The organism is Lacibacter sp. H407 (genome assembly GCF_037892605.1).
Classification (GTDB): domain Bacteria; phylum Bacteroidota; class Bacteroidia; order Chitinophagales; family Chitinophagaceae; genus Lacibacter.
This window is the reverse complement of sequence record NZ_JBBKTU010000001.1, coordinates 1960834-2018504: the sequence shown is the minus strand read 5'-3', so window position 1 is coordinate 2018504 and position 57671 is coordinate 1960834. Positions and strand designations below refer to the sequence as shown.

General features: G+C 41.0%; 50 protein-coding genes (1 of these 50 running past the window's edge). 22 read left to right on the top strand and 28 right to left on the bottom strand.

What is annotated here, in order from left to right; genetic code table 11:
* Positions 1–1235, bottom strand: partial view of a 6-bladed beta-propeller gene (locus WG989_RS08775; RefSeq protein WP_340428748.1) — the 5' portion only. The gene continues 4 nt to the left of window position 1, outside the view; 1235 of the gene's 1239 nt are visible here — the first part of the coding sequence; it begins with the start codon at positions 1233–1235; the stop codon falls past the left edge of the window.
* A gap of 259 nt (positions 1236–1494) precedes the next feature.
* Between WG989_RS08775 and WG989_RS08770 the strand changes: the two genes are divergently transcribed.
* Both WG989_RS08770 and WG989_RS08765 read left to right on the top strand, forming a co-directional pair.
* Positions 1495–2502, top strand: coding sequence for a pseudouridine synthase (locus tag WG989_RS08770; RefSeq protein ID WP_340428747.1), 1008 nt, complete (start codon positions 1495–1497; stop codon positions 2500–2502).
* Positions 2477–3214 carry an RluA family pseudouridine synthase gene (locus WG989_RS08765; RefSeq protein WP_340428745.1) on the top strand — a complete coding sequence of 246 codons (738 nt, stop codon included), beginning with the start codon at positions 2477–2479 and terminating at the stop codon, positions 3212–3214. The genes WG989_RS08770 and WG989_RS08765 overlap by 26 nt, the downstream gene beginning before the upstream one ends.
* A 118-nt stretch (positions 3215–3332) precedes the next feature.
* On the opposite strand, the gene WG989_RS08760 is transcribed toward WG989_RS08765, so the two are convergent.
* Both WG989_RS08760 and dinB read right to left on the bottom strand, forming a co-directional pair.
* A complete protein-coding gene (locus WG989_RS08760) occupies positions 3333–3968 on the bottom strand; it encodes a peroxiredoxin (protein ID WP_340428743.1) in 636 nt (211 codons plus the stop codon).
* 106 nt (positions 3969–4074) lie between these two features.
* Positions 4075–5283, bottom strand: coding sequence for a DNA polymerase IV (gene dinB / locus WG989_RS08755; protein WP_340428742.1), 1209 nt, complete (start codon positions 5281–5283; stop codon positions 4075–4077).
* A 45-nt stretch (positions 5284–5328) separates the two neighbouring features.
* Between dinB and WG989_RS08750 the strand changes: the two genes are divergently transcribed.
* Both WG989_RS08750 and WG989_RS08745 read left to right on the top strand, forming a co-directional pair.
* Positions 5329–5958, top strand: coding sequence for a hypothetical protein (locus WG989_RS08750; RefSeq protein WP_340428741.1), 630 nt, complete (start codon positions 5329–5331; stop codon positions 5956–5958).
* A gap of 111 nt (positions 5959–6069) precedes the next feature.
* Positions 6070–6546: a hypothetical protein gene (locus WG989_RS08745; protein WP_340428740.1), complete on the top strand. Its 477-nt coding sequence runs from the start codon at positions 6070–6072 to the stop codon at positions 6544–6546.
* A 68-nt stretch (positions 6547–6614) separates the two neighbouring features.
* Here the strand turns inward: WG989_RS08745 and WG989_RS08740 are convergent, their stop codons facing one another.
* The 3 genes from WG989_RS08740 to WG989_RS08730 form a co-directional block, all read right to left on the bottom strand.
* On the bottom strand, positions 6615–7682 hold the full coding sequence (locus tag WG989_RS08740) for a hypothetical protein (RefSeq protein ID WP_340428739.1): 1068 nt from the start codon (positions 7680–7682) through the stop codon (positions 6615–6617).
* Between the two features lie 311 nt (positions 7683–7993).
* Positions 7994–10546: a CHAT domain-containing protein gene (locus WG989_RS08735; protein WP_340428738.1), complete on the bottom strand. Its 2553-nt coding sequence runs from the start codon at positions 10544–10546 to the stop codon at positions 7994–7996.
* A 47-nt stretch (positions 10547–10593) separates the two neighbouring features.
* The gene (locus tag WG989_RS08730) at positions 10594–12528 is read right to left on the bottom strand and encodes a PKD domain-containing protein (protein ID WP_340428737.1); all 1935 of its coding nucleotides are present in this window, start codon (positions 12526–12528) and stop codon (positions 10594–10596) included.
* Between the two features lie 88 nt (positions 12529–12616).
* Between WG989_RS08730 and WG989_RS08725 the strand changes: the two genes are divergently transcribed.
* On the top strand, positions 12617–13186 hold the full coding sequence (locus tag WG989_RS08725; protein WP_340428736.1) for an RNA polymerase sigma factor: 570 nt from the start codon (positions 12617–12619) through the stop codon (positions 13184–13186).
* Positions 13183–13899, top strand: a complete 717-nt coding sequence (locus WG989_RS08720) for a hypothetical protein (RefSeq protein WP_340428734.1) — start codon at positions 13183–13185, stop codon at positions 13897–13899. Before WG989_RS08725 ends, WG989_RS08720 begins: the two co-directional genes overlap by 4 nt.
* 179 nt (positions 13900–14078) lie before the next feature.
* Here the strand turns inward: WG989_RS08720 and WG989_RS08715 are convergent, their stop codons facing one another.
* The 4 genes from WG989_RS08715 to ffh form a co-directional block, all read right to left on the bottom strand.
* A complete protein-coding gene (locus tag WG989_RS08715; RefSeq protein WP_340428733.1) occupies positions 14079–14888 on the bottom strand; it encodes an alpha/beta hydrolase in 810 nt (269 codons plus the stop codon).
* 76 nt (positions 14889–14964) lie between these two features.
* Positions 14965–15483, bottom strand: a complete 519-nt coding sequence (gene rimM / locus WG989_RS08710) for a ribosome maturation factor RimM (RefSeq protein WP_340428731.1) — start codon at positions 15481–15483, stop codon at positions 14965–14967.
* Positions 15484–15794: 311 nt separating this feature from the next.
* A complete protein-coding gene (rpsP, locus tag WG989_RS08705) occupies positions 15795–16271 on the bottom strand; it encodes a 30S ribosomal protein S16 (RefSeq protein ID WP_340428729.1) in 477 nt (158 codons plus the stop codon).
* 102 nt (positions 16272–16373) lie between these two features.
* Positions 16374–17702, bottom strand: coding sequence for a signal recognition particle protein (gene ffh / locus WG989_RS08700; protein ID WP_340428728.1), 1329 nt, complete (start codon positions 17700–17702; stop codon positions 16374–16376).
* 231 nt (positions 17703–17933) lie between these two features.
* On the opposite strand from ffh, the gene WG989_RS08695 reads away from it, so the two are divergent.
* The 3 genes from WG989_RS08695 (at position 17934) to WG989_RS08685 (ending at position 19867) form a co-directional block, all read left to right on the top strand.
* Complete coding sequence (locus WG989_RS08695; protein WP_340428726.1) at positions 17934–18815, top strand: glycosyltransferase family 2 protein; 882 nt, start codon at positions 17934–17936, stop codon at positions 18813–18815.
* A gap of 41 nt (positions 18816–18856) precedes the next feature.
* The gene (locus tag WG989_RS08690; RefSeq protein ID WP_340428724.1) at positions 18857–19192 is read left to right on the top strand and encodes a hypothetical protein; all 336 of its coding nucleotides are present in this window, start codon (positions 18857–18859) and stop codon (positions 19190–19192) included.
* A gap of 120 nt (positions 19193–19312) precedes the next feature.
* On the top strand, positions 19313–19867 hold the full coding sequence (locus WG989_RS08685; protein ID WP_340428723.1) for a thioredoxin domain-containing protein: 555 nt from the start codon (positions 19313–19315) through the stop codon (positions 19865–19867).
* 55 nt (positions 19868–19922) lie between these two features.
* Here WG989_RS08685 and WG989_RS08680 read toward each other — a convergent pair whose 3' ends face one another.
* Both WG989_RS08680 and ade read right to left on the bottom strand, forming a co-directional pair.
* The gene (locus WG989_RS08680; RefSeq protein ID WP_340428722.1) at positions 19923–20294 is read right to left on the bottom strand and encodes a hypothetical protein; all 372 of its coding nucleotides are present in this window, start codon (positions 20292–20294) and stop codon (positions 19923–19925) included.
* Positions 20295–20335: 41 nt separating this feature from the next.
* Entirely contained in the window at positions 20336–21997 is a 1662-nt protein-coding gene (gene ade / locus WG989_RS08675) for an adenine deaminase (protein ID WP_340428720.1), read from the bottom strand.
* A 190-nt stretch (positions 21998–22187) separates the two neighbouring features.
* On the opposite strand from ade, the gene WG989_RS08670 reads away from it, so the two are divergent.
* Together WG989_RS08670 and WG989_RS08665 are read left to right on the top strand one after the other, a co-directional pair.
* Positions 22188–22913 (top strand): LolA-like protein, encoded by a 726-nt coding sequence (locus WG989_RS08670; protein WP_340428718.1) that lies wholly within the window; start codon positions 22188–22190, stop codon positions 22911–22913.
* Between the two features lie 57 nt (positions 22914–22970).
* Positions 22971–26039 carry a VPS10 domain-containing protein gene (locus WG989_RS08665; protein ID WP_340428717.1) on the top strand — a complete coding sequence of 1023 codons (3069 nt, stop codon included), beginning with the start codon at positions 22971–22973 and terminating at the stop codon, positions 26037–26039.
* Positions 26040–26092: 53 nt separating this feature from the next.
* On the opposite strand, the gene WG989_RS08660 is transcribed toward WG989_RS08665, so the two are convergent.
* Positions 26093–28600 (bottom strand): DUF5916 domain-containing protein, encoded by a 2508-nt coding sequence (locus WG989_RS08660; RefSeq protein WP_340428716.1) that lies wholly within the window; start codon positions 28598–28600, stop codon positions 26093–26095.
* A gap of 325 nt (positions 28601–28925) precedes the next feature.
* On the opposite strand from WG989_RS08660, the gene WG989_RS08655 reads away from it, so the two are divergent.
* The 4 genes from WG989_RS08655 (at position 28926) to WG989_RS08640 (ending at position 35653) form a co-directional block, all read left to right on the top strand.
* Positions 28926–32039, top strand: coding sequence for a WD40/YVTN/BNR-like repeat-containing protein (locus tag WG989_RS08655; RefSeq protein WP_340428715.1), 3114 nt, complete (start codon positions 28926–28928; stop codon positions 32037–32039).
* A gap of 109 nt (positions 32040–32148) precedes the next feature.
* On the top strand, positions 32149–32658 hold the full coding sequence (locus WG989_RS08650) for a hypothetical protein (RefSeq protein ID WP_340428714.1): 510 nt from the start codon (positions 32149–32151) through the stop codon (positions 32656–32658).
* Positions 32659–32663: 5 nt separating this feature from the next.
* Positions 32664–33398, top strand: coding sequence for a glycosyltransferase family 2 protein (locus WG989_RS08645; RefSeq protein WP_340428713.1), 735 nt, complete (start codon positions 32664–32666; stop codon positions 33396–33398).
* On the top strand, positions 33398–35653 hold the full coding sequence (locus WG989_RS08640) for a DUF6311 domain-containing protein (RefSeq protein WP_340428712.1): 2256 nt from the start codon (positions 33398–33400) through the stop codon (positions 35651–35653). The genes WG989_RS08645 and WG989_RS08640 overlap by 1 nt, the downstream gene beginning before the upstream one ends.
* Before the next feature lie 11 nt (positions 35654–35664).
* Here the strand turns inward: WG989_RS08640 and trmD are convergent, their stop codons facing one another.
* The 4 genes from trmD to WG989_RS08620 form a co-directional block, all read right to left on the bottom strand.
* Positions 35665–36342 carry a tRNA (guanosine(37)-N1)-methyltransferase TrmD gene (trmD, locus tag WG989_RS08635; RefSeq protein WP_340428711.1) on the bottom strand — a complete coding sequence of 226 codons (678 nt, stop codon included), beginning with the start codon at positions 36340–36342 and terminating at the stop codon, positions 35665–35667.
* Between the two features lie 52 nt (positions 36343–36394).
* Complete coding sequence (locus WG989_RS08630) at positions 36395–36595, bottom strand: helix-turn-helix transcriptional regulator (protein ID WP_340428710.1); 201 nt, start codon at positions 36593–36595, stop codon at positions 36395–36397.
* Positions 36585–37022 carry a hypothetical protein gene (locus tag WG989_RS08625; RefSeq protein ID WP_340428708.1) on the bottom strand — a complete coding sequence of 146 codons (438 nt, stop codon included), beginning with the start codon at positions 37020–37022 and terminating at the stop codon, positions 36585–36587. Before WG989_RS08625 ends, WG989_RS08630 begins: the two co-directional genes overlap by 11 nt.
* Before the next feature lie 75 nt (positions 37023–37097).
* Positions 37098–37484 carry an Hsp15 family ribosome-associated heat shock protein gene (locus tag WG989_RS08620; RefSeq protein WP_340428707.1) on the bottom strand — a complete coding sequence of 129 codons (387 nt, stop codon included), beginning with the start codon at positions 37482–37484 and terminating at the stop codon, positions 37098–37100.
* 144 nt (positions 37485–37628) lie between these two features.
* On the opposite strand from WG989_RS08620, the gene WG989_RS08615 reads away from it, so the two are divergent.
* Complete coding sequence (locus WG989_RS08615) at positions 37629–39800, top strand: S9 family peptidase (RefSeq protein ID WP_340428705.1); 2172 nt, start codon at positions 37629–37631, stop codon at positions 39798–39800.
* 42 nt (positions 39801–39842) lie between these two features.
* Here the strand turns inward: WG989_RS08615 and WG989_RS08610 are convergent, their stop codons facing one another.
* Both WG989_RS08610 and WG989_RS08605 read right to left on the bottom strand, forming a co-directional pair.
* Entirely contained in the window at positions 39843–41384 is a 1542-nt protein-coding gene (locus tag WG989_RS08610; protein ID WP_340428704.1) for a carbon-nitrogen hydrolase family protein, read from the bottom strand.
* Positions 41385–41530: 146 nt separating this feature from the next.
* Positions 41531–41680: a hypothetical protein gene (locus tag WG989_RS08605; protein WP_340428702.1), complete on the bottom strand. Its 150-nt coding sequence runs from the start codon at positions 41678–41680 to the stop codon at positions 41531–41533.
* Here WG989_RS08605 and WG989_RS08600 point away from each other — a divergent pair, their 5' ends adjacent.
* Positions 41681–42979 carry a metal-dependent hydrolase family protein gene (locus tag WG989_RS08600; RefSeq protein WP_340428701.1) on the top strand — a complete coding sequence of 433 codons (1299 nt, stop codon included), beginning with the start codon at positions 41681–41683 and terminating at the stop codon, positions 42977–42979.
* Between the two features lie 94 nt (positions 42980–43073).
* On the opposite strand, the gene WG989_RS08595 is transcribed toward WG989_RS08600, so the two are convergent.
* The 5 genes from WG989_RS08595 to WG989_RS08575 all read right to left on the bottom strand — a co-directional run bounded on the left by WG989_RS08595 (position 43074) and on the right by WG989_RS08575 (position 48801).
* A complete protein-coding gene (locus WG989_RS08595) occupies positions 43074–43583 on the bottom strand; it encodes a hypothetical protein (protein WP_340428699.1) in 510 nt (169 codons plus the stop codon).
* 253 nt (positions 43584–43836) lie between these two features.
* Entirely contained in the window at positions 43837–45201 is a 1365-nt protein-coding gene (locus tag WG989_RS08590) for a dipeptidase (RefSeq protein WP_340428698.1), read from the bottom strand.
* A gap of 338 nt (positions 45202–45539) precedes the next feature.
* Positions 45540–46493, bottom strand: a complete 954-nt coding sequence (locus tag WG989_RS08585; protein ID WP_340428696.1) for an endonuclease/exonuclease/phosphatase family protein — start codon at positions 46491–46493, stop codon at positions 45540–45542.
* Between the two features lie 81 nt (positions 46494–46574).
* Entirely contained in the window at positions 46575–47324 is a 750-nt protein-coding gene (locus WG989_RS08580) for a superoxide dismutase (RefSeq protein WP_340428695.1), read from the bottom strand.
* Positions 47325–47370: 46 nt separating this feature from the next.
* On the bottom strand, positions 47371–48801 hold the full coding sequence (locus WG989_RS08575; protein ID WP_340428694.1) for an LptF/LptG family permease: 1431 nt from the start codon (positions 48799–48801) through the stop codon (positions 47371–47373).
* Positions 48802–48815: 14 nt separating this feature from the next.
* Between WG989_RS08575 and WG989_RS08570 the strand changes: the two genes are divergently transcribed.
* Positions 48816–49412: a hypothetical protein gene (locus WG989_RS08570; RefSeq protein ID WP_340428693.1), complete on the top strand. Its 597-nt coding sequence runs from the start codon at positions 48816–48818 to the stop codon at positions 49410–49412.
* Here the strand turns inward: WG989_RS08570 and WG989_RS08565 are convergent.
* Positions 49409–49792, bottom strand: coding sequence for an START-like domain-containing protein (locus tag WG989_RS08565; protein ID WP_340428692.1), 384 nt, complete (start codon positions 49790–49792; stop codon positions 49409–49411). The genes WG989_RS08570 and WG989_RS08565 overlap by 4 nt on opposite strands.
* Positions 49793–50101: 309 nt before the next feature.
* On the opposite strand from WG989_RS08565, the gene WG989_RS08560 reads away from it, so the two are divergent.
* Both WG989_RS08560 and WG989_RS08555 read left to right on the top strand, forming a co-directional pair.
* On the top strand, positions 50102–50968 hold the full coding sequence (locus tag WG989_RS08560; RefSeq protein ID WP_340428691.1) for a sigma-70 family RNA polymerase sigma factor: 867 nt from the start codon (positions 50102–50104) through the stop codon (positions 50966–50968).
* Positions 50969–51158: 190 nt separating this feature from the next.
* Entirely contained in the window at positions 51159–52793 is a 1635-nt protein-coding gene (locus WG989_RS08555; RefSeq protein WP_340428690.1) for an ArnT family glycosyltransferase, read from the top strand.
* 106 nt (positions 52794–52899) lie between these two features.
* On the opposite strand, the gene WG989_RS08550 is transcribed toward WG989_RS08555, so the two are convergent.
* Together WG989_RS08550 and WG989_RS08545 are read right to left on the bottom strand one after the other, a co-directional pair.
* Complete coding sequence (locus WG989_RS08550) at positions 52900–53595, bottom strand: SAM-dependent methyltransferase (protein WP_340428689.1); 696 nt, start codon at positions 53593–53595, stop codon at positions 52900–52902.
* A gap of 127 nt (positions 53596–53722) precedes the next feature.
* Complete coding sequence (locus tag WG989_RS08545; protein ID WP_340428688.1) at positions 53723–54484, bottom strand: EI24 domain-containing protein; 762 nt, start codon at positions 54482–54484, stop codon at positions 53723–53725.
* Between the two features lie 64 nt (positions 54485–54548).
* Between WG989_RS08545 and WG989_RS08540 the strand changes: the two genes are divergently transcribed.
* Complete coding sequence (locus WG989_RS08540) at positions 54549–55181, top strand: DNA-3-methyladenine glycosylase (protein ID WP_340428687.1); 633 nt, start codon at positions 54549–54551, stop codon at positions 55179–55181.
* A 30-nt stretch (positions 55182–55211) separates the two neighbouring features.
* Positions 55212–56672, top strand: a complete 1461-nt coding sequence (locus tag WG989_RS08535; protein ID WP_340428686.1) for an SLC13 family permease — start codon at positions 55212–55214, stop codon at positions 56670–56672.
* A 434-nt stretch (positions 56673–57106) separates the two neighbouring features.
* On the opposite strand, the gene WG989_RS08530 is transcribed toward WG989_RS08535, so the two are convergent.
* Positions 57107–57562, bottom strand: coding sequence for a nuclear transport factor 2 family protein (locus tag WG989_RS08530; RefSeq protein WP_340428685.1), 456 nt, complete (start codon positions 57560–57562; stop codon positions 57107–57109).
* Between the last annotated feature and the right edge of the window lie 109 nt (positions 57563–57671).

Genomic DNA, 57671 nt, shown 5'->3' with positions numbered 1-57671 from the left:
TTGGTTTTTGCAGATGGTTTCAGGATGATGATAACAGGGTTGGATGATGGTTTACTTTTTTCGAAATAAGTATTCAATACGTCGGTGTACACAGGGTTTCTGTGTTTTTCTGCATCTCTCGAACGGAACATTGCATCAGAAGAAATACTGCTGTACAGAGTTGTATTGTCGTGGTACTGAATACCCCAACCCATTACCGGCAGAAACGCATTGGCACTGTCGGCCGAAATTTTATTGACGTTATAAAAGCGGTTGCTGTTTTTATCAAACAAAAAACGGCGGTCACGTTTTTGATAATCCAGTGAGAAAAATAAATAGTTATGAATTGGTACAATGCCATTGATGCGCCAAACATATGCCGGATTTAATTGCTTGTAACTACGCAATTCGTTTCGACTGAAATCAGTTGTAAAAAAAGTTTTGGGCACTGTATTCTCAAATGGCAATACAAAATTGTAGAGTGGTGTTACGCTGTCAAAAGTTAATTGATAAATAGTATAATAATAAGGCCTTGTAAAGAACAATGTACCCGGTTTGCCGGTAGTATAAAATTCAATATTTCCCGGATCAGCTAAATAAGATGATGTGCGTTTGGCAAATGGAAAATAAGCACCCGTTGTTTTGCTGCCATCAGATAGTTTTAATTCATAGTCAACAGAATCTTTTGCGCTTTTATCGGCCAGTACCATACTGTAAGCCCAATGATTGGGAGCAAAGTAATTGGGGTTGGTCATTGCAATTGTAAAATCAGGAATTACCGTGATCTGCTCTTTCGCAATATCAGCCAGGCTATAAAAAACCGATCGTCCGTATTTCATACTGCTTTTTGAAAACGGATTTCGAACAAGTTCATCACGTTCCTGTTCAGTTGGCCGGTAGTTTCGGTTGATCTGCAACAAATAAAGGGCATTCTCTTTTTCCATCAATTGCATCGATGCAATCGTGTATTTATCATCTTTATACTTTTTAATAAACTTCCCGGTCTTATCGAAAAAATAAAGGCCCTGTGTATCGAAATCAAAAATGATGAAATACTGCTGCGTTACCACCAACCGGCTGATTTGTCCGAAGAGGCTTTGTTTGGTTGTTTCAAGCGGTATATACGTGATGTTTTCAAACAACCTTGATGCCGGGGCACCCACGGTGGAAGCCGGATCGAAATAAAGTGTTTTAGGTGTTTGCCCTGCGAGTAGATCCGTAATCAATAAAAAAAGGGCCACAAGTACATGCTTCATAGATCAATTTGACGAGTTGTTTCAATAATTCCTGCAATATAATTTTTGAAATGTAGGATGTTACTGTTTCAATGGATGAGCGGTAGTGCAACCGTTTGGGCAGCAGGAGATTGCCAACTCAACACCCAGAGGAAAAATCGTATAAAAAACTAATGACTGTTTATCATTCACAGTACAGACTTCATACACATTTCCCGCCCTAACGCATTTCAGTTACCTTTGCGCTTCATCCTGTTGCAAAACAGCAAATTCAACAAACATGGCAAAAAGCAGCTTCGGCAATTTTCAAAGTCAGAAAACCAACGCACAAAAGAAAGAAGAGTTCCGTCAGGAAAAGAAAAAGGCAAGAACCGAAAAGAACGAATATTTTGCCAAAAAGAAAGCAGAAGAAAACAGCTATCGGGCACAGGACACACGCATAAAGAAAAAAGATGCACCTGCTGCTGCCAAAGCACAAACTCCCGCACAACCGGTTACATTCAAACGTGAAAATACAACTGGCGAAATGCCATTGAATAAATACCTCGCACATTGCGATGTATGCAGCCGTAGAGAAGCTGCCGAAGTGATCAAGAAAGGAACGGTTGTAGTAAACGGAACGGTGATCACCGAACCCGGTCATAAAGTAACTGATAAAGATGAGGTGAAAGTAAACGGCAAAAAGATCACTATTCAAAAAGAGCTGATCTATATTCTGCTCAATAAACCGAAAGATTATATTACTACATCAGAAGATCCGCAGGGAAGAAGAACCATTATGGATCTGATGAGAGGAGTGTCTACACAACGCATCTATCCGGTTGGCCGTTTAGACAGAAATACAACTGGTGTAATTTTATTGACCAATGATGGCGAACTCACCCAAAAACTATCGCACCCAAGCTACCAGGTAAAGAAAGTGTACGAGGTAACATTGGACAAAAATCTGGAGAAACGTGATTTTGAAAAATTATTAAGTGGTGTTACACTGGAAGATGGATTTATTGCGCCGGATGCTCTAGGCTATGCTGATCCAAAAAATAAAAAAATAATTGGTATTGAAATTCATAGTGGACGTAACCGCATCGTACGCCGTATGTTTGAATCGCTTGGTTATGATGTGAAGGGACTGGATCGTGTTCTGTTCGGCAATCTTACAAAGAAAAATGTGGACCGTGGCAAATGGCGCTACCTCAACGAAAAAGAAGTGCGTTTGCTGAAGTTCCTCAATAAGTCGTTTGTAAAAAAGAAAGAAGAAAAAAATGGCAAGAACAGAGATGAAGAATAAAGTGGAGATCATTGCCGAAACGGATCATTGGATCGCACTGAACAAACCATCGGGTTTATTGTCGATACCTGATCGTATGCAAAGCGAACCATCGTTGAAAGATTGGTTGAATGAAAAATACGGGAAAGTATGGATCGTTCACCGGTTAGATAAATTCACAAGCGGTTTGATCGTATTTGCAAAAGATGAAGAAACGCATAAACTTCTCTCGAAGCAATTTGAAGACCGTACGGTTGAAAAATTTTATCTGGGATTGGTGAATGGCATTTTAATGAATAAGGAAGGAAGTGTGGATGCGCCTATTATGGAACACTCTGTAAAAAAAGGCACCTACGTTATCAATACAAAAGGCAAAGCTTCGCTTACCGATTACAAAGTATTGGAAGAACATGGACAATACTCCTGGCTGCAGTTTCAAATTCATACCGGGCGTACGCACCAGATACGTGTACACATGAAACATATCGGTCATCCAATTGTGTGCGATGATGTATATGGAAGTATTGCACCCATTTTACTTTCTTCCATCAAACGGAAAAAATTCAAATTAGCAAAAGCAGAAGATGAAGAGCGACCGTTGCTCAACCGCCTTGCTTTACATGCGTGGAAGCTTTCGTTTGGAGATACCAATGGCACAAGGGTTGAATTAGAAGCGCCGGTATCAAAAGATCTGAAAGCCTTGTTGCAACAATTTGAGAAATGGATCAAATAAAGCTGTAAGCTACTCGCTGCAAACAAATACTACGCACGAAGAAATCAATAAGAAAAGCCCCTGATAAATCAGGGGCTTTCTATTGCAAAAATCAGATTCGATTAACCAATTCTTAAACTTACTTATTGGGTTGCGGAGTATAACGTAAATAAGGTTTGATCACTTTTACGCCCTTGGGGAATTTTTCGATCGCTGCTTCTGTGCTTACTGCAGGTACGACAATTACATCTTCTCCTTCTTTCCAATCGGCTGGTGTTGCTACACTGTAATTTGCTGTTAACTGCAATGAATCAATTACACGCAACACTTCATAAAAATTACGGCCTGTTGAAGCAGGGTATGTAATAAACAGTTTTACTTTTTTATCGGGACCAATGATGAACAATGAACGAACGGTAAATGTTTCCGATGCATTGGGATGAATCATATCATACAAATTCGCCACCTTCCTGTCTTCATCAGCAATGATCGGGAATTCAACACTTGTGTTTTGTGTTTCATTGATATCGCTGATCCAGCCTTTGTGACGATCCAGTCCATCTACACTTAACGCCAATACTTTTACATTACGTTTTTCAAACTCACTTTTCAGCAAAGCTGTTTTTCCCAGCTCGGTTGTACATACAGGTGTATAATCTGCAGGATGCGAAAACAAAACACCCCAGCCATCACCTAAGTAGTCATACAGATCTATATCACCAATGCTTGTTTTTGCCTGAAAATTCGGCGCTACATCACCTAAACGTAAACTCATAAAACAGAATTAAAAAAGTGAACAATAAAATTTGAGTGACAAATATAACATTTCCCTACTTATCAGATAGACTTAATAGGCAAAAATTTTACCCCACGAACATCAGTTAGGAAACACCGGGCAATTCATTGTCTTCTGCTTTGCGTTTGGCATTGCGACCTTTTGTTAGTAACGCTTTCCCGAAACGTTCTTTTACCTGATCAATGGCTTTGTATAGTTCATTTTTTTTCTGCACATCCTGGAATAGATTTGTTTGCGAAGCTTCGTCGGTTAACTCACTTAACTTAACCCCTAGCAAACGTACCGGTTGTCCTTTTTTATAGAGTTGATGAAATAACTGCTTTGCATTGTAGATCAGTTCATCATCATAAAACGTATACGGAATAGAGGCCTGGCGTTGTTGTGTTTCAAAATTGGGGTAACGGATCTTTACGGATACACAACCCGCCATTTTATTTTCCTGCCGCAGTTCATGTGCAATTTTTTCTGTTAAGCGAACGATCTCAGCTTCAAGAAACGGCAGATCGTTTCTGTTTTCATGAAACGTATTTTCGCTGGAAATCGATTTTGATTCATGATACGCATTTACTTCACTACTGCTGATGCCCTGCGAACGCAGCCACAGATCCCGCCCATGCTTGCCCAACTGTTGTTCCAGCATCACCGGATTTACATTTTGCAGATCGCCAATTGTTTCAATACCCAGATCCAGTAATGTGTGATAGGCCTTCTCTCCTATTCCCGGAATTTTATTCACACGAAGCGGCGCTAAAAATTCTTTTTCCTTTCCATATTCAACAACAATATAATTGTTGGGCTTTGCCAGATCGGTTCCAATTTTTGCAACGAGTTTATTGGACGCCATCGCAAACGAGATGGGCAATTGTGTGGTATCAATGATTTCCTGTCGAAGATCAACTGTCCATTTCACCGGATCAAAGAACCGATCCATACCTGTAAGATCAATATAAAACTCATCGATCGATGCTTTTTGAAACAGTGGTGCTTTTGCTGCAATAATATCGGTAACCCAACGTGAATAGCGACTGTAATCGCCACGTGTACCCTGCGTAACAATTGCATGCGGACAAAGTTTCATCGCCTGCGCCATCGGCATACCGCTGTGCACACCAAATGCACGTGTTTCATAACTGCAAGTACTCACTACGCCTCTTTCCTTTGTACCGCCAACGATCACAGGTTTGCCGATGAGTGAAGGATCGTTCAATCGCTCAACTGATACAAAGAATGTATCAAGATCGAAATGTGCTATGATACGTTTATGTGCCAATTCTACACGGTTATGAAACAGCAAGATACGACATTGAAAAAAAGGTTATTTTGCAACAAATAGTATCTCATGAAATTGTTGAAAATCACACCCTTATTTCTTTTACTCATCACTCTAATCAGTTCGTGTACAAAAGAAAAATCAATTGATACGAATGGCACTACGCCAACTTCCGGCACCGGCGCTGATATACGTGGAGATTGGCGGCTTATTTCGATTGCCGGCTCTTCGAATGTAAAAGACAGTTTTGATTTAGGAGGAATGAAATATGTTGGCATAAGCCTTTACAGCTATACATCAAAAACTGCATCGGGAACATATACAATTACTGCAACTGAATTTATTGGTAAAAACATAACGTATAGTGTAGATGGCAAACTCGTAATGGATGTTTATCTGGATGGGCAGTTGCTGAATCATATTGATACAATCACTACTGCTGTAGTACCGATTACAAATTCAAGTGCCCCTTATACAAAACAAGGATCCGATTCACTTTATTTTACAAGCGGAGGTGTTATTAGTGTGCAGGGTAGCCCTACTAATGCAGTTGTTCCGGGTGGTCTGAAATACAAACTTGAAGGCAACAAGCTTACGCTGACGATGAAGCAGACACAGAATGAAACGATTGTTGAAAACGGAGTATCCATCATTCGAAAACTAAATGCCAGTGCCACTATTGTACTTCAAAAACAATAAATCATTTTCCTGATTCGATGATCAAAGGCCACTTTAAAGAGTGGTCTTTTCTTTTTTGCCTGTTTTAAACAGAGGGTTTGCAATTCAGAAATGAACCCATAATTTTAGTTCATGAACCTCGATTGGCTGAAAAGCGGCATTGCACCTTTAGATAACCTCATCTCCTTTCTGCACAAGCAATCAAAAACAAATGATGTGCTGAAGAAGCAGGTGTTGATGGAACTGCGCAACAATCTCAACATTTTTAAAAATGCGTTTCTCAATGAAGTATCGCCCGATACCATCATTGATCTGCTGAGCAATGATGCCATTCAGGAAGCAGTAAAAGATAATTTCGCTTTCAAGAAACTGAAGGCAGGTGGTATTGAGCCCTACCATGTTTACGACGACCGAAATAAAAAATATATTGGCTGGACGGCAGAGCGATTGATCGATAAAATTGATGAAAAGATCGTGGAGCTGAAGTTGCTAAAAAAAATGAATAACGGTTCTGTTGCCCAACTGAAAAACAATGTACCGTTGATGATCAGTAATCTCTATTTCAGAATGAAATTGTTGGTTGACTTTATCAGAAGTGATTTTAAATAAAGAAGTCCCCCATTGCTGAGGGACTTTGTTTCATAGTACAGATGTTTTCGACGGATGAACAACGGACCTTACTTAGTATTCAATTGTTGTATCAGAGAAAGCAACTGGGCTTCGGTTACTTCGGTGAGGTTAAATGTTACACCATAATATGTTTTACCACTTGCAGGCGCACCTACTGTTACATCCTGCATCTCAGCATAAATTTTATTGTCTTTAAAAGTGATGGCAAGGAATGTACCTTCAATACCGATCGGGAAACTGTTCTGGTAACTTAACAATCCTTCTTTACCTGCTGGTGCATTCACGATCTTGTTATACAATTTCACCAGTGTGTTTTGTTGTTTCACTTTAAAGAAGAGCATGCTTGGTTCACCACCCATATAGCTTGTACTTGTTGCAGAGTTCCACTGGTTGCTGAAATAACCAAGCACTGTTGTTTTCGGACGTGGGTCACCCATCAACGCATCACAGTTGCGCCATACACCAAGACTATCAAGGTTGAAAGTAGATGTACCATTGTTATTATTCACCGCAAAGCTTCCATTCTGTACCCAGTTGATGCCACGTGGCACATAACCGGTTTGTGAAAGTGTTACGGGAAGATTTTCATGATCGTTACCATTGATCGAATAAGTAACAGCACTATCGCCACTCCACATAGGAACTTCACGTAAGAACTGTCCGTTAGCCCCAGCTTTTGGTGCAGCAGGCACTACTACCTGCGCAGGTGCATTCAATTGTAATTCATCAGCACCTTGATTTGCTTTTACTGTCATCTCACCATAAGAGACCAGCATTTGTCCACCTGCTTCTGTTGGTCTGTTACCTAACAGCATATCGCTTGCCTGGTGAATATCTTTTACCTGTACAGTTACACTTCCGGTCACAATTTGTCCGTTTGATTTTTTAAATGCATTTGCGGGGAAGTTGATCTTTGTGCCTTTGCTGGTTAATAACATGCCACCTGTTGATGCATCGATCGTAAACGCTTCATACTTTGGTGCGTTGGCATCGAAGAAGGTTTTTACTTTTTGTTCGAATACGTGTGGCAGTACCATTGTTTTATTTTCTTTTTTACAAGCAGTAAAACTGATAGCTGCTGCAATGGCGATAGTTGAGAAGATTGACTGTTTCATAATAAGAAGTTTTAATTGTTTTTGTTTGTTGTTTGCAGGTATATCCGCAGCAGTGAAAGATTGTTACCCAGTTTGGGAAATAAATTTTCAATTTTTTTCTAACTCGCTGATTTCAAGAAGATTGGAGGAGGAATATTTTTGGGTAACAGGCTGTCGGATTTCTATGGAGCTGTTGTTGCGTCGCTCACTTGTACACCTGATCTTCCATGTATCATTCAAAAACAGGTATCACTAAGTGCACAAAGGAAGCACGGAGTACACAAAGCTTTGTACTTTTTGTGAAACCCTCTGTGTTCGTTGTGCTACAAAAACTATTGCTTCAACTTTCGGAACAAATGAAAACCAATTGGAAATATTAACAGGAGCACCAACCAATACCAATTGAAAGAAGATGTTTGCAATTCGATCTGCTGGTCAACTCCTATATAACTGAAGCCGGCCCATAGTAAAGGATCTTTCTGCGCAAGATTCGTTGTGTTATGCAGGTATTGTTTTCTTGCTTCATACAAAGCTGTAACAGGTGAATGTTGTTGTTGCAATGAAGAATAAAATGAGTGAATAAATACCGGCGCAACCGCATCATCCACTTTCCATCTGCTTGCAACAACAGCCTTCACTCCTTTGCTGATAAAAGTCCTTCCAATACTTGCAACGCCTTCCCCATCCTGCAATGAACCGGCAGCCGTTTCGCAGGCAGTCAATACTACCAAGGGTGAAGCTGTAACAATATATTGCAACTGTCCCAGGTAAAACTTCTGCTTTAAAACAAGATATGGTTGTTGAGCACTGTCTGCCACCGCATGCGAGGCGATATGCAAAACAGAAGATGATTGAATTGATTGCGTAAATGCAGCTTCAGTTGTTGATGTTGCAGCAGTTACTGTTGCTTTGTATTCTTTTTGCAATTGCTTTGCTTCTAAAACCGAATTAGGCAAAGCTGTAAATCCAGCATGTTGCTGTGAAAAAGTGTAAACTGTAACAGGCGATTTTTGCTTATTGTCTTTAGTTGTTTGTACATACTGCAGAAATGAATATACATAGCTTACTGCATTTGCTTCACCAAGAAATTGTTGTTTTCCATCAACACTTAATGCCTCAAAAGGCAAACGATGTAATATTGCGTCAGCAGAAACGATCAACGGTTGATTACCTGTTTCAAAAGGCAGCAACTGTTTTAGCAGTTGATTTGATGTTGTAAAATAAGCAGCCGGGTTATTGGCAAATGCAGATGAACCGTATGAAAAATAGACCTGCATAAATGAATCCACCTGTTGCACCATTGAAGCTGCAGAAATTGTTGCACTTTGTATTTTTCCATTTGCTGCAAACAGCACATGGAAAAAATCTCCAGATAAACTATAACTCACAAACGAACTGGTGGATGTTACCTCTCTTAGCTTCTTCTGAAAAACTTCAAACGATGGTAGTTCCAGTAATTGTGCAAACCTGTTTTCCTGCAACCCCAATTCAAGCTCCTGCTGACGTATCCGTTCGCTGATCTGCGATTTGATTGTTACATCTTTTGCCTCTGCTAATAATAAGTAATCGTTACGCAACTCAGCAAATAGTTGTTGACGGTTGTTTTGCGTGCTATCCTGTTGCCATTGCCTGCTGCGGTTTTGCTCGTTCAGCAACTTTCTTCCCTTCGATAACTCCATTAACCACAATTGCTGTTCAAGCAGGAGAATGTTTTTTGTTTGCTGATAACGTTCCTGGAAAAATGCAATCGCTTTTTCATGCATTGCATCATTGTTTATACTACTCTGCAAACTGTTTGCTGATGAACTGATCAATTGGTTGCAGTAATAATCATTGGCAATTGCAGCCTGGTAATAATACAAACTACTGTCGGGTTGCAGTTGTTTGAACGAACGGGCAAGTCCCTCATACAAAGCAGTGACCGTATGATCAGGAAAGAAGCCCTTGTTGTCGATGGAGAAAAATTGTAACCCTTCTTTAAAATTGCGTGTACTGCTATCGGTTTGGTTTAACTGCAGGAATAAGTTTCCTTTTTCCGCTTTCAATTTAGCTTTATCCCGTTGCCTGCTGTCGGGATAAGTTTGTTCTAATATTTTTTCTGCATTCTGCAATTTCAATACGGCTGCTTTCCATTGCTTTTGATCGGCCAGAAGCTTTGCAGATAATTGCAATGCACTCACTATCCAGGAAGCATCGGCATCTGCAGCATCAGCTGATTTATAAAAGGAAATTGCTTTTTGATTGTAGTAAGATGAACTGTCTTTATCGCCTGCTGCATAAAATGCATCGGCTTTTACATTGTACAATAAACCGGTGATGGTCTTTTGAAATGAAACATATTGCAATCCGTTGTTGCACTGTTCCTGTGTAGCTGTATAATTTCCTAACCAGAAATAACTGATCGCAAGGTTGCTATATAAAGATGGAAGCAGTTCGTATTTATTTCCTGTAGTTGCCTGTTGTATGGCCGTTTGCTGCAATGCCACTGCTTTATCATAATCACCCAGCCGAACATAATTGTTGCCAAGCGGCTTAACAATGTATTCTTCCTGTTCGTAGGAAATATTTTGTTTTTGTTGATAGTTCAATCCTTTTTCATACCAACGTGTACTTGCTTGTATTTGTCCCTGCTGTAGTAAATGATAAGCGATATTTAAGACAAAATCGAGATAAGCAATTCGCTCTTCTTTCAACTTTGGTTTGCGCCACAAGGTTTGTTCAAGAGAATCTGCTTTGTTGGAAAGATAGAATGGCTGTTCATCTGTAAGATCATACAGCTTTTCAAGATACGCCTGCAACAGATCCTTGGGTTGATATACTTCTACCCATCTTGCTTTTTGAGAAGGCTTTTCATCACCCGAAAAAAATAAGAAAAGAAATACCAAGCTGCACGGAATGAGCAGTTGATTAATGGATCGTCGATATGATTTTCTTACAGTCGCCAGGATGCATAAAAATAGAGATAAGATCGGTTTGTTCCGCCATAATAAAAACGGGTGCCTATCTGCGGACCAAGACGCACTTTGCCAAACTGCACATCAACAAAGGGAAGAAACTGCGCATTGGAGAATGTTTTTATCGAAGCATTTCTTTTCAGATCGTACGGGAAGTTCACCTGTCCATTGAAATTGCTTAACAGATAAGTGCGGCTTGTATCAATTGAACCTGCAAAGTCTGCATCAACACGAACACCTGCACCAGCCGACAACAGATCGTTGAAATTATAACGCAGATGCAGCGGCACTAAACCGATACGAGTGATACGTGATTGCATTTGCTCTCGGTAACCACGGTAATCATAATTCTTTCCATCGATCACAACCACACCTTGTCGTTGAAATGTTTGCTGAGCCGAAGTGGTTTGATAATATTTCCCGAATAACTCAAACTGGAAATAAGGTTTGTAAGGTGCAAGCCTGGCAATACCTACACCAACATTTACACCATCACTCAAACCATTAGCACCGAGGTTCATTTCATAACCCGCCATTATAATTGGTGAAAGTGCAGGTTTGAATTTTCCTGTAGCGAAATTGGTAATTACGGGTTCATTCTTATCAAAATAAATAGCTGTTCTTCCTTTAAACGGAAGGTTATCTAATTTCTTTTTTGTTTTTACATCAAACTCCACAAAACCTTTGGTGCTGTCTTTATCATTCACACCTTTTTGATTGGTGCCCGGTAAATAGATACCGTTGAAGATAAATGCCGCACTGTCTTTATTGGTGACCAACTCCCAACAACCCGTTCTTGTGGGCACACTATCGCAGGGTAAACAATAAGGCGACATGTCTTTGATGCTGATCGTTTGTGGGTCCATTGCAGAAGGAAGTGTGATAGCCAGTTTAATTTTTCGTGCCGGACCTTCACCATCATTCTGGAAACGGATCTTATAACTGAGCGATTTACTTTTCTTGAGCGTGCGGTAATTCAATCGACCATGTTTCAGATTCATCTTGTTGGGATCATGCGACGTAACAATAGGAATGTTTAGCTGGTGCATGTACACGCCACCGGTATCAGGCACAAATAAACCGGTAATGATGATGGTGGCATTTGTATCCTTGATCATACCCGGTGTTACATATAAATTCGTGAACATGAACTGTGCATCCGTAGTTGCCTGTTTTATATCCACTGCAAATACATTGCTGTATCCTTTCAATGTATTCATCAAAAACGTTTTGCTTTCTGCACCGCTGAACTTTTTTTCTTCTTTAAAATTTGATGCAGGACTACCACTACTTGTGAGTAACAGATTGTCAAACGGACGAACAGCAGCAATTGCATTCTTATCGTTGATCAAGGCAGCATCGTTGTACAAACGAAACCCTGCTGTATCAAAACTGTTTTGTCCGAATTGTTTTTCGTTGATGAAGAGATACACTTTGCCATTTACTGCCACATCGTTTTTCCAGCCGGCCATCAAAACCATTGTATCGTCGGGCTTGGCCATGCAGTTATACTTCAGTTCAAAAAAACCGTTTGCCTTAAAGAAATTCTGTTCCGATGGCGATATTGTTGCGAGATAGGATTTGTTCACTTGCTTCACCGCTACCTTTTTTGGTTTACGGCCGGGCTTCTTGCCATCATCATAATTATTCACTGCATATAAAACTGCTTCGTAATCTCCTTCTCTTGCATAAATGTGTTCCGGATTTTCTTCAGTGCTGAAATGCCCATCGCCAAAATCCCATAAATAAGTATAGAAAGGTTTAGGAGCGCCGGGTATTTGCGTTAACGGCGGCAGGCCCGCTTTAAAAGCCACCTTGTTTTCTTTCTGCTGAACCACAACCGAGGTGTCGGTTTGTGCCGAAGCAGTAAAGCATGCAAACAGGAGGACAATATGGACGATTATTTTTTTCATGATGATACAGGTGTATATCAATAAGGCGAGGCATCTGTTACCCTAAATATAAAAATCTTATTTTTAACCAACTACTAAACCATTGCCCTTGCACGCCGACCAGAAATATATAACTGCTTTGCTCCATCACGATCAACGGCTCATCAGTGATATCTATCAACGATTTGCACCCAATATGAAGGCTTACCTGCTTTCCCGTGGCTGCAGTGAAGATGATGCCGGTGATGTGTTTCAGGAAGCATTGATTGACATTTATAAACTGGCGAACGACAAACAGTTTGTGCTTACCTGTCCGTTTGAAGCGTTTCTGTTATTACTCTGCAAACGCAAATTCATCAACAAAACGAAAAAAACTTCGCTCACTGTGGTAACAAACGGCGAGGAAGATGCATATGCTCATATACCGGGTGATGCCAACGCTGGTGCTTCCGAACATGTGGTGCAGGTAGAAAAAGAACAACTCGTTATGTTAGTGCTCGATGAAATGGGCAATTGCAAAGAAGTGATCTTAAAAAGTCTGCTGAAAAAACCGCAGGAAGAAATTGCAGAAGAGCTAGGTATGACGTATGCATACTACCGTAAACGGAAAAGTAATTGCATGGGTGAGTTGGCAGAACTGGTACGTAATCATTCACGGTTTAAAGAAATTGTATCATGACCTACACGTACTCTGATATTGATGCCTACCTCAACGGCGAACTGACTGCTGAAGAACAGCAACGGTTTGAAGAGGAACTCCGCAGCAACAAACAATTGCAGGAGCAGGTAAACGCATATCGTTTACTCAACAGTACGGTAGGCAAACATCAGCAAGCCGAACAAACACTACCGGAGCTGAAGCAAATTCTTGATCCGCTTACACATCAATACTTTAAAAGAGAAAAAGCAAAGGTGTTTACGATGAAGCGGACGATGTATATGCTGGCCGCTGCCGCTTCAGTTGTGTTGATCCTGATGCTTGCATTGCCGGGCACTTCACCGGATGGATACAGCATTGATAATATGCCCGGCGCCATTGTACGTGGTACAGAAGATGAAAAGGCAAAAGCCGCACAACTCTTCAATAATAAACAGTATGCAGAAGCTGCAATGGCTTTTACAAAATTAAAAGTAACTGCTCCCGCCGATGCAACGGTTGATTTTTACCTCGGCATCAGTCTGCTAAAAACAGAACAATATCCTGAGGCATTGCCTTTGTTTGAGACATTGGCAAACGGCACATCGGTTTATGCTGAAGATGCCAACTTCTTTGCTGCGTTGAGTGCGTATCATTTGCAACAGAATGACAAAGCAAAACAATATGCAGAGAAGGTGAAAGAAGGAAGCAGGTATTGGAAGAATGCCAAGGCGATCAAAAAGAAGTTGAAATAGTAAAAGTCACGATACACGGATTACTCAAACTGTCGTTATGCCGACGCAGGAGGCATCTCTCGAAAATCAAGTTGTGGTTATTTGATCGGGTTAACAGAATTTAAATATTTTACTTAAGTAGAGATTTCACCTTCGTCGAAATGACGACTCCCAAAATTGAATCATTTTCACAAGTAAGCTTACTTCACCTCTCCCAAAAACTCAAACGCATTCGCCACCGCCTGATGAAAAATGTTTCCATGCATTTTGTTGCCGATGAAATCAAACTTCAACGAAAGATTACTGCCTTTTACTTTTAATAGTTCATGTAATGCTTTTGCATCATCTTCCATGATCTTACCTTCTTTACCGACGGCGATGTATACTGTTGTTTTCCTTTTAAACGAAGTAAGTTTTGTTTTCAGCAGCGATTCTTTATCCCACCACAAACTAGGACTTACAATTACATATTGTGAAAACAAGTCCGGCTTTTTCAATAATACTTCAGTTGCCAGCAAACCGCCCAGCGATTGACCGATCAGCATATTGTGACCATTTGTTTTGAATGAACTATTGATGTACAGCTGTAATTCTTTTTCAAGAAAGCGGATAAACTTTTCGGAGCCGCCTGTTGTAGGAAAATCCATTTTATCTTTTTCAATAGTTGTAGGAAATGTAAAATCTCTTCGCCGATCAACATTGGCAACACCCACCACAATTGAGTTGGGCAATACATTCACCCATGGAAATGTATAGAATTGTACAAGCCCCGCCACATGAATAAAATCCTCGTCAGCAGAACCATCGAGTAGATAAATAACAGGATAGCTGGAATCGTTATTGTATCCTTCTGGCAAATAAATATTGAGTGTACGGTTTTCATTTAACTCAACTGAATGCAGTTGCCGGATAATGCCCAGTGGAAAAATTTTTTCTTCTGCTTTGATTTGAGCAACGGATGTTGTTGATGAATATAAAAGTGTGATAAAAAAGAAAAAGCGATTTAGCATTTGCTGATTGTGTAATTAATTTATGAGAGAGTTTAAAAATACAAGATGCCCGTACCTCTAACTTCGTATTTCGTACTTATCCTAAATACACTTCCAGCAATCCATCCGGCAATTCCACTACTACCTGTTTCTTTTTATGATTAATGCTGCGGATGGTTTCTTCGTGCAGCGGTATCAATACTTCTTTGCTTTCAATTTCCAATCTGCATAAGATCTGCAGCGGCTGTTCAATTACTTCCAATACATTGCCCAGTTCTTTGGTGCCATCGATCATCATATAACCGATCAATGAAATAGGTGCAGTTTTACCGGCTTGCTTGTGAAAATCTTCTTCCCGCAACCACACTTTTTTCGGCGACAGTTTTTTTGCTGCTTCTTTGGTGCTGATGCCATCAATGGCAATGTATACTTCCTCTTCGTTCTTGATCTTAGTGCCGGTAATGAAGTAAGGAAGAAATTTATCTTTCGCTTCTTCAATAAATAATACTTCCAATCCTTTGAGTGATGTCTTTTTACCCAAATTATGTTTGAGTACCACTTCTCCGTTTAATCCGAATGTGCCGAGTATTTGTCCAATGCTGAAGTATTGTTCCATAAGGCAAAGATATTGTTAAGTACTAAGTTAGAAGTAGGAAGTACGAGGTAAGAAAACCCCGGCAGCGGTCGCAACCCTGTCAGTAGTTAAGAATTGATGATTTGAAAATCAGACGTACAAGAGTGCGACGCAACAATTGCTCAATAGTAGCAATACAGCCCGGAAAATAATTTATTGCCACTAAGTCACAAAGGCGCTAAGTGGAGAAGCCCTTTGTGTTTCTTCCTGTCTTCGAGCCTTTGCGGCAAATCGATTGCATAAAAAAATCCCCCGCAAAAATGCGGGGGACTTTTATGAAGACTAATTTAAAATTATTCTCCTGCAGCCGGTGCTGGTGCTTCTGACTCGCCACCTTCCTGCCTTCTTGGGGCCATCGGACGACGTTGGTAGTTACCACCACTGCGCTGTTTGAAACGGCTACGGCGTGCTTCTTCTCTTTTCTTCGCTTCAGTTGCTTCGTGCTCAGTATGCCATGCCTGGAATTTTTCCATAGCAGTAGCCTGATCGAACAAATTGAGGCTTACACCACGTAACAAATGTTTCAGGTACAATACACCTTTGGTTGAAAGGATCTTGCGAACTGTATCAGTTGGCTGTGCTCCTTTTGTTAACCACTCCAAAGCTTTCTGACGATCGATCTGGATCACAGCAGGCTCTGTAACAGGATTGTAAGTACCAATTTTCTGAATGAATTTTCCATCTCTTGGGGCTCTTGCGTCGGCCACTACGATGAAATAGAAAGGTCTCTTTTTAGACCCGTGTCTTTGCAGTCGGATTTTAACTGGCATCGTAAATTAAAATTTAAATGCGTGAATAAATAAAGGTTAACTAAAATTAGAACAGCAAATGTACAGGCAAAAGTGCAAAATTCCAATCTCTTAACTTAAATTTTACCTTCTGCCCATTCCTGGCATCATGCGGCCACCCATGGGCATTTTGTTCATCATGCTCATCATCTGTTTCATTTGCTCAAACTGCTTCATAAATGCGTTTACTTCGGCAATATCTTTTCCGCTGCCCATTGCAATTCGCTTGCGGCGGCTTTGATCGATCAGGTCTGGGTTGCTGCGTTCCTGTGGTGTCATGGAATTGATGATCGCTTCCACACCTTTGAACGAATCATCACTGATGTCCACATCCTTCATGGCTTTGCCCATACCGGGAATCATGCCCATCAGGTCTTTCAGGTTACCCATTTTCTTGATCTGCTCCAGTTGTTGTTTGAAATCTTCAAAATCGAACTGGTTTTTGCGGATCTTCTTCTCCAGCTTTTTGGCCTGCTCTTCATCAAACTGCGCCTGTGCTTTTTCCACGAGTGAGGTAATATCACCCATGCCCAAAATACGCTGGGCCATACGATCGGGATAAAATACATCGAGCGTGTCCATCTTCTCTCCGCTGCTCACAAACTTAATTGGTTTGTTCACCGTGTATTTAATAGAGAGCGCCGCACCACCTCTGGTATCACCGTCAAGTTTGGTGAGCACAACACCTGTAAAGTTCAGTCGGTCGTTGAAAGCTTTGGCCGTGTTCACCGCATCCTGACCCGTCATACTATCTACGACAAACAGGATCTCGTTGGGATTAACAGCAGCTTTAATATCAGCCACTTCCTTCATCAACACTTCGTCGATCGCCAGGCGACCGGCCGTATCAATAATAACTACATTCTTGTTTTTTGCTTTTGCTTCTTTTAAAGCGTTCTGCACGATGGAAACGGCATCTTTGTTCTCCCGTTCGCTGTACACATCCACACCAATTTGCCCCGCCAACACCGTCAATTGATCAATGGCCGCCGGACGGTAAATATCAGCCGCCACCAGCAAAGGCGATTTTCCTTTCTGTGTTTTGAGGTAATTGGCAAGTTTTCCGCTGAAGGTGGTTTTACCACTACCCTGCAAACCAGCGATGAGAATCACCGCAGGCAAACCTTTCAGATCAAGCTCACTTTCGGTGCCGCCCATTAATTCCGTGAGCTCATCCTGCACAATCTTCACCATTTGCTGACCGGGGTTCACCGCCAGCAATACTTTGGCGCCTTGCGCTTTGTCCTTCACCGTATCGGTAAAGTCCTTGGCAATTTTATAGTTTACGTCGGCATCTACCAATGCACGGCGGATATCTTTTACGGTTGCCGCAATATTGAGATCAGTAATACGGCCTTCGCCTTTAATATTTTTAAACGCACTCTCTAAACGTTCACTTAAATTCTGAAACATAATTCACTTTATTTCGGGCAGCAAATGTACACCCATTCGCCTAAAGGCGGAAATGCGAAGATTTGGGTTCCGGCAGCAGAACTTTGGGCATCGTCTGTTGTGTCACTCACTTGTGCATTCTGTTTTCAAGGCATCAAGACCTCACCTCCCTTCCTCCTCTCCTTTAGAGAGGAGGCGGCACAGCTCATAGCTACCAAACATTCGAACGTCCAATTCAACTTCATAACATTCATGTACACATTTCGATCTTTTCAGGTAGATGCAGCCGCTTTATTAATTGACTTTGAGTCGGGCAAGCTTGGCGGAGTTTTCGTACCTCGTATTTCTTACTTCGTACTTACCATTATCTTTGCCCCCTTTAAATCGCTTTATCGCATGTTCAACAACAAAAAAGTAGTGGTGGTTTTGCCGGCTTACAATGCCGCAAAAACATTGGAGATCACGTACAACGAGATCCCGTTCGATATTGTGGATGAAGTGGTATTGGTAGATGATGCCAGTAAAGATGAGACCGTTGCCAAAGCAAAAGAACTCGGCATCAAACATATTGTGAGCCACGAAAACAACAAAGGCTACGGCGGTAATCAAAAAAGCTGTTACAAAAAAGCATTGGAGCTGGGCGGCGATATTGTGATCATGCTGCACCCCGATTATCAGTACACGCCACAACTCATCCATGCCATGACGAGTATTATTGGCAACGATGTGTATCCTGTGGTATTCGGCAGTCGCATTTTAGGAAACGGTGCATTGAAAGGTGGTATGCCCGTTTACAAATATATCGCCAACCGTTTTTTAACGCTTACTCAAAATATATTACTCGGTCAAAAGTTATCAGAATATCATACAGGCTACCGTGCATTTAGTAAAGAAGTGCTTGAAGCAGTAAAACTGGATGCCTGCGATGATGACTTTATTTTTGACAATGAAATGGTCTCACAGATCTTTTACAAAGGTTACCAGATCGGCGAAGTAACCTGCCCTACTAAATATTTTGAGGAAGCCAGCAGCATCAACTTCAGCCGCAGTATGAAGTATGGACTTGGTTGTTTGAAGGTGTCTGTGATCTATCGTCTTTGCAAATGGGGATTGATGAAGAGTAAATTGTACTAAGCTTGCATTTCAGCTGTAAGCTGTTTATCTTTAACCCGCAAGTGAAAAAAATCTATCCTATATTTTTTCTGTCTGTGTTCTTCCTGTTTCAATATGGGAAGATGATCGATTATATGGAATGCCGCATCACTGCAGTTATTGAATCAACAAAAGATTGTGGTTGTGATACCAAACTTCAACCCACAGCTAATGATCAGAATCCTGCACTTCCGTTTCATCAGCATCATTTAAAAAATTATACAGAAGAATTTTTTGATCATACATCGCTGCAAACGCCGGCGATCGTTACGAATTACAACCCCGTTTACATAAACATTACTGCACCGCAACAACTGAGCGGCCATTTGCAGAAAGTATTGCAACCACCCCGCTGCTGATCGTTTCTCCATTTATGATTTTCATTTTTGTTTCCTGTACGGGATCTGTTTGCTATTGCATTAAGGCAATTGCATGATCTGTAAGGGTTACATGTATTTCTTTCTTTTAAAACCATTTTTATGAAACGATTCATTCTTTTCATCAGCATACTTGTATGTGCAATATTCACTATTGCACAACCACTCAATCAAATAGTGAAAGACAGAAACGGCAACCCCATGTTGGTTGGTTGCTGTACAAAAGAAGCATTGATGCAGGAACCGTTTGCATCATGGTTTGTACCAACTTATACGAATTACAGGATCGATACTGTTGTTGCCAATAACATCAAAGAGCATATCAGTAACCGTGAGTTTGTAATTTTCCTCGGCACCTGGTGTGGCGACAGCAAACGTGAAGTTCCCCGTTTGTACAAAGTACTGGAGTATTGTGGTGTACAACCTGAACAGATCCGATTAATCATGGTGAGCAATCATGATACGGCTTACAAGCAAAGTCCAACACATGAAGAACAGGGACTGAATATTCTGCGGGTACCTACGCTGCTTGTGTTAGAGAATCGAGTTGAACTGAATCGTATTGTTGAATACCCGGTTGAAAGTTTAGAAAAGGATCTGCTCAAAATTTTACGCAGTAATGAGTATAAACATGCGTACTTACGAACATCAAAGTAAAAAAAAACAAAAAAGCCCTGCTGAGTTTCAGCAGGGCTTTTAACAAACATGAAGATTATTCATCTTTCATGTTGATAATTTTATCAACTACATACACGGAGTGTCCACGCCAGGGAATTGTACCCATGTATTCTTTATAATGCAGTTCAAATACTTTGCCGCTATTGAGCATCAGAATATTGGCAATGCTGTCGTTGGTTACGCTGAATTCAAATTCATAACTCGCCACGGTGCCGGGTGTACGGGAACGCAATCCCGATTGGATCAACTTGCCTTCGTATGTTTTAAAAACATAGCCTTTCTTCACCATGTAATTTAATTCCCCGGCTTTTACACCTTCACCAAACACATAATAATAACGCCAGAAAATAAAAATCCCGAGTACAAGAACAATGATCAATGAAAAGATGCCGAGAAACTTACGCATACAAAAGGTTTAGGTTACTAATATAATCAACTTCCATGTGATTAAACCAATTGAAAACGATCACCATCAAACAAGCCCATGTCGCTCAGTTTTAAATGTGGTATTACCAGCAAGCCCATGAACGAAAGTGTCATAAATGGTGCGGCCAAAGCAGAGCCCAGTTCCTTCGCTGCCATATCAATGTTACTATAAGCTTCGGCTACTTTATAACCATCATCTGCACTCATTAAACCGGCAACCGGTAATGACAGCAGTTGTTGGCTTGCTTCGTTTACAACACTTACTCCCCCTTTTGAACGAATAATCAAATTAACTGCATGGCAAATACTTTCAGCATCAACACCTACTGCAATAATATTATGACTGTCGTGTGCAACAGAAGAAGCAATGGCGCCTTTTTTTAATCCAAAGTTTTTAACGAAGCACTTTGCCACCGGTGAATTGTTGTAACGGTTTACCACTACCATGTAGAGAAAATCCTTTTCTGTATTTGCCTCGATGATCTCTTCTGCAACAGTAAAGGATGTAATGGGAACGATCAGTTTGTTGGTGATCAATTGTCCATCCATTGCTTCCACCACATACACCTGCTCAATATTTTCTGCATCGGCATTGCCAAATTTGTTGAGATGAAATTCAAATTCAGTGATTGTTTTTTCATCGCATTGAAAATTATTGATCACAGATGATGGTTTGCTGACGATGAGCGACTTCCCGTTCTCTGCAACCAATTCACCATTGATGAAAGTTTGTTGAACATGGAAGTTTTTCAAATCATCTACCACAATAAAATCAGCTGCATCAGCTTCACGTAACAATCCCACATCTAATTTATAATGTGCCACCGGAGTAACGCAGGCAGCCTTTAATACATTGAACACATTCAAACCTTTGTTGACCGCTCTGGCACAAAGCTGGTTAATATGTCCCTCCACCAAACTATCCGGATGTTTATCATCGCTGCAAAGCATGATCATATCGGGATACTCATCGATGAGTTCAGCCAGTGCTTCAAAATTCTTGGCTGCACTTCCTTCCCGGATAATGATCTTCATTCCATATTTCAACTTATCCAGTGCTTCTTCTTTGGTAAAACATTCATGGTCGGTACTTATTCCCGCAGCAATATATTTCTTCGCATCTTCACCTCTCAATCCCGGTGCATGTCCATCAACCGGCTTGCCCAATGCTTGTGCTGCAGCGATCTTTTGTATCACTTCTTCATCGCTAAACAACACGCCCGGGAAATTCATCATTTCACTCAGGTACTTGATCTCCTCTTTTTGCAGCAACGCTTTCACATCAGCTGCATTCAATACGGCGCCTGCCGTTTCAAAGCCAGTAGCCGGCACACAACTGGGTGCTCCGAAATTGAATTTAAAGGGAACCGTCTTGCCGTTTTCAATCATGTATTCTACGCCGGCCAAACCACATACATTCGCAATTTCATGTGGATCGCTAACAGTTGCTACTGTTCCGTGCACCACCGCCAGTTTTGCAAATTCAGACGGCACCAGCATCGAACTTTCAATATGCACATGGCTATCAATAAAGCCTGGCAGAAGGTATGGTTCTCCGGGCTTTTCACCTGGCTCAATTACCTCAATAGTCGAAATTTTGCCCGCTTCGATAGTAAGTTGTCCAAAGTTTATTTTGTTTGAGAAAAGATCAACGATATTGCCCGATACTTTAACAGCAGCCATAATTTACGCAATAGAAGGTTAAAATTCCGACCAAGATACTTGATGCAGTAGCCTTAGGGAAATTTTTCTCGTCTGATGGAATGGCAGCAGCAAAGGAATCCTTTGCGTTTCCTTGACACATATAAAAAAATTCGCCCTGCTTCTGTAACAATTTTCTTTTCTTTACAACCTATATTAAAAATAAAAAACAATGAAGACCTTGAAATTATTCAGCCTGTTTGTTGCTACCGCATTCAGCCTAACCGCTGTAAAAGCACAAACTGCAGACGAAGTAGTAAACAAACATATTGAAGCCATTGGTGGCGTTGATAACTGGAAAAAAGTAACCAGCATGGTGCAAAGCGGAAACATGAGTATCCAGGGAGCAGATATCGTGGTAGTGCGTACAGTAGTACATGCAAAAGGGTCAAGACAGGATATTTCATTAATGGGTATGAACGGTTACATGATCGTTACACCTACTGCCGGTTGGAATTTTTTACCCTTCCAGGGACAAACCGCTCCTGAAGCGATGACAGCAGAGGACCTGAAGCAAAGCCAGGACGATCTGGATGCGCAAGGAAGTTTGATCGACTATAAAGCAAAAGGACACAGCATTGAATTACTCGGTAGCGAAGATGTTGATGGAACTGATTGTTTCAAAGTAAAAATCAGCTTAAAAAGCGGACGCAGTGAAACCATGTTCATTGAAAAGAAAGGTTACACACTGATCAAATCAGTAGGCAGCCGTTCTGCAAACGGACAGGAAATGGAATTGACTACAACCTACAGCAACTATCAAAAATTACCTGAAGGCATTATTGTTCCAATGAGCATCAACGTTCCTCTCGGTCCCGGTGTAAATGCTGACTTTGTTATTTCAAAAGTGGAAGTAAATAAAACAATTGAAGACGCTGTTTTCAAACCAGCAAACTAATACCAAATTATCAATCACAACCCGACCTGAAACGTCGGGTTTTTTTATTCAACAATTATGAGAAAAATATTTCTGAGCACTGCTGTACTGTTGTTATGCGCAACTTACAGTCAGGCACAAATCAATGCCTCCACATTTGGAATGATGGAAGCAAGGCAACTCGGCCCAGGCACCATGAGTGGACGTATAACTGATATTGCCGGTGTAAACAGCGATGGAAAAACACTTTACATTGGAACTGCCGGTGGTGGTGTTTGGAAAAGTACCAATGCAGGCGCATCCTTCAAACCAATCTTCGATAAATACATTCAAAGTATTGGCGCTATTGCTATCGATCAAAAGAATCCAAAAGTGATCTATGTAGGAACAGGTGAAAGCAATATGCGGAATTCAGTTTCTATTGGTGATGGCATGTACAAATCAACCGATGGCGGTGATAACTGGACAAAGATCGGCCTCGACAGTACTGAGCATATTTCGAAAGTAATTGTTGATCCAGCCAACTCTTCCATCATTTATGTTGCAGCACCCGGCCCGCTTTGGAGCAGCAGCAAACATCGTGGATTGTACAAATCAATTGATGCAGGTAAAACATGGGAAATGATTTTATACATCAATGAGAATGCAGGTGTGGCCGACGTTGAAATTGATCCCACTAACTCAAATGTTTTATATGCCACATCATGGGAGTTCCGTCGTTTGCCGTATGCATTCAACAGTGGTGGCACGGGAAGTGGAATGTTTAAATCAACGGATGCAGGCAAAACATGGAAAGAGTTAAGCAATGGTTTACCGAAAAAACCATTTGGTCGTGTAGCGTTGGCATTGGCTCCATCATCTCCACAAAATCTGTGGGCGATCATTGAAAGTGAAAACACCGGATTATATATTTCAGCCGATGCCGGTGAAACATGGAAGCAACAAAGTGCAACGAGCAATATCACTTCACGCCCATTTTATTTTTCAACATTGGAAGTAGATCCCAAAGATCCGAAGAGAGTATATCGTCCTGCCTTTTCATTTTCATATTCAAATGATGGCGGCTTTTCATTTGCTGATGCAAGCAATGAAGGTGGATGGGTGCACAGCGATCATCATGCATTATGGATCAATCCAAATAATACAAACCTGATGTATGTTGGCACAGATGGTGGTGTGTATTTCAGTTTGGATCGTGGTGCCACCTGGAAGTTCTGTAACAATTTACCGGTTGGGCAATTCTATCATGTGAGTGTTGATCAGCAAGAACCCTATCGTATTTATGGAGGCTTGCAGGACAACGGAAGTTGGTTTGCACCGAGTAAAGCACCAGGAGGTGTAACGAACGGCGACTGGAAATCGGTATTCGGTGGCGATGGTTTCTGGACACAGCCCGACCCGAACGATGCCAACATCGTGTATGCGGAAGCACAAGGTGGAAATATGTCGAGGATCAATATGCGGACGAATGCGTCGGTTACTATTAAACCACAAGCTGTAACGGGAGAAGAAGCACTTCGCTACAACTGGAACACGCCGATTGTAACAGGTACACACAATAAAAAGAATCTTTATACCGGTGCACAGTACTTGTACAAGAGCACAGACAGAGGAAGTAACTGGACACGCATTTCACCTGACCTAACGACCAACGATAAACGAAAACAGGAACAGGAAAAAAGTGGTGGTGTTACAATGGACGTTACCAGTGCCGAAAATCATTGTACCATCTTTACCATTGCAGAATCGCCTATCGATGAAAAGATCATTTGGGTAGGAACGGATGATGGTAATCTCCAATACACAACAGATGCCGGTAAAACATGGACGAATGTTGCAGCGAATTATGCAACGGCAGGCATTCCAAAACAAACATGGGTGAGCAGCATTGAACCATCGCAGTACGACAAGAATAAAGTGTATGCAACGTTTGACAATCATGCATACGGCGATCACAAAACCTATATTGCCATGAGTAACGACATGGGCAAAACATGGAAGAAGTTTGAAAGCAGTGAGTTTACCGGGTTTGCACACAAGATCAAAGAAGACATCATCAACAAAAATTTATTATTCGCCGGCACAGAAATGGGATTGTTTGCCAGTGTGGATGGAGGAAACGAATGGTTCCGGATGAAAAACAATATTCCCTGGTATGCATTGGTGCGTGATATTAAAATTCAGGAACAAACAAACGATCTGGTATTGGCGACACATGGCCGTGGTATCATCATCATTGAAGATATTACACCCATGCGTACGATCACTGCAGATGTTGCTGCCAATGATGTAGTGATGCTCAATAAGAAACCCATCACACTTACGATGGGAAAATATGGTGGCCAATTTGAAAATGCAGCCGGCGATTGGAATGGCGGCATTGGAACAATTATTCCGCCTATTCAATACTACCTGAAAGAGCGGGCCAATAATCTTCTATTGGAAGTGTATGACAAAGATGGCAAGCTGGTGCAGAAATTAACACCCAGCAATCGTAAAGGTTACAACAAAGTAACCTGGAATCAACGCATGATGCCGGCCAAAACAGCGAAGGGTGGTAACCAACTCGAGTTTGCTGCATTCACGTCGCCACAGGTATTGCCCGGCGATTATACGATCAAGATGAAAGTGAATGGAAAAGAATACAATCATACCATTACGTTGATCCATGATGAAAAGAACAAAGACTTTACAGTAGAAGATCGCCAATTGCAATACAAAACCGGTATGGAATTATATGCAATGAATGAGCAACTTGCCCGGTTGGTGGATAGCATTGATGGCAAACAAAAATTGCTGAAGAAGCATATTGATTCCACACAAGACAAGAAAACAAAAACTTTATTACAGGATTACAACAACAAACTGGAAACATTACGACTTACATTGGTACCACCGATTGTAAAAGGCACTGCTGATCTCAAACGCTTACGTACTGATTTGAGCGATGTATATGGTGCTGTTGTAACGCAGGAAGCAAGACCAAGTAATCTGCAGGTGCAGCGTGTTGCCTTCTTAAAAACAGAGATCGGTAAAGCCGAACAACAATATGAACTATTGAACAAACAATTTGAACAAAAAGCCATGCAGGCCATTGCCAAAGAGTTATTGAAAAAACCGACGGTGAAGAAGAGCAATAAGAATTGATAATATCGTAAAGCGTATAAAAGAGCGTCCCGCAAAACGGGACGTTCTTTTTATTACTTCTTCTTCCCCCATTTCTTAATATCAAGATAATCGAGAAAGTAGATCACTTTTAAAGACAGGTTATTATTTTGATCAGCATCCAACGTATTACCGAAGTTTTTAAAATAGTCCGGCTCAACAAGTCGTGTAAACTGCTGAATCGAATTTTTCCAAACAATATTGATAAAACTGCCGGGTGCAAACTGCCAGGTGTACACCATGTCAATATTAAACAGATTGAGGTTCTGGTTTACATCGCCTGTGAAACCGGGTAAGGGTTGGAGTTTTCCATTCGACTGCAGTTGAAAAAAATCTTTGTTATCAACTGTACTCACATAATGGCGCATGCGGAATGTAAGCCACATCATATTTGTAAAACTGTACTTCACATTCAGAATATTCTCGATGGTGTTTACCTGACGACGAGCAAACACTACATCGTTCCCTGAAAGAGTAGTGAAGCCCATATTATTAAATCGTGGATGAAAACTTACCCTGTGCGATACAGAGAATTTACTGTTGAAACGGAGTGTTTGATTCACCGTTGCATCAGCACCCAACTGATTGTAAAAGTTGATATGCCGACGTGCAAAAACTTCTGACCAGAATGAATATTTCTTTGCCTGGTTGCTGTTGATCCAGCTGCCAACAGCTACGCTTTGGTTACGTGTAAAGTACATCCCGGTTTTACGGGGTTCATAAAAATCATTTTGCTTTGTGTTGTAACCAAGATAAGCACCAACCCACCAGAGTTTTTTTGTTTGTAACTCTGCATTGAAATTGACACTACCGTTTTGATAAGTTTCTTTTACACCTGCAAACGGAGTAAATAATTTGCTCACTCTTCCATTCAGATTCAGAAAAATATTATTGTACCAACTTTTGGGTTCGATCCATTTGTAATTGACTCTTCCGCCATGATCGAGGAAGTTGTTATTGGTGAAATAGCCAAGATCACGGTGTGCATATTTTGTATCCGTCAATTCCTGCCAAACGTTAAAATTGAAACGGCCGCTTGTTTTACCAAAGTAAATATTATGACTGTAGCCATTTTCATTCGCTCCGTCTTTTCCATAGCCCATCAACTGACTTACTGCAAATTTTCCACCTACATTCCAGGTATTCTTTTTATCGTTCAGATCAAACAAACCGGCTGTAACATTTGCATCGTAATCAGCGCCGCTGCGGGTAACATTGGTATTGATCAATGAAACACTGCTGTTGTTCTTCATTGATTGATTGAGTACGATGATATTGTAATTGGTCAACGGATCAGTTACAATTTTCCGTTGATCTTTTGTATTGACATCTTCAATGGTGGCGTACTGTGTTTTTGTAACTGCATTTAAAATGCCAATTCCCAATCCGCTTTGTGTACGACCGGATATTTTCGATGCATTGATCAGTTTCGACTCGGATGGATTCTTTAATAATTTTTCTGTTGCGCCTACCTGCGATGATGCTTTACCGTAATGAATGGGTGTACCTCCAATACGGCGTGAGTAAAACAAACCGCCTTTACTGAAGAGTTCGGTTCCTTCTGTAAAGAAATTACGATACTCATTGAATTGCACTTCAAACGGGGACAGGTTGAGCACCTGGTTATCACTTTGCACTTGTCCGAAATCGGGGATCAATGTTGCATCGAGTGTAAACGCCTGGTTCAATCCATACTTTACATCCAAACCACCATTCACCTGGCTGGTTAAATTTTTAACACCCGGTTGATTAATTGGAAAATGATTGGCATACACAGAAAAATAAGGAGAGAATTGTAAACGCACCGGTGGCTTAATATTCGTAATGCCGGTCCAGAAACCTTCCTGTGTTAAAAATCCATTGACGTTTGGGTCAATGGGGTTCCATGTGTACTGCTGACCTGTTTTCTGACGACGACGTGTCATATTCACACCCCAATCCTGTATATCTTTTTTACCAAAGCGAATAGCGCCATAAGGGATGAACATTTCAAAACTCCAGCCATTATCATGCATTACTACCGCACTTTGCCACACTGCATTCCAGCTAAAATCTTCGCTGTTACCATTTGCATTCGGTGCCATCTTTGCATCCCATTGTTCATTGAGTGGAGTAACAAAATATTCAAAGCCGTTGAGGTTGTCTTTATAAGTATCGAAAATGATCCCCACATAATCATTCATCCCAAATCCATCACGGCCTTTTAATTCTCTGGCAATACTATCACGGCTGCGTTCATAACAATAGCCGGCAAAATAAATGCCTTCATCAGAATAAAGGAGATAAGAAACTGTTTTTGTTTCTTCCGCTTCCTTTACGCCCACTGCCGGTCTGAATTCAACATAGTCTGTTGCAAGCGGTGCATCTTTCCAAGCCGAGTCATTCAGTGATCCATCGATCTTGATCGATTGCGTTGTTCGCATCGCCGGCAATAATTTGGGAGGAGCTTTTTCTGTAAACTTTGGAGTGATTGGTTTTGACGTTTGTGCACGCACGAACACACATAAAACCAGGGCACAAGCAGTAAGCATTGGACGTAACATGATGAAAAGGTTTAAGTATAATACGGATGGAAAGATAAATAGGTTACGAGGCAGCCATGAAAAAATTAGACGAACGGTTGCTTATTGACAACGTTCGTTTTTGCGTCTGCTTCTCATTTTGAAATATCGCTGATGAACGGAAGAAATCAAGGATGGTGGCAATCCGAAATACGAACCCGTCAATCATATCCGTATTTCCGGATTGTGTAGCTTTCACTAATGTTTTTATAAAATAGATGAGCGGCCGTTCATCACATCCATTCTACAGTTGCAGCTTTGCAAGCAAAACCTTTGTAATTTCCCTGTTCAACCAATTGTACTGAACATGAGAAAATCAATCTTGCTTGCAGGTACGCTTTTGAGCGTACTGTTTTCGTTTGCGCAAAAGAAGCAAACATCAACCCCCTCTGCCTCAAATGAAGAAGCTGTTTACAGCTCACTAAAGTATCGTTCCATTGGGCCTTACCGTGGCGGACGAAGTGCTGCAGTAGCTGGCAGCTATTCCAACAAAACAACTTTTTACATGGGAGCTACCGGAGGTGGTGTTTGGAAAACAACCGATGGTGGTAACAACTGGAAAAATATCAGCGATAAATATTTTGGCTCGTCGATTGGCGTTGTTGCTGTTGCACCAAGTGATGAAAGTATTGTGTATGTGGGTGAAGGTGAAAACACCATGCGTGGAAATGTGAGCGAAGGTTTAGGCGGTATGTGGCGCAGCGATGATGGTGGACGAAGCTGGAAAAATATTGGTTTGAAAGATGGTCGTCATATCATTCGCATTCTCATTCATCCAAAAAATCCGGATGTTGTTTGGGTTGCAGTAGTTGGTCATTTGTTTGGACCAAATGAAGAACGTGGCGTGTACAAAACAACTGATGGTGGTAAAACATGGAAACGCACATTGTTTGTAAATAATCAAACTGGTGCTTCTGATTTAGTGATGGAGCCTGAAAATCCATTGGTACTCTATGCAGGTATGTGGCGTGTAATTCGCACGCCGCACAGTTTGGAAAGTGGTGGTGAAGGAAGTGGTTTGTATAAATCAACGGATGGTGGTGAAACATGGACGAATGTTTCTGCCAAAAAAGGATTACCAAAAGGAACATGGGGAATTGTGGGTGTGGCATTCGCACCATCAAATCCGGAACGCATTTATACTATTCTTGAAAATGCAAACGGTGGATTGTTTCGCAGTGATGATGCAGGAGAAACATGGCAACTGATGAGCAGCGATAACAACATCCGCCAACGTGCATGGTATTACAGCAAAGTATTTGTTGACCCAAAAAACCCTGATCTGGTTTATTGCCCCAATGTAAATTTCATGTACAGCCGTGATGGCGGACGGACGTTTCAATCGCTCCGCACACCTCATGGCGATCATCATGATCTGTGGATCGATCCGAATGATGGCAAACGTATGATCGTTGCAGATGATGGTGGCGGTCAGGTTAGTTATGATGGTGGTACAAACTGGAGTACCTATATGAATCAACCAACGGGTCAATTCTATCGTGTATCAACCGATAATAGTTTTCCCTATCGCATTTTGGGTGCACAACAGGATAATTCAACAGTTCGTATCAAAAGCAGAACAAGTGGCGCAGGTATTACCGAACAGGATTGGGAAGAAACAGCTGGCAGTGAAAGTGGTTATGTAGTAGCCGATCCAACCAATCCGGATATTGTGTATGGTGGCAACTATGGTGGTTATCTATCACGCCTTGATCATAAGACAGGCGAGAACAGAGCCATCAGTGTTTGGCCCGATAACCCGATGGGTGCAGGTGCAGATGTGTTGAAGTATCGTTTTCAATGGAACTTCCCGATCTTCTTTTCACCACATAATCCAAAGAAACTTTATACAGCAGGCAATGTGTTGTTTGCAACAGAAGATGAAGGACAAACATGGACCGCACTTTCTCCAGACTTAACAACAAATGATAAATCAAAACAAAAATCAAGTGGCGGACCAATTACACAAGACAATACAAGTGTTGAATATTACTGTACCATTTTTACAGGAACAGAAAGTTTTGTTGAGAAAGATCTATTATGGACAGGTAGTGATGATGGCTTGATCAATGTAAGTAAAGACGGTGGCAAGAATTGGGAGAACGTTACTCCGAAAGATGCGCCCAAATTTATGATGTGGAATTGTGTAGATGTTGATCCGTTTAAAAAAGGCGCTGCTTATTTTGTCGGCACACGTTACAAGCTGGATGATTACACGCCGTACCTCTACAAAACAGAGGACTATGGTAAAACATGGAAACTCATTACCAATGGTATCAACAAAATGCATTTCACAAGAGCGATGCGTGCAGATCATAAACGTCCGGGATTGTTGTATGCAGGTACAGAATTCGGTATGTATATTTCATTTGATGATGGTGCCAACTGGAAACCATTCCAATTGAATATGCCGGTTGTTCCTATTACCGACATGACCATCAAAGAAAATGATCTCATTGTTGCTACACAAGGAAGAGGTTTTTATGTGATCGATGATTTGACAGTTTTACAACAAGTAAAAGCAGATGTTGCCAATAAAAATTTACATGTGTTTGATGTGAATCCGGGATGGCGTATGCCGATGAACCGGTTTGGCCGTCGCTTTGGTGTACCACAGAATGTTGGTGAAAATCCTGCAGGTCCGTTGGTGATCACTTACTATTCAAACGCTGTAACTGATTCTACGAAAGCATCCATCAGCATTATGGATAAAAACAAAAAGACAATCAAAACATTCAGTACCGATGGTAAAGACAAACTCGACATTAAAAAAGGATTGAACAAATTTGCATGGGATCTTCAATATCCTCCTGCGGAGCCAAGCGAAGGCATGATACTCTGGAACGGAGCGCCCGGGACTATTACTGCAGCACCCGGCAATTATTTCGCCATGGTGAAAGTAGGTACTGATTCAACTGTTGTTCCATTCAGCATAAAAGCCGATCCGAATTACCGGATGACACAGGAAGCATACGAAGAACAATTCAATTTCCTGTTGAGTGTGCAGCAAAAGTTCAACGATGTACAGAAAGGCATTAAAGACATCCGTGCATTACGTACACAGATCAATGAGTTCATAGGAAGACAAGGTAAAGATGTTCCGAAAGAAATTAAAGACATGGCGACGGCAATAACAAAAGACTTGACTTCGATTGAAGAAACCTTGTATCAAACAAAATCGAAGAGCGGACAAGACCCGTTAAACTATCCGATCCGCATTAACGATAAACTGAGTGGTGTGTTTGATGCTGCAAATAGTGGTATAAACGCTCCGAGCAAACAATCGAAAGAAGTGTTTGCCGAGCTAAGCAAACAGGCCGATGAACAATTGAACAAGCTGAAGAAAATAATGAGTGAAGATGTGCCGAAATTTAACCAACTCATCCGGGAAAAAAGTTTGCCGGTGATTGGGGTGAAATAATTGATTTGTACAATGAATAATTTGTTGCGGCGGCCTTTGGCCGCCGCAACTGTTTTAATACAACAGCAAAGCCCTGATTTTTACTTATTTTGCACGCAATCAAAACCGAATGAAGAAATTAGCTGTTCCGATAATTTGCGTACTGCTGCTCGGCTCTTGTTCAGAGCAAACATCTCCACACACGTTCACCAACGATTACGAACAAAGTTTTGGCTGGCAAAACGTTCCTGTAATAAAAGGAAATGCACATAGCGGATCATATGCTGAAGCAATTACACCCGACCGTGAGTTCAGTGCTACGTTCCTCGCAAGTTTTTCACAAATTGAACCGGCTGAATTATTACCATCTGTTATGGCGAATGTGTGGGTGTATGGCAGTAAGTTATCGCAACCTGTTTCATTGGTATTACATGTAACTGATCCGACAGATGGGCGAACCATTGCTTACAAAAGCTCGGACCTAAATCCACAAGATGCAAACGGCAAATGGTTTAACCTTATATTGGCTCATACATTACCCGCCGACATTCGGGGCAACTATGTTTGCAAAGTTTATTTATGGAATGCCAACAAACAGAATGTGTTGGCTGATGATTTTCAGATCGTCTTTGAAAAATAACTGAGTTGATCGTAACAAATCCCGACATACCAGACTGTGCTGTTATTTTACCGGTTTATAATCCGGCGGAAAGTTGGCACAGCAATGTGACGGAGCAATACAATCATTTCTTACAATTGGCTGGCAGTGAAAAAATTTTACTGGTGATCGTCAACGATGGGTCTGTTGGCGCAGCAGTAAAAGATGGGATCATTCATCTACAGCAACAATTCCCCGATCTGCTGTTTCTCGAAAACGAAATGAACAAAGGAAAAGGAAATGCACTTCGCAAAGCTGTAACGGCTGTAACTGCAAAGTCGTATCTGCTTACTGATATTGATTTCCCATACCGTGCAGAAAGTATGGTTGCCGTCTATAAGCAAGTAAGTTCAACTGCTGTTGATATTGCAGCAGGAAGCAGAAACAAAGTGTACTACAATAAGATCGGAACAGGTCGTCAGCTTCTGTCAAAAATGCTGCGCTTTGGCATACGTTCTTTATTCAGCATCAGTATTGATGATACACAGTGCGGGTTAAAAGGATTTTCTGAGAAAGCAAAACCTGTATTTTTAAACTGTGTTACCAACCGCTACTTATACGATCTTGAATTTATTGTTCGGGCACACAAAGAAAAAGAACTTCGTATCGCTGCTGTGCCTGTTCAACTAAGAGAAGGAATTGAATTACGGAAGATGGCGCTACACATCATATTGCAGGAAATAAAAAGCTTTTTCAACATTTTGAAAATCCGTTATAGCTGATGAGCAGGGAAAACAAAACAGGCTTACTGGTTTTTATAGCAGCAGTACTGCTGTTGTTTGTTTTTTTTCCAAGTGTAATGCTTCACCCCAACAGTTCGATGTTTTCAATAGAAGGTGATGGTCTGAAAAATTATTTCAGCGTTGTGTACTACTTGCAGAACGATCTGGGACTGCACTTCACCGGCATGAATTATCCATTCGGTGAACATCTTTCGTTTGCAGACGGGCAGGTAGCATTGGCAGTTCCGTTTCAATATCTTTCTGCATTATTTCCGCAACTGAAGAATTATGGATTTGCACTCATCAATATTAGTGCATTATTAAGTTTTGCAGTTGGAGTTTGGTTTACCTACAAGATTCTTCTTTTTTACAAAGTGCAACCGCTTTTTGCAGCTGTGGGTGCATTATTCGTTATCTTTTTTTCACCACAACTCATCCGCATACAGGCCCATTACGGATTAAGTTATGCTTGCTTTTTTCCAATCACATGGTATTTGTCTATTCAAATAAACAACAGTAGCAAACTGATTAAGTGGAGTGTTATTTCGGTTTTATCAATACTATTTTTTGGTCTGCTGCATTTTTATCTAGCAGCATTGAGTGCGATGTTTCTTTTTTGTTTTGCGCTATTGAAACTGCTCTTTGCGTTTCGAAAAATTTCTTACAGGCAACATCTTGCAAATTGGCTTACACCTGCATTGGGTTTACTCCTGTTGCAACTGTTCATGTTTATTACGGATGTTATTACAGACCGGCCTCCACGCCCCTGGGGTTTCTTTTATGCAATTGCTGACTGGACAAGTATTTTCCTACCACATCCAACAGATCTGTTCGGTAATCCATCACGTGAACTTTCACGTTTTGGTGAAGGATTCGCTTACATAGGGCTGATCCCTATTCTTGCCCTTCTTTTTATACTCATTCGACTGATCAGAAATCTCATTGTATTGAGATTTAAAACGATCAGATATCGATTACAAAAAGACACATCCTTATTTTTTCTGAGCTCCATTCCGGTACTGCTCTTCTCCATGTGCATCCCGTTTATCTGGGGATTAGAGAAGTTGGTTGATTATCTTCCGTTCCTCCGGCAGTTCAGAGTACTCGGTCGCTTTGCATGGGTTTTTTATTATGTGGCGGCTGTGCAGGCAGTGAGTTTCTTTTTTGTTTGTTATCGTTTATATGCACAACGCCGGTTAAAACAAACTGCTTATACCTTATTTACATTAGCGGCTGTTGTTTGGGGAGCCGAAACATTTACCAGAACAAAAGCAATTCGTCAACGCATCGAACCCGTACAATCGAAATATGACGGGTTCACAGAAAATAGTTTTTTGAGTCAACTGGGTGAATCCGGTCATTATGCCTCCGAGTTCCAGGCCATTCTTGCTTTTCCTTTTTTCCATCAGGGCAGCGAACAATTTTCCATTGAGTACGGTCCGGCCCAATACAGTGCCATGAAAGCAGCTTATCAATTGAAGATGCCAATGGTAAATGTGGTGATGTCAAGAACATCACTTGCGCAAAGTTGTGATGTAATGCAACTGCTGAGCGATTCGTTGATCGATAAAAAGATACTGAAGCATTTTAATAACAAACCGCTGTTGCTCATTACAAGCGGTACTGTTTTTTCTGAACAGGAAGCACAACTGATTGCGAAAGCACAACTACTCAGCAAAGTTGATGAAACAGCGATCTATCTTTTACCTGTCAGCGCCTTTCAATCGGATAAAAACTTAGTAAGGCAACGATTTCAGGAAAAGCAAATAAATTTAGTTGAACATAGCGGATACTGGTCAACGCTTGACAGCAGCTCCGTTCAGCTTTTACATTCCGGCAGTAGCAAACAACCGCTTGCTGCCTTCAAATCAACAGCAGCAAACGAAAACACAATGTTATTCGAAGGACGGTTGAATAATTGTTCCGCAGGCGATACGATCGAATTCAGCATCTGGGCCAAAATTGTTCCTGCGAATGAAACCCTGCCATTTATTTTGTTTGAACGAAAAAATAAAAACGGAGCTGTAGAACAAAATGAAACCATTCTCTTTAAAGAACAAACAACAATTTATGAAGGTTGTGTGATGCTGAAACGTCAGTTCATTCTGCAAGAGGCAGATGATATTATTTCATTGCGATTGGCAGGCAAAGGATTGTACAGTAATCTATTGATCCGCAAGAAACAGGAAGATGTGTTTCAGGAAATTCCCGGCTTTGGTTTCTATTTCAACAATATTCCGGTTAAAGAAAAATAAGCATTGTCCTTTTATTCATCCAGCAGATCAGGTCTGCGTTCTTTGGTGCGTTGCAACGCTTGCTCATGCCGCCACTCTTCAATTTTTTTAAGATCACCACTCAATAATATGTCGGGAATTTTCCAGCCATTGTAATCGGCTGGCCGGGTATAAACAGGTGGTGCTAATAAATGATCTTGAAATGAATCGGTCAATGCTGATGTTTCATCATTCAATACGCCGGGAATAATGCGGCCGATAGCATCTACTAATACAGCAGCCGCTAATTCTCCACCGCTCAACACATAATCACCAATGGAAATTTCCATGGTTACATACTGTTGGCGTATGCGTTCATCAATGCCTTTGTAATGACCACAGATGAGTAATAAATTTTCTTTGAGTGAAAGACGATTCGCTGTTTGCTGTTTCAGCGTAACACCATCCGGAGTGAGATAAATAATTTCATCAAACTTCTTTTCCTGCTGCAATTCAAGAATGGCTTTCTCCAAAGGTTCGCACATCATCACCATGCCGGCGCCACCGCCATATTGATAATCGTCCACTTGCCCGTATTCATTCACCGCCCATTTGCGCAGGTGATGAACCGTAACAGTCAACAGTCCTTTTTCTTTGGCCCGTTTCATGATTGAATGGTTCAACGGACTATCCAGCAATTCAGGAACAATGGAAAGAATATGAATGTGCATGGGTGCAAAGATAAGCGTGATGCAGGAAGTACGAAGTACGAAAACCAATCGATCAATCGCCCTTCTCTAAAATGAAGATTTCTTCCACTTTTTTGTTGAGCAGCTTTGCAATTTTCAATGCAAGCGTAGTTGTAGGAACATATTTACCGGTTTCAATGGCATGAATGGTTTGCCTGGAAACCGATAACTGATCTGCAAATTCTGTTTGAGCGAACTCTTGCTTCAGCCGTTCCTCTTTTACTTTATTTTTCATATTCTCTTCTGAACGATTTCGAAAAATAAAGGATGCTGTTGAAACGAATAAAATACACGAGCCAAAATAATAGAATCAGCAGTATCGCCATTTTTTCAAATACCAGCTTTCCGAATCTGTTTTCAAAAAAAATTACCAGAAAGGTTAATGAAAGAAGAATAAAAAATTGGAACATGGCCGCAAATTGGTATGACTCTAATCTTACCTTCTGCGTGTATTCATCTTCTGTTTTTTCTCTTGATAAAACAAGAAATATCAAGCCAATCAAAAAACTAAAAAAAGCTGTTGCCAGAATGATCGTCTTGATTCCTTGTTCTTCAATCTGAATGATGTTTTTCTGAATCAATACCCAAACAACAAACCCCAATGGCGCCATCAAAACACCAGCCCTTTTAAATTTGGCAGGAAAAAGAAAACGTAATTTCATAAGTGTAAAGTTTACTTGACAAATTAAATGTAAAGTATACCTTACACAATTCATAGCAATTCCAGAAAATAATTGTTAATCTTCCATAAATCCATCCAGATCTCTACGCTCCCGTTTGGTTGGCCGTCCCACTTTACTCAAGCGCTTACCGGTGTGGAACGAAGAAGCAACAGACTTAATACGATCTAATTCATCGGCCGGGGTAATATCAATATAATGTTTGATGGCTTCGCTGTATTGTACACGTTTATACAACAGGTCGGTTACTTTAATACGCCAGCGTTTGGCTTCGGTCTTAACTTCATATTCATCGCCAATACTTACGTTCTTTGAGGCTTTACAGGCATCGCCATTGAATTTCACCTTCCCGCCATCGCAGGCGGCCCCGGCCTGGCTACGTGTTTTAAACAGGCGGATGGCCCAGAGATATTTATCGATGCGGAGTTTTTCTTTCTCTTCCATAACGGTTGCAAGTTATACCAAAAGCAAGTAATAATCTGATACAGCATTGATGTAGTGGTGTCCGATGTTACAATTATTCAGTTCAATGAAATTGGGTATTACGATTTGTGTTTTGATTATATTCGAATACTCAAATCAACAATTATGAAGAAGGTATTTCTTGGATTTTGTTTTTTGGTCTTTGGACTTTTCGCAATCGCCCAGTTTAAACCGGATAAGATCAAGTGGACAAAAGACGGCAACGGCAGTTATGAAAACGACAAGAACAATATTGTAAAGGTCAATTTCAAAACAGGCGCACAAACTGTACTGGTTGCGGCCGACGTTTTAAAAACAAACAGCAACAAACTCACCGTTGCTGATTTTGAAGTAAATAATAACGATCAGGGCGTGTTGATCTTCACAAACACTGCAAGGGTGTGGCGCTACAATACACGTGGTGATTACTGGTATTATCATATTCCTGCAAAACAGTTGCAGCAGATCGGAAAAGATCGTCCCGCACAAAGTCTGCTCTACGCTAAAATTTCTCCAAACGGAGAACTGGCAGCATATGTTTCCGAAAACAATCTCTATGTGGAAGAATTAGCTTCGGGAAAATCGAAAGCGATCACTTCTACCAACAATACCAAAAAACTCATCAATGGCACATTTGATTGGGTGTACGAAGAAGAGTTTGGCTGCAGAGATGGTTTTCGCTGGAGCAGTGATAGCAAGAGTATCGCATATTGGCAGGTAGATGCCAACCAGATCAAAGATTACTTTATGCTCAATACAACCGATGGAAATTATTCAAAAGTAATTCCGGTTGAATATCCGAAAGTGGGTGAACAACCTTCGCCGGTGAAGATCGGTGTTGTGAACGTGCAATCAGGTGAAACTAAGTGGATGAATATTCCCGGCGATCCTGCAAATAATTATCTGCCTCGTATGGAATGGAGCGGCACCAATGAACTGATTGTACAGCAACTCAACCGAAAACAAAACGAAAGCAAATTATATTTCTGTAATGCGTCAACAGGCGAAGCAAAACTTTTTCATAACGAAACAGATAAAGCCTGGATCGATATCAAAAGCCGCTGGAACGATGATGACCCACGTGGCTGGGAGTTTATCGAAAACGGAAAGTCGTTTTTATGGGTGAGCGAAAAAGATGGCTGGCGTCATATCTACAAGGTAACACGTGATGGAAAAGAAACATTGCTCACGATCGGCAACTATGATATTGCAACCATCAGTGCAGTAGATGAAGCAAAGAATGAATTGTATTTTATTGCATCACCTGATAATGCAACGCAACGTTATCTCTACAAAGTAACCATGGATGGCAAAAGTAAAGCTGTACGTGTAACACCTGCAGGTTATGACGGTACGAATGGTTATGAACTGGCGCCGAATGGTTTGGTTGGCGTACATCGTTTCACCAGTCGCACAGTTGCTCCATCTTCACAGATCATTAGTTTGCCGGCGCACAAGCCCATTGCAGGTGATGACCTGTTGAAGAAAATAAAGCCCGTTCAAAAAGACAATCTCGAATTTTTTACCATCACTACTGAAGATGGTGTAACGATGGATGGATGGATCAGCAAACCGAAAAATTATGATCCTGCAAAAAAATATCCTGTTGTATTGTATGTGTACAGCGAGCCTGCAGCAACAACTGTAGAAGATGATTTTTATGCAGGCAACAACTTTCTGTTTAGTGGCGATATGAATGCACAGGGCTATTTCTATGTATCGTTCAACAGCCGTGGTACACCCACATTAAAAGGTGCGGAGTGGAGAAAAAGTATTTACAAACAAATTGGCCGTATCAACATCCGTGACCAGGCAATGGGCATGAAAAAATTATTGGCCGATCGTTCTTATCTCGACCCAAGCCGTGTTGCTGTTTGGGGCTGGAGTGGTGGCGGGTCATCAACCCTGCATCTGCTGTTTCAATATCCTGATTTGTTTCAAACCGGTATTTCTGTTGCAGCAGTAGGCAATCAATTGTTTTACGACAATATTTACCAGGAACGTTACATGGGTTTGCCGCAGGAGAATAAGGATGATTTCATCAAAGGCTCTCCTATTACCTATGCAAAAAATCTGAAAGGAAATTTATTGTACATCCATGGAACAGGTGACGACAATGTGCATTACAGTAATGCTGAAGTATTGGTGAATGAATTGATCAAACAAGGCAAGCTGTTTCAGTTCATGCCGTATCCAAATCGTACACACAGCATCAGCGAAGGAGCCGGTACGTTTCAACATTTATCGAAACTGTATACTGCGTATTTAAAAGAAAAGTGTCCGCCGGAGGCAAGATAAAAAGATCGAAAAAGGGATAGCACAATCGCTATCCCTTTTTTATTATTCTGCTTTTGGTTCTTCTTTCTTCAACAACTCCAGCTTATACAAATCATGTCTTCTGTCTTTCAGAATTTGTACACTGCCGTATTCATGTAACTCCTGCAGTAACGACAGATCCACATCACTTACCACGATCATTTCTGTATTGGGTGATGCTTCTGCTTTGATACCATTTACAGGAAAAGCAAAATCAGACGGTGTAAAAACAGCTGATTGCGCAAACTGCAGATCCATATTATGCACTTTCGGCAGGTTACCTACGTTACCTGCAATTGCTACATAACATTCATTTTCGATTGCTCTTGCCTGTGCACAGTAACGTACACGGTTATACGCATTCTGCGTATCGGTAAGGAAAGGAACAAACAAAATCTTCATCCCCTGATCTGCCAGTAAACGTGCCAGTTCAGGAAACTCTACATCATAACAAACAAGCACACCAACTTTCCCGCAATCGGTATCAAATACTTTCAGTTTGTTACCACCTTCAATACCCCACTCATATTCTTCGGAAGGTGTGGGATGAATTTTATCGTAACAATCGATGCGGCCATCTCTGTGCAGAAAATAACAGGCGTTGTATAATTTGCCATCCCTTAAGTCGGGCATGCTACCTGCAATAATATTTACGTTATACGAAATCGCCAGTCGTGAAATTTCTTTTACCAGCGGTGCAGTATACTGGGCCAGCTCACGGATGGCTTTATGCCCGGGCAAATGATTGTATTTGCCCATCAGAGGCGCATTAAACAATTCAGGTAGTACGGCAAAGTCAGATTGGTAATCACTCACAGCGTCAATAAAATATTCAACGTTGTTTACCAGTTCTTCCAGTTTATCGTAAGGACGCATCTGCCACTGGATCAAACCGATCCGCACCATTTCTTTTTTCCCTTTCATGGGATTAAAAGCACGCTCATAAAAAACATTGTACCATACTAACAGTGTAGCATACCCCATCGACTCATTATCTTCCGGCAAATAATTATGAATCACTTTTTTGATCTGAAAGTCGTTGGCCAGTTGAAAACTCAGGGTCTGATCATGCAATTCCCGTTTCTTTACCTTTTCAATGTATTGTTTAGGTGTAAGCTCTGCGGCATACTTGCTGTAACTCGGAAGCCGTCCGCCAGCCATAATGGCCCGCAGGTTGAGACTCTCACAAATAATTTTTCGTGTATCATATAATCGTCGTGCTAAACGAAGGCCTCTGTATTCGGGATGAATAAATACTTCGATCCCATACAACACATCACCATCCGGATCATGTGTACCAAACGAATAATCACCGGTGATCTGCCGATAGGTATGGTTATCTCCAAAGCGGTTAATATCCACTACCAGGGAGAGTGCACAACCCACTACTTTCTGATCCACTGTTACACAGATCTGTCCATCAGGAAATTTTTCAATGAGTTTGGCAAGTGATTCTTCTTTCCAGTACTGTCCGCCTAAACTGGCATAAGCCTGTATCATCGAATCTTTCAATTGCTGATAATCATCGATCGTTAATTTTCGTACTTCTATTGTTGCTGTATCCATAATTTTAGAATAAATAATGATTGAGAATGCCATTTATCAATTGGTAACGGAAAACGATAACCTGTACAGTTATCGGGAGTAAGTTATCTGCATCTGGTCACCGGCTTGAGATCCTGATGACGAAAAAAACAGCATCAATGGTTGCCTCAATCGTAAAACTGAATGTACAAGATAAGCGAAAGAATGCTCATTCTTCCTTTTCGTTGACCGTTACCACCTAACAAACATGTTTGGCTGCTGCATCGTTGCCATACTTCCATCAAAAAAATACTATCTTCCGTCAACAACAATTGCATATGAGAAAAATCAGTTTAACTACACTTACATTCCTCCTGTTTCTGTTACAGGTAACAGCACAACGCACATTGATCCATTGCGGAAAACTTATTGATACAAAAGATGGAAAGGTTGTAAACAACGTTACCATTATTGTACAAAACAATCTGATCACCGATGTGGTGAATGGTTTTGCAACTGCTGCTGCGCAAGACAAAGTGATCGATCTCAAAAACAAAACCGTGATGCCCGGCCTCATGGATATGCATGTGCACATGGAGAGTGAAACAAAAAAAGGCGGAGCGGCCGATCGCTTTACCATGAATCCATCCGACATTGCTTTTCAAAGTACAGTGTATGCACATACGACGTTGATGGCTGGTTTTACAACGGTTCGTGATCTTGGTGGATCGCTGGTGAATCTTTCACTTCGTAATTCGATCAACAAAGGATTGGTAATTGGTCCCCGCATTTTTTCTGCAGGTAAATCCATTGCTACAACAGGCGGACATGCTGATCCCACGAATTCATATCGAAAAGATCTGATGGGCGACCCCGGTCCCAATGATGGTGTCATCAACGGACCAGCAGAAGCGGCACATGCAGTTCGTCAACGCTACAAAGATGGAAGTGATTGTATCAAGATCACTGCAACAGGTGGTGTATTGAGCCAGGCAAAAGATGGATCGAGTCCGCAGTTTACCATTGAAGAGATTAAAGCCATTGTTACTACTGCAAAAGATTATGGTTTTACTGTAGCTGCACATGCACATGGTGCCGAAGGTATCAAACGTGCCATTAAAGGTGGCGTTACAAGTATTGAACATGGTACTTACATGGATGATGAAGGCATTGCATTGGCGAAAGAATACGGCACCTGGTTAGTACCTACCATCATTGCCGGCAAATCAACAGCCGACAGTGCAAAAATTCCCGGCTATTATACAAGTATTGTAACACCCAAAGCATTGGAAGTAGGTCCGAAAATACAAGCAACCTTTGCAAGAGCATACAAAGGCGGTGTAAAGATCGCTTTTGGCACCGATGCCGGTGTATTTGCCCATGGTAAAAACTGGATCGAATTTGTGTACATGACCGAAGCAGGTATGCCGGCGATGGAAGCCATTCAAAGTGCAACCAAGAGCGGGGCATTGTTATTGGGTATTTGGGATAAACTCGGCAGCATTGAAAAAGGAAAGATCGCTGATATTATTGCAGTAGATGGCGACCCGATCAACAATATAAAATCGATGGAAAAAGTTGTATTTGTAATGAAGGAAGGGAAAGTGTATAAGAAAGATGGGATGCAGGTGTTGTAAGATTTTTTTCTGATGACAACAATCGAACGGCTCGGGCAAATGTCCGAGCCGTTCCTTATTCAACGATACGATGACGTCAATTTATAATTGCGTTTTAATAATAAATCCTGCAAAAAGATTTATCGCCGATCAAGTCACCTCCTGCGTTTCGTGCTTCTTCTACCAGCTCGATCCATTGAATGACAGAATGAAATTTTTTAGTTGTGCCATCAAAATACCAATCCTGGTAAATTTTAATTCCGATTACATGATCGGCTGTACGCAACGGCTGCAAAATATTCGTTTGAACAATATTGCCTGTACTGTCAACCACCTGTTCTGTCACCGTTTCAATGCGCCATGTAAAAATTTCTTTAGCGGGGATCGGTTGATTGGTTTGTACATCTACAGCTTTGATGGTTCCTTTTTCAATGGCCGTAAGAAGAAGTTGTGGAACGGATTCTCCTGTTGCAGTTGCAGCCAACGGTTTTATGATCCATTTACATTCATCTGCACGTAAAAGAAGTGTATCATGTTTTACAAACTGTGCAGTTGATTTTTTGGTTTGTGCAGAAGATGAACTGATAAAACAAAGAACAGCAAAAAGCGTGATGAAGATTTTCATACAATACGAATGTTTCACCAAATATAAATTGTTTGTCATTGCTGATCGCCTCACCAATAAATAAGGCAGCAGCTCTGCGCCTTTGTTGGTCGCCTGACCAACCAGTGAATTTCAGACATTTTTCATTTATAGAGATGTCTCCCCCGTTCAGTTGAGGCAGGAAACGAAGCCATAAAATACAAAAGCTGTAAACAAAAAAAGGCACGAAGAAAATTCTTCATGCCTTTGTGTCTTAATGCCCTTGTGGCAAAAATTACGCTTCAGAAAAATGTTTATGGAAATACGGAATGGTTTCAATGCCTTTATAAAAATTAAAAATATCGTACTTCTCATTCGGGCTGTGCAGATTATCACTATCCAATCCAAAACCAATGAACACAATTTTAATTCCCAGCTCCTGTTCAAACAATGCACAAATAGGAATACTTCCACCACCACGTACCGGTATCGGATCTTTTCCAAATGTATCCTTAATAGCAGCAGCAGCAGCTTTGTACGCTTTGCTATCAACCGGCGTCATGTATGGTTCGCCACCATGATGTTCGTGTGCTTCCACTGTTACACCGGCCGGTGCAATGGATTTGAAATAGGTCAACAGTTTTTCGGTAATTTTTTCTGAAGACTGATTTGGAACCAAACGTGCCGAAATTTTTGCAAATGCTTTTGAAGGCAAAACTGTTTTTGCACCTTCACCCGTATAACCACCCCACATACCGTTTACTTCCAGTGTTGGACGAATGCCCGTGCGTTCATTGGTTGTAAATCCTTTTTCACCCCAGAGTTCTGTTACACCCAGATCGTCACTGTATTCTTTTTCATCGTACGGCGCAGCTGCCATCAGCTTACGTTCTTCCGGTGTTGCTTCTACCACATCATCATAAAAACCGGGAATGGTGATATGATTATTTTCATCGTGACAACTGGCGATCATCTTTGCTAAAATAGTAATTGGATTTGCAACTGCACCACCGTATACACCACTGTGCAAATCACGGTTAGGTCCTGTTACTTCCACTTCAATATAACTAAGACCTCTTACGCCCACATCAAGCGAAGGATGTTCCATGCTGAGCATAGCTGTATCGCTGATGAGTACTACATCGGCCTTTAATAATTCTTTGTTCGCTTTTACAAACGTTGCCAAATTCGGACTGCCCACTTCTTCTTCCCCTTCAATACAGAATTTAATATTGTTGGTGAGCGAATTGGTTTGAAGCATTATTTCCAACGCTTTTACATGCATGTAAAACTGTCCCTTATCATCGCAGGCACCACGTGCAAATATTTTTCCGTCTTTGATCACAGGTTCAAACGGCGGACTGTTCCACAAATTCAACGGATCGGCCGGTTGCACATCATAATGTCCATACACCAACACGGTTGGTTTGGATGGATCAATGATCTTTTCGCCATACACCAATGGATGACCTGCTGTTTCATAAATCGTTACTGTATCAGCACCGGCTTCCAGCAAACGCTGTTTCACCACTTCTGCACAACGGATCATGTCGGCCTTGTTTTCAGTTTTGGCGCTGATCGAAGGGATGCGGAGAAGGTCAAGCAATTCGTTTAAAAAACGGTCTTTGTGTTGTTCCTGGTAATCTTTCCAAGCCTGCATAAATAATAATTTGAGTTTAGAAGTTCCGGATTTCAAATCGGGGTACGAAAGTAGGGGTTCGTACGGTGGTTGCCAAGTTTTGCCGAACTCTCTGTTTGAATGGCGATCGTATTGCAGAACATTGACAATTTTTGCGCCAGAGGTTAAAGAAATGTAAAGAAAAATGAATGTTTAAAACTTGTGCAACTTTGAACTGGTTCCTTCGTTAATATTGCATCCATAACAGCCTCTGCAGATTCTACTTCCCGCTTGCTTGCTTTGTGAAGATGTTTTCTGCAGGGGCTGTGACTATTTAATAGCTTCCTGCTTCTCTGCAAGTCTTTTTTGATTTTTCTTTATTACAGTTTTATTGTGATGGCAACGGGGCAATGATCGGATGCACCTTGTTTATCGGTAACATTTGTAAACCGGGCCCCGGTGTAAAGTGTTGCTTTGGTGATCAGTCCTTTTCGAACAATAAGTGGCACAGCAGCAGGATTTGTTGTTGCCAGTTGTTTTGAAAGAAAAATATAATCGATCTGTTTGTAGCGCTCTTCAATGGGAACAGTTGTTGTATCCCAGTAATGCGTCCATTGTTCAGCAACATCTGTGATTCTCGTTTGCACAACGTTTTCCATCCACGCACTATTCAGCATTTCTTTCAAGCTTGTTTTATCATCGGGGTAATCGTTCAAATCACCCACTACAACCCAATTATCCTTCTCAGGATTGTTTTTATATTTCTGTTTGATAATATTGAGCAGCGCTTGTGTTTGCAGTTCACGCCGGGCTGCTGTTTTTGCTCTTTTTTGTGCAGGTGAAAGATTACTTGCATCATACATCGATTTGAAATGATTCACAAAAACAGTCAGCGGTTTTCCCGCAATCAAAAATTCCACTTCAAGACAATCTCTTGAAAAAACAGCACTGCTTCCGCTTTTTAAGTACTGATGTGTTTTTACATAGTCGAAAGGAATTTTGCTGATGATGGCTACATCGATGAGGCGTGGATCGTTAGCATCAATTAGCATTCTGTATTTATACCCGCTTGATGAAAGATATTCTGAAACGAAGTTTTTCAATGTATCAAGATTCTCTACTTCCTGCAAACAAACAATATCTGCTTTAGTGGCCTTAATAGCATCTGCTGTTAATTTCCGTTCTGTTTGGTTAACGGTTGATAAAACAGATTTATCAATAATAAAACCATCAGCAATCCGCTTCTCTATTTGTTCTTTTGTGAGATTTTTATTGAACCTGTAACGGCGAAATAGATTTTCGCAATTGAATGTAGCAATGGTAACCGTGCTCATGATGCAGTAGTTTATCCATCAAGGTAACGCTTCCTTACAGTCATTGCAATACTGCAAAGTGGGAAATAAGTATAAGGAAAATTACAATGAAGCAAAACGTTGTTGTACAAAATCCCAGTTCACGACTTTCCACCAGGCAGCAATATAATCCGGACGTTTGTTCTGGTATTTGAGATAATACGCATGTTCCCACACATCGAGCCCTAGCAACGGTGTACCTTTTATATCACTTACATTCATAAGGGGATTGTCCTGATTAGGTGTAGAACCAATACGCAGTTTCTTATCTGCATCAACAAACAACCAGGCCCATCCGCTGCCAAAACGGTTTTTCCCTGCATCGGTAAACTGTGTTTGAAATGCTTCAACACTTCCAAACGATTGATTGATGGAAGTGAGCAATTGTCCGGTAGGTTGCCCGCCACCGTTAGGCTTCATACAACGCCAGAATAATTCGTGGTTGTAATGGCCGCCGGCATTATTACGCATCTTGGCAGAATAAGCAGAGATATTACTGAAAATGGATTCCAGTGGTTTCGACTTATCGACGTTTTCTGCCTTTGCTGCATCGTTGAGATTGCTGGCATATGCTGCAGCATGTTTGCTGTAATGGATTTCCATCGTCAGGGCATCGATCACCGGCTCCAGATCTTTGTATGCATACGGCAATGGCGTTTGTTCAAACCCAACAAATGCTGCTGAGCCACCCACTACTTTTGGTGAAACACAACCTGCTAACAGATCGGCCCCTGCAATACCTGCTGCGGTTACAGCAACTGTTGTTTTTGTTGACTGACTTAGAAAACGGCGGCGTGAAATATGTTGTGGCATAATAAACTGATTTGTATGTACAAGGTACAACCTAATGCGTTGAACCCTACTGTTGCTTTTCTTTCAGAAATCGATTGAGTTTCAACTTTCGCAGGGTACGGTAATAAAACTCTGCATTGAACAGGTTTGAATCCTGCATGGCTTTCCATGTAAGAAAAATTCCGATCGGTATCAATATGGCTGTAGACAGCCACATACCGGCCATTGGTTGCATGGCATCTTCCTTTACTAATTTTTCACCGGTAGTGTTCACAATATGAAATACGATAAAAAAGAATACCGATATCACCAGCGGAAGGCCCAGCCCACCTTTACGGATAATAGAACCAAGTGGTGCTCCAATTAAAAACAAAACAATACAGGCAAATGACAACGTGAATTTGCGATGCCGTTCCAACTTATGCAAGCGCAACTGTTTTTGTTGTTCAGCATAATCGTACGATAAAAATTCAACCGAGCTTTTTGCCGATGAAATTTTTGACATGGCATACGAATACACATTACGACGTAATGAATCCGGGATCAGTTCTTCCATCGTCTTTACTTTCTTAGCAACAGGTTTATGTTTTTTCCAAACACTATCCGGCACCGATTGCAACGGAAGTGTTGGCCTCAAATCACGACGGGACTTTACATGCAGGCTTTTTACTTTATCCTGCAACGAATCCACCACCGTATTCAGCTGTGTTAAGCTGAGCATTTTGTAATAGGTCTTGAAAGTGGAATCCGCTGTTTTATTAAGTTTGAACGAACTGAGATCAAATACTTTTTTGTACTCACGAAATCCTAGTCGATAATATTCTGTTTCGGTTGTACCTGCATTCCCTTTTTCCTGGTAACGCCATCCGTTTTTGAGATTAAACGCAAGAAAGCGTTGATCGGGTGAAATGGTCATGGTGCCTCTTTCTGCCAGAATAATATTATCCTGCAGTGAATAGTTGTGCTCGTAGATCACCACATTGTAAATGATGGAATCGTTTTCTTTCCGGCCGATCTTGATCGTATATCCATCCAGCTTCTTATAAAAAATTCCTTCTTTGATATCAAAGGCGGGTTTGGCTACACGTATATCATACAATAGTGTGCGCATTTTTAATTCAGCAACGGGAATTACATAGTTGGCAAATGCAAACGCCACCAAGCCCAGTAATGCAGATACAACCAGCACCGGCCGCATAAAGCGTATAAGCGGAATACCGGCACTCTTAATGGCAACCAACTCAAACGATTCACCAAGGTTACCAAATGTCATGATAGAAGATAATAACACACCTAGCGGCAATGCAAGCGGCACCAGCGTGGTACTTACATAAGCTATGAATTGCAGTAATGTAAACGTATCGATCCCCTTCCCAACAAAATCATCAATGTATAACCAGAAGAATTGAACAACCAGGATAAACAAAGCAATAAAGAATGTGGCAAGAAAGGGCCCGATAAATGCTTTTATAATAAGTTTGTCTAACTTTTTAATCACTGATCTTCTTTTTTATGCAGGATTCAGCAAATGTAAGTCTTTCGGCTTTTGAGCAGCAATTAGTAGCAGATGCTGAATGGATTTTAACAAAGAACCGGATCATCGAAAAAGTATATGTGTTGTTTGGGAAACTGAGTGAACAGTATCAGGCACATTCACCGCTGCAACTATTACCTGCTGAAACACTATTAGCATCGCCCAAAATATCCAAAGGAGAAAATTATGAAGGCCTTCCCTATGTGATGCTGGATTATCCACGTTGTTTTGGAAAAGAAAACGTGTTGGCTATCCGTACGTTTTTCTGGTGGGGAAATTTTTTCAGTATTACACTGCAATTGAAAGGAATGTATCTCGAACAATTCAGAAGTAATATACAGCAGCAACTGCTTGCCACATCTTACAACAATGCATGGATCAATGTGGGTGATGAGGAATGGATGCATCATTTCAGAAGCGATAACATGCAGCCCGTAAGAAATAATGCAACTGACCTTTCAGAAAAAAGGATACTGAAGATCGCATTTCAACACAGTTTTGCAGAATGGGAAAATGCAGAAAACTTACTGGAACAATCGTTTCAGCAATTGATGCAGCTCCTTTATGAAAATTAAAAGCTACCGATGCGGTGAAACAGATCTTTCACCTGGTATTCCCATAACCTGCTCTGGTCTTTGATTTCCTTTTTATCAGCAAAATCTTTGATCAGCAAAATAGTTTGGTTGGAAATCTCTGTGCGTTCTATTCTGAATTCAAAATATTCGTCTTTGGCCATATGCAACCAACGATAACGTACAAATTTATCCTGCTCACTTTCCAGCATTTCAGCTTTTTCGTCTGAGCCTTCCCAATTAAAAGAATAAATACCATCACGTTCATCAACCCTGTCAGCAAACCATTCCTGGAGCCCTGAGGGTGTAGCTAAAAATTCATATAAAATACCGGGCGAACACCGTACGGGAAATTCCAGTGTGTATAAAACTTTCTTACTCATTTTCAGTTTCGCAAAGCGATTTGGTGCAATAATAAAAAAATAACTCAGTAATCAAAATTTTAAATTCTAAATCCTGTTTAACCTAAACTTTGAAACAGTTAAACAAAACCAAGTATTTTTCCCGTAATTCAAGCCAGACGGGGCTTTTTTTTGGCTGATTTAGCAAATAAGGTTAAATTAGGAGTCAGTTTTAAGGCCAAATACTCAGGTAATGTAAAGGTTTTTCTTTGTGATTTATTACATAATCTGGGAAAAGTGGTCCGGAACTATGAAACACATCAATGTAACCTAAAACCAAAGCTTATGAGCATGCGCCAACTCAAAATCACAAAATCTATCACTAACCGTGAATCGCAGAGTCTTGAAAAGTATCTGCAGGAAATCGGGAAAGTGGAATTAATTACTCCGGAAGAGGAAGTAAAACTTGCTGAACGAATTAAACAAGGTGACCAACGTGCACTCGATCGTTTAACAAAAGCTAATCTTCGATTTGTTGTATCTGTTGCAAAACAATACCAGAATCAAGGCCTCTCACTCCCCGATCTTATCAATGAAGGAAATTTAGGATTGATCAAAGCGGCACAACGTTTTGATGAGACCCGTGGTTTCAAATTTATTTCCTATGCCGTTTGGTGGATCCGTCAAAGTATTCTGCAGGCATTGGCCGAGCAATCACGTATTGTTCGTTTGCCGCTGAATAAAGTGGGATTAACCAATCGCATCAACAAAGCTTTTTCGCAACTGGAACAGGAGTACGAACGTGAACCTTCAGCTGAGGAACTGGCAGAAATGCTGGAACTGGAAATTGAAGAAGTATCATCAACTCTCAGTATTTCATCCCGCCATTTAAGTATGGATTCGCCATTGAGTGATGGTGAAGAAAATACATTGATGGATGTGATGGAAAATCCAAATGCCGGAGCAACAGATGGTGCACTGGATCACACAGAATCATTGCAAACAGAGATCACACGGTCGCTTAAAACATTGACCGAGCGCCAGCAGGATGTGATCCGTTATTTCTTTGGTATTGGTGTTGATCATCCATTGAGCCTGGAAGATATTGGCGAACGCTTTAACTTAACACGTGAGCGTGTACGCCAGATCAAAGACAAGGCCATCAGTAAATTAAAGACCAACAGCCGTTGTAAACTCTTAAAAGGATATCTAGGCTAATGAAATAAACTTTACGCAATTGGAACGGGAGCTTTCAGCTCCCGTTTTTTTTATTGAGGAAATTTAGTCAGGGTTGCCAACCTTAAGGATTAGAATGAAATAATACACTTGCAAAAAGCTTGGCAACCCTTTGTACAAAAAGGCTGGCAACCTTTCATGAACGTTCAGTTTCTTTATCTTCGTAATTACCATGAACCGTCTTGCATCGTATTTACTCATTGCAGTAGTTGCTGCGTTATTATTTTTTCATTCGCTTGGCAATGTGCCGTTGTTTGATTGGGACGAGATCAACTTTGCTGAGAGTGCACGTGAAATGATCGAGACCAACAACTACATGCAGGTGCAGATCAACTATGAACCCTTCTGGGAAAAACCACCCTTATTTTTTTGGATGCAGGTGGCAGCAATGAAACTATTTGGTGTAAATGAATTTGCTGCACGGCTCCCGAATGCACTTTGCGGTATAGCAACACTCTTAATTCTTTTTGGAATTGGCAAACGATTACATAATGAACGGTTTGCCTTTTGGTGGGTGTTGATCTATGCCGGAACATTTTTGCCGCACCTGTATTTCAAAAGTGGCATCATCGATCCGTGGTTCAACCTGTTTATTTTTCTGGGCATTTATTTTCTCAGTCGTTTTCTTTCTGCGAAAGAGGAGCGACAAAACTTTATGTCGCATTTGGTTTTATCAGGGTTCTTTACAGGCGTTGCTATTTTAACCAAAGGCCCGGTTGCAATGCTGGTGGTATTACTGAGTTATGGTTTGTTTCTTCTCTTTAATCGATGGAAAGGTTGGGTATCGATCAAATATTATCTTAGTTGGGGATTGATCGTTTTGTTGGTAACGATGATCTGGTTTGGCTTAGAGATCGCTCAGCATGGCTGGTGGTTTGTAAATGAATTTATCACTTACCAGATTCGTTTGTTCAAAACAAAAGATGCAGGGCACGGTGGATTTTTGTTGTATCATTTTGTGGTGGTGCTCATCGGTTGCTTTCCTGCTTCGTTGCTGATCTTCCGTTATAAAAATCAACTGCACGAAAACAGGCATCAGCAATATTTCCGCATGTTTATGATCGCATCGTTGATCGTGATATTGGTCGTTTTCACCATCGTAAAAACAAAGATCGTCCATTATTCATCCTTCACTTATTTACCCATTGGCTATTTAGCTGCATCAACTGTGTATGGTTTAGTCAATCGTACAGCACAATTGAAAGGCTGGCAAAAGTTTGGTTTGCTATTCATTGGTATTATCTGGAGTATTCTGTTCATTGCATTGCCACTGATCGGCAACAATATCGACTGGATCAAACCATTGCTCACCAAGGATGCATTTGCAATGGGCAATGTGGAAGCTGATGTAAAATGGAATTATTTCTTAATGATCCCGGGTGTGTTATTTTTTATTGCAGTAATTGTAAGCGCCGTTTGGTTGCAACAAAAGAAATTTCAAAAAGCAATTTTTCTATTACTCATTGCCTGTATTGGTGCCATGCAGGTATTACTCACCTTGTTTACACCACGCATTGAAAAATACTCGCAGCATGCGGCCATTGAATTTTACGAATCATTACAGGGAAAAGATGTATACATCAAAACACTGGGCTATAAAAGCTATGCGCAATATTTCTACACACGCATCAAACCCGATCTGCGCAAAGAAGCAAAAGATGAGAACTGGCTATTGACCGGCAATGTAGATAAGCCTACATACTTTATCAGTAAGAATACATTTGAAAAAGAAGTGATGGAGAAACACGGAGACAAAGTAGAAGTGATTGGAAGAAAGAATGGGTTTGTGTTTTATAAACGGAAGTAAATGGTTATGAGTTAAGGGTTAAGAGTTATGGGTTCTCAAGATCTATCAGTCTCTAACATTCTCAATAACATTTAACCCATAACTTTCAACTCGCAACTTGTTTTATTTATCCCATCAGACAAAAAATCACAGGAATTTTATGCAGATCCGGAATTTGTTTTTTCCACTCAGCCACTGTTTTGGTTTGAATTACTTCATTGGCTGCTGTTAAATTTGCTGCAATACAAATACGTGTCTGCGGTTTGCAGGCTTTCAAGATTGTTTCCAGCAGTTGATTGTTACGGTAAGGTGTTTCAATGAATACCTGTGTACTTTGTTGCCTTGCAGATAATTCTTCCAGTTGATTCAACTTGCGTTTGCGATTCGGTTCTTCAATGGGCAAATAACCGACAAATGAAAATTGTTGCCCGTTCATCCCACTTCCCATCAATGCCAATAAAATAGAACTTGGTCCTACCAATGGTTTGATGGTTGCTCCCTGTTGATGTGCAGTTTCAACCAATATTTGTCCGGGATCGGCAATGCCTGGGCAACCTGCTTCACTAATGATGCCGATGGTTTTACCGGCTTTCAGCTTTTGCATCAACTGATTCTTTACCTGCGCTTCTGCTTTATGAATCACGATCCAGTCGTAATCATCAATCACCAGCGTCTTATCCAGTTTCTTGAGATAACGACGTGCTGTGCGATCGTTCTCTACAAAAAACACATTGCATTGTTTTACTGCTTCCAGCACATAAGCCGGAATTACTTGCACACTTTCTTCGTCTAACGGAGCGGGAATTAAATAAACAACTGACAAGTGAATAGAGTTTTATTGATCAATCTTTGAGCTCTTGGTGAAATCCTTTGTGATCTCTGTGATATTATCTGTTACACAAAGAACACAAAGTAAATGTTCAGCAAACATAGCAATAAGAGATGAAGTACTACGGATTATCATCGGGATGATACAAACTCAACGTAGCTGCAATTACCGCATACGCCGGTGCCAACACCCAACCAATAAAGGGAACAAGATGCATCAGAAAGAACACCATACCATTACCGATCGCTAATCCTTTCCTGTTGCTGATGAACGTAATACTTTGAGCCGGATTCAATTTATGACGTTCTGCACTATAATCAAGCATGGAGAAACCGTAGTAATAGCATTCTACTAAAAATGCCACCAACGGACTGATCCAACCTACAACGGGAATCAGCGAAAGCAGCAAGATGCTGATGATATAAACCGTTTGCCACAACGTGTTTCGCAAAGCCAGTCGAATAGCACGCCAGCTATCGATCATCAATTGCTTTGTGCTGAACGGATAATCGTTGCCATCAATGATACTTTCTGTTTTTTCACTCAAATAGGCAAACACCGGCGAACCAATGATGAGAAATAAAAATTTAAACAGCGAAAAATAAAAGAATAAAAGAATGAGTCGCACAATGATGCTGCCGGTGATGAACAGGAAATTCAGAAAGCTGTTGTCCATTGCATCTAACCATGTTTTGATGCCCACCACATTGAACAACCAATCAAGAAAGTCGCTGCTGGAACTCCAGAACAACCACATCCCCCCCATGAACATCAACATATAAATGAAGCCCGGAATCAATATCCATTTCCATAACTTGTGGCGCACAATAAATTGATGCGCCCTGAAGTAAGCCTGTACCGATATAACAAGTTCCTTTAGCAAACGATCTGTTTTAGTTGAATGAATTCGGTGTACTTAACAGGCCAAGGCGGCAAAATACAACAAAATGCAAAAGCTCAGCACAGATTTTTATGAGCGTGATGATGTGGCGCAGATCGCAAAGGATCTGTTAGGGAAATATATCATCACAACATTTGAGCAACAAACTACTGTTGGGCTCATTGTTGAAACAGAAGCCTATGCAGGTATCATCGATAAAGCATCGCATGCATATAACAACCGACGAACTGCAAGAACAGAAGTGATGTTCGGCCCCGCAGGGTTTTCATATGTTTACTTGTGTTATGGTATTCATCATTTGTTTAATGTAGTTTGTAATGTAAGAGACAAACCCGATGCTGTTCTCATTCGTGGTATTGAACCTGTAGAAGGCATTAATACCATGTTGAACAGGTTCAAAAAACAAAAACCCGACAGCAGTATCGGTCGTGGCCCCGGCAATGTAAGTAAGGCATTGGGCATCTCCACACAACATACAGGATTGCAATTGCAAAGCAACGAAATCTGGTTGGCAGAAGACAATGCATCAACCTTCTTCAACATTCTTACTTCTCCACGTATTGGAGTTGATTATGCAGCCGAACATGCGAAATGGCTGTATCGTTTCTTTATTGGAGATCATCCTCAAGTAAGTAAACATGCGCTTAATAAAATTGCCATCCCATTATCCAACTTCTAGAACTTCAGAACTAAAAACTATATTTATCGCATGGAGTTCGTTAAAAAAAATCAATACCGGATATCTCTTTTATCGGGCATTATTTTATCACTTGCTGCGTATCTCTTTAACCCATTCGGGTTAGATGCAACCGCAAACAAAGCCGTAGCCGTTGCCGTTCTTATGATCACGTGGTGGATCAGCGAAGCATTACCCATGCCCGCTGTCGCACTCGTTCCTTTAGTGATGTTGCCATTGCTCAACATCAGCAGCATGGAGGAAACCACAAAAGCGTACAGCAACCCGGTGATCTTTTTATTCATGGGTGGATTCATGATCGGGCTTGCCATTGAAAAATGGAATCTGCATAAACGCATTGCCTTACGCATTGTACAAAAAACCGGAACAAGCGGCAACCGCATTATCCTCGGGTTTATTATTGCCACCGCATTCTTAAGCATGTGGCTGAGTAATACAGCTACAACCATGATGATGTTTCCCATTGCATTAAGTGTAATTGCTGTAATGAAAGATCATCAGCAGGAAGGCACCAGTCTTCCGAATTTTTCATTGGCATTGATGTTGGTAGTTGCATACGCCAGTAATATCGGCGGTATATCAACCATTATTGGTACGCCGCCAAATGTTGCCTTTGTTGCGTTTATTGAAAAGAAATACAATTACGATATTCAGTTTATTGATTGGATGATGATATGTACGCCCATCGCAATCCTGTTGCTCATTGCGTTATATGTTATATTGGTAAAGTGGATGTTTCCCAGCCGCATCAGCAACAGTGCCGAAGCCAACCGATACATCAACGATGAGATCAAAGCATTGGGCAAAATGTCGGTTGCAGAAAAAAGAGTGCTGTTTATTTTTATCGGCACGGCGTTGTTGTGGATCACCAAAGATCTGTTGAATCAAATCGGATGGTTCAAATTGAATGACAGTATGATCGCACTCATCGGTGCATTGTTTTTATTTGCCACACCTGCCGGTAAAAAAGCAGATGATAAAATATCTATGTTACTAACGTGGAGCGATACCTCAAAAATGGCTTGGGGTATTTTATTATTGTTTGGCGGTGGCATCGCATTGGCTAACTCATTAGAGCAGGTGGGTGTAATGGCACAGGTAGGCAAATGGCTGGCAGGTTTCAGCAATATGCACGGACTGGTTCTTGTATTGGTGATCGTTGTTATCTGTATTTTCTTAAGTGAGGTAATGAGTAATGTAGCGCAGGTAATTGTATTAGCACCGGTGCTCGGTTCGTTGGCTGATGCATTGCATCTTGATCCGCTGTTGCTTGGACTGCCTATGACGCTGGCTGCAAGTGCTGCATCAATGATGCCGATGGGCACACCGCCCAATGCCATTGTGTTCAGCAGTGGTCATATCAAATTGAAAGACATGATGAAAGTGGGGTTGGTTATGAATATTGTAAGCATTATTCTCATTACGCTATTCTGCTGGTATGTATTGCCGTTAGTGATGGGTGTGATGAAGTAAATTCTTTGTTAATCGTTTGGTTTTTCGTTTTGAATTATCAATTAATTCATTTCACCTTGGCCGATCTAAGTAGCCTGACTGAACTAAAATCCCCGCTTATCGGCGGGGATTTTTATTGCTGTTAAATATTCGATGCAGATTGTATTGCCACTTTATAAACAAAAATCGTAAAAGCACTATTGTCGTCGTCAATTTTTTGAGGCATCTTTGAATTCATCATTGTCGAATTTTTTTTTAGATAAAGAAATTCGAGCGGCCGGCTCTTTATAGAGCTGGCCTTTTTTATTTATTCATGCTTGTCGGTTGGCTGCTGCTATGTCACATCGGAACAATTCGTGGATAGCTGTTATAAACTTGTGTGATTTCGTTCCGTAGAAACGATTGATCAACACCCGGACAGACCATGCTGAGGCATGGGCCGACCGGGTGGTCCATTATTGATGTTTCGTTTGATCGTTGAATTGCCACAACACGTTTACAATTTTCCAGGTGCCATTGAGTTTGGTAAGATGCATGTAATCGATCCAGTCATCAGCAATAAGTTTGATGGAAGCAGTGCGGTCGCTTACATCAAGCAGCTTCACTTCTTTTTTTGGATTAGCCGGAAACTTATCGCCTTTGGCATTGTAGCGCTCGGCAAGGATGATCATGTTTTCTGCAAAATATTCGTAGAGAAAATCTTTACCTGTTGCTTTGTCGTTCCAGAAGGTGCGCTTCACCAAACGCTGGTGCAATGCCCGTTCCATTTGTGAAGCGTTGGGTTTGTGTTGCGATTCAATATAATCCAATGCTGCACGAGTAATTGCTGCACTGTCTTCTTTTGTTTGAGCGGTTGCTGAAAAGCAAAGAATAAGAAATAATCCGGGCAGAAGATGAAAAGGTTTGAACATGTTTTTATTTGTTGATGAATGATAAGGTGGGCAAAAATAAAAACAGCTTCGTTGTGAAAGATGTGATAATGATGTGGTTTTATTGTTCGTTTGTGTGATCTGGCTAGCA

What these genes read in the sequence shown, in the direction of transcription:
- WG989_RS08680 (WP_340428722.1), bottom strand. Translation starts at nt 20,294, where the DNA reads ATGCGTAAGTTTCTCGGCATCTTTTCATTGATCATTGTTCTTGTACTC.
- WG989_RS08660 (WP_340428716.1), bottom strand. Translation starts at nt 28,600, where the DNA reads ATGTTACGTCCAATGCTTACTGCTTGTGCCCTGGTTTTATGTGTGTTC.
- WG989_RS08760 (WP_340428743.1), bottom strand. Translation starts at nt 3,968, where the DNA reads ATGAGTTTACGTTTAGGTGATGTAGCGCCGAATTTTCAGGCAAAAACA.
- WG989_RS08685 (WP_340428723.1), top strand. Translation starts at nt 19,313, where the DNA reads ATGAAACGATTCATTCTTTTCATCAGCATACTTGTATGTGCAATATTC.
- WG989_RS08720 (WP_340428734.1), top strand. Translation starts at nt 13,183, where the DNA reads ATGACCTACACGTACTCTGATATTGATGCCTACCTCAACGGCGAACTG.
- WG989_RS08655 (WP_340428715.1), top strand. Translation starts at nt 28,926, where the DNA reads ATGAGAAAATCAATCTTGCTTGCAGGTACGCTTTTGAGCGTACTGTTT.
- rimM (WP_340428731.1), bottom strand. Translation starts at nt 15,483, where the DNA reads ATGGAACAATACTTCAGCATTGGACAAATACTCGGCACATTCGGATTA.
- WG989_RS08585 (WP_340428696.1), bottom strand. Translation starts at nt 46,493, where the DNA reads ATGAGCACGGTTACCATTGCTACATTCAATTGCGAAAATCTATTTCGC.
- WG989_RS08605 (WP_340428702.1), bottom strand. Translation starts at nt 41,680, where the DNA reads ATGCAATTGTTGTTGACGGAAGATAGTATTTTTTTGATGGAAGTATGG.
- WG989_RS08600 (WP_340428701.1), top strand. Translation starts at nt 41,681, where the DNA reads ATGAGAAAAATCAGTTTAACTACACTTACATTCCTCCTGTTTCTGTTA.
- WG989_RS08565 (WP_340428692.1), bottom strand. Translation starts at nt 49,792, where the DNA reads ATGAGTAAGAAAGTTTTATACACACTGGAATTTCCCGTACGGTGTTCG.
- ffh (WP_340428728.1), bottom strand. Translation starts at nt 17,702, where the DNA reads ATGTTTCAGAATTTAAGTGAACGTTTAGAGAGTGCGTTTAAAAATATT.
- WG989_RS08590 (WP_340428698.1), bottom strand. Translation starts at nt 45,201, where the DNA reads ATGCAGGCTTGGAAAGATTACCAGGAACAACACAAAGACCGTTTTTTA.
- WG989_RS08610 (WP_340428704.1), bottom strand. Translation starts at nt 41,384, where the DNA reads ATGGATACAGCAACAATAGAAGTACGAAAATTAACGATCGATGATTAT.
- WG989_RS08555 (WP_340428690.1), top strand. Translation starts at nt 51,159, where the DNA reads ATGAACCGTCTTGCATCGTATTTACTCATTGCAGTAGTTGCTGCGTTA.
- WG989_RS08570 (WP_340428693.1), top strand. Translation starts at nt 48,816, where the DNA reads ATGCAGGATTCAGCAAATGTAAGTCTTTCGGCTTTTGAGCAGCAATTA.
- WG989_RS08640 (WP_340428712.1), top strand. Translation starts at nt 33,398, where the DNA reads ATGAGCAGGGAAAACAAAACAGGCTTACTGGTTTTTATAGCAGCAGTA.
- rpsP (WP_340428729.1), bottom strand. Translation starts at nt 16,271, where the DNA reads ATGCCAGTTAAAATCCGACTGCAAAGACACGGGTCTAAAAAGAGACCT.
- WG989_RS08530 (WP_340428685.1), bottom strand. Translation starts at nt 57,562, where the DNA reads ATGTTCAAACCTTTTCATCTTCTGCCCGGATTATTTCTTATTCTTTGC.
- WG989_RS08695 (WP_340428726.1), top strand. Translation starts at nt 17,934, where the DNA reads ATGTACACATTTCGATCTTTTCAGGTAGATGCAGCCGCTTTATTAATT.
- WG989_RS08770 (WP_340428747.1), top strand. Translation starts at nt 1,495, where the DNA reads ATGGCAAAAAGCAGCTTCGGCAATTTTCAAAGTCAGAAAACCAACGCA.
- WG989_RS08765 (WP_340428745.1), top strand. Translation starts at nt 2,477, where the DNA reads ATGGCAAGAACAGAGATGAAGAATAAAGTGGAGATCATTGCCGAAACG.
- WG989_RS08580 (WP_340428695.1), bottom strand. Translation starts at nt 47,324, where the DNA reads ATGCCACAACATATTTCACGCCGCCGTTTTCTAAGTCAGTCAACAAAA.
- WG989_RS08535 (WP_340428686.1), top strand. Translation starts at nt 55,212, where the DNA reads ATGGAGTTCGTTAAAAAAAATCAATACCGGATATCTCTTTTATCGGGC.
- ade (WP_340428720.1), bottom strand. Translation starts at nt 21,997, where the DNA reads ATGGCTGCTGTTAAAGTATCGGGCAATATCGTTGATCTTTTCTCAAAC.
- WG989_RS08715 (WP_340428733.1), bottom strand. Translation starts at nt 14,888, where the DNA reads ATGCTAAATCGCTTTTTCTTTTTTATCACACTTTTATATTCATCAACA.
- WG989_RS08595 (WP_340428699.1), bottom strand. Translation starts at nt 43,583, where the DNA reads ATGAAAATCTTCATCACGCTTTTTGCTGTTCTTTGTTTTATCAGTTCA.
- WG989_RS08670 (WP_340428718.1), top strand. Translation starts at nt 22,188, where the DNA reads ATGAAGACCTTGAAATTATTCAGCCTGTTTGTTGCTACCGCATTCAGC.
- WG989_RS08665 (WP_340428717.1), top strand. Translation starts at nt 22,971, where the DNA reads ATGAGAAAAATATTTCTGAGCACTGCTGTACTGTTGTTATGCGCAACT.
- trmD (WP_340428711.1), bottom strand. Translation starts at nt 36,342, where the DNA reads ATGCACATTCATATTCTTTCCATTGTTCCTGAATTGCTGGATAGTCCG.
- WG989_RS08540 (WP_340428687.1), top strand. Translation starts at nt 54,549, where the DNA reads ATGCAAAAGCTCAGCACAGATTTTTATGAGCGTGATGATGTGGCGCAG.
- WG989_RS08560 (WP_340428691.1), top strand. Translation starts at nt 50,102, where the DNA reads ATGCGCCAACTCAAAATCACAAAATCTATCACTAACCGTGAATCGCAG.
- WG989_RS08630 (WP_340428710.1), bottom strand. Translation starts at nt 36,595, where the DNA reads ATGAAAAATAAAGTAAAAGAGGAACGGCTGAAGCAAGAGTTCGCTCAA.
- WG989_RS08745 (WP_340428740.1), top strand. Translation starts at nt 6,070, where the DNA reads ATGAACCTCGATTGGCTGAAAAGCGGCATTGCACCTTTAGATAACCTC.
- WG989_RS08625 (WP_340428708.1), bottom strand. Translation starts at nt 37,022, where the DNA reads ATGAAATTACGTTTTCTTTTTCCTGCCAAATTTAAAAGGGCTGGTGTT.
- WG989_RS08740 (WP_340428739.1), bottom strand. Translation starts at nt 7,682, where the DNA reads ATGAAACAGTCAATCTTCTCAACTATCGCCATTGCAGCAGCTATCAGT.
- WG989_RS08730 (WP_340428737.1), bottom strand. Translation starts at nt 12,528, where the DNA reads ATGAAAAAAATAATCGTCCATATTGTCCTCCTGTTTGCATGCTTTACT.
- WG989_RS08620 (WP_340428707.1), bottom strand. Translation starts at nt 37,484, where the DNA reads ATGGAAGAGAAAGAAAAACTCCGCATCGATAAATATCTCTGGGCCATC.
- WG989_RS08650 (WP_340428714.1), top strand. Translation starts at nt 32,149, where the DNA reads ATGAAGAAATTAGCTGTTCCGATAATTTGCGTACTGCTGCTCGGCTCT.
- WG989_RS08750 (WP_340428741.1), top strand. Translation starts at nt 5,329, where the DNA reads ATGAAATTGTTGAAAATCACACCCTTATTTCTTTTACTCATCACTCTA.
- WG989_RS08615 (WP_340428705.1), top strand. Translation starts at nt 37,629, where the DNA reads ATGAAGAAGGTATTTCTTGGATTTTGTTTTTTGGTCTTTGGACTTTTC.